This window comes from Chitinophaga cymbidii, assembly GCF_007992715.1.
GTDB classification, from domain to species: Bacteria; Bacteroidota; Bacteroidia; order Chitinophagales; family Chitinophagaceae; genus Chitinophaga; species Chitinophaga cymbidii.
The window spans coordinates 57672-115342 of sequence record NZ_BKAU01000007.1 but is presented as its reverse complement, the minus strand read 5'-3'; the positions used below and the strand labels follow the sequence as shown (position 1 = coordinate 115342).

Here is a 57671-nt window from a genome sequence, read left to right as displayed (position 1 = left end):
TCCACCGTGCGCCGCGCGGACCTGATACTGGTGCTGGACAAAGGTGTGATCGTGGAGGAAGGAACGCATGAAGAATTGATGTTGAAGGAGGAAGGATTGTACCGCGGGTTGAGCGAGTTGCAGTTTACGGCATAAAAAGAGGCTGCCTGTTGCGGCAGCCTCCAAAGGGTTGTGGGGTTAAAAACAATTCACCCTTCCTCATAATTTTTTACTCAGTGACAACGTTTATATAGACCGTTTTACCCTGGCAAAATCACAAAAACCTGATAACCAGCATCCATCGAAAAACCCGCTGCAAATCGCAGGAATTGGTAATTTTGAGCAGCTTGCCAGCCCATGCCAGCTATAACTGTTCAGTATAAACGAATACATTGAGGATAATAGACTTCCCGCAGTTCCTTCAGACTGCCTTTCAACACGGAGCATACACAACAGACGATGTCATTGCCGCAGTATTGCCGCTGTTCAAAACGGTGCAGGCCGTTCATGATGCCGGCCTCGTAGCTGCATTTGACCAGGAAGATATTTTGCAGGTGCATGACCGCACCGTTACCATCGATCCGGCGCTGGCGCACCCGCCGCTGGATGCGCTGGATAAAGTGGACGCCCTCACCGCCGGCCAGAACCCGCATTTCCGGGTAGTGGATAAAATAAAAGTATCGGCGGACAACAACGAAGCCGTGAGCCTGCTGGTGCATAAGGATCTGCAAAAAACCTTACAGCACGCCGCCTATATTCCCGGTTACCGGAGCTATGAAATGCTGCTCGGTCACCATGACGAACAGACCGATATTTTCTGTCTCGGCCTCGTGCTGGCCAGCGTTGCGCTGGGCATCGACCTGCATGATCCGCAGGGGCTGGACGCCTTTGTGGAGCAGCGTTTACATCCCCTGCGCTTCGCCCGCATCCATCCCGCCGTAGGTACCCTCATCACCGAAATGACCATGCTGCACCGCGCACAGCGCACGCAGGATTTGCAGGAAGCCATTCACCGGCTGGAACATTACCGCGACTTCGATCCCGAAAAGCAGCTGGACCTGGGACAGGTAGCGGGATGGGTATACCAGGAACGCAAAGAACGGCAGGCGTTCATCCTCAACAAACTCCGCAACCGCCTCTTTGATGTAAGCAGACGGAACCGCCTGCTGTATTATAAACCCAACGCGCGCTTCGCCAACCTTACGCTTGGCAGCGTGCCCATGGTGCTGCATCACCAGAGCATCCGCCCTGAGTTGCTGTTCACCTGGAACGACGAGATCGCGCAGAAGGTGATCGGCATGAAAGATCTCGCGCTGAACAAATACCTCCGCTTCGAAGATCACATCTACCTACCGGCGGTACTGAACAAAGTAAGGCTGGAAGCGCAGCGCGACGTGCAGGAATACGGCTTCAGCCAGTTAAAGCTCGTCATCGCCTTTCTGAAATGGCATAACCTCCGCGATCCCGAAGAAGCGGAAGAAAGCATCTTCAGTCCCCTCCTGCTAATTCCGGCGGAACTGAAAAAGAAAAAACAGGCCGGCGGCGATCAGTATGTGCTCAGCATAACAGACAACAACGCGGAAGTGAACCCCGTGCTGGCGAACCAGTTGCGGGAGCTGTACGGCATTGAGCTGCCGGATATGGTGGACCTCGAAGAAATGAGCCTGGAACAGTTCTATCAATTGCTGCAGGTGCAGATCGAAGGCGCCAACCGCGGCATTGTGCTGCAATACATGAACAAGCCGGGCATCCGGCTGATCTACAAGGAAGCGCGCGAAACGGTGAACCAGTACCACCAGAAACTGCAGAAGGCGCCGATCCCCGCGCCGGCGGAGGACCACGAGCTGTTTCAGCTGGCAGCGGAAGCAGATAATCCTTACCGTTGGGATTTCGATATCTGTCATGTTGTGCTCGGCAATTTCAATTATAAAAAGATGAGCCTGGTAAGGGATTACAATGCCGTGATCGACCAGCCGCAGCAGCATGCCGTGTTTGAGCAGCTTTTCAGCGCACAGCCCAAGCCGGTGGAAGAAGCAACGCCCGCTCCCGCCCTGCCGGAAGAATGGTATCATGTGATACAAGCCGATCCCACGCAGGCAAAAGCCATCCTGCAGGCCAGGAAAGGCGAAAGCTATATCATCCAGGGCCCGCCGGGCACCGGCAAAAGCCAGACCATCACCAACCTGATCGCGGACTTTGTGGCGAGAGGCAAACAGGTGCTGTTCGTCTGCGAAAAAAGAGCGGCGCTGGACGTGGTTTTTCATCGCCTGCGGCAACAGGGGCTGGATGAATTATGTTGTTATATTCACGACAGCCAGGCGGATAAACGCGCTTTCATCAAAGACCTGAAACTCACCTACGAGTCTTTCCTCCGGCAGGGACCTGACCTGCACAGCACTACCCTCAAACGCAACGCCCTCCTGCATACGCTGCAGCAACAGCTGCAATTGCTGCAGGAGTTTCATGATACGCATGCCCATGAACAGGAACATGCCGGTGTTGCCGTACGCACGCTGATAGAGCGCCTCCTCGCGCTCAGACCGCTGCTTCGCCCGCTGGACCCCGTGCAGGAAGAAACTGTGCCGCATTACAAACAATGGATCGCTTACGGCAACATGGTGGAGCTGCTGGGCGAAGCGCTGGAAGAAAGCGGCGCGGAACCGGTATTCGCCGCACATCCGCTCAGCAAAGTGCATGAGCAGGTATTTACGGCGGAGCATCCGCAAACCATGCTCAACAAGCTGGTAACCGACAGCAAGGCCCTGCTCGATACCGTGGAAGAGGTGATCAGAAAGCATGTGCCGGAAGTGCAGACGCTGGACGTGCTGAAGCAGCTGGTAACGCAGGCCACCTTGTTATTGCCGCTGGCGGAAAATGACAACCTGCAGCTGGTAGACCCGCAGCAGCCTGCCGCCAGGGCTTTTGAACTGGAAGTAAAGCAACACCGGATGCTGCAAAAAGCATTCGATGACGCTGCAAAAGAGAACATCCACTGGAAACATAAATTTTCGGAACAGGACACGCTGCAGGCGATCGATGTAGCGCTGAAACAGGAGAACAGCTTCTGGCGTTTTCTGTCCGGCAGCTGGCGGAGATTGAAAAAGCAGATGTCCGGCCGCTACGATCTTGCCCAACACGCTGTAACGCCATCCTACAGCAGCATCCTCGGCCTGCTCAAAGCGGAGTATGATGCGGCGCGCCTGCTGGCGGAGAAACGCCAGTCCATCATGCGGGAATACGGAACCGACAACATCGATCTCACCTGGCTTTCCATTGAAAGACTGCGTACCCGTCTTACCGATCCCTCCCTGCAATACCTGTTGCAGCACCCGGATGCCCGGCAGACGGTCATACAGCTGGCGCCGTTGCAGGATACGCTGTACCGCGTTGACCAGCAATTGCAGCAAACGCTGCAGGACCCTCCCACCCAGCACATCCTCACCTTGCAGGACGAGCTGGAAAGCATCCGCCTGAACGCCCCCGCGCTGGAAGAACTGCTGCCCGCGCTGGGTAATTACGTCGGCATGCCTGACGCGCTCCGCCTGGCCCTCCGCAGCCTCCCCTGGACGCCCGGAGAACTGGAAGCCGGCATGGCCCACCACACACTGAAGCACATCTACCAGTTCAATAAACCCTTCGCCGGCATCAACAGCCAGGTGATAGAACAGGCGGTGGAGAAAATAAGACATTGCTATAACGAACTGCTCGGCCTGAATGCCGCGCTCATCCGCGCGGACATCCGCCAGCGCTTCATGCAGCACGTGCAGCTGAGTAACAGGGCCGCTTCGCAGGTAAGCGAGGAAGAACAGGAACTGGCGCGGTCTTATGCCGATGGACGGAAGATACTGGAAAATGAATTTGCCAAAAGCATGCGCTACAAAAGCATCCGGGAACTCACCTCCCGCAGCAGCGGCCTGGTGCTGAAAGACCTGAAGCCCGTTTGGCTGATGAGCCCGCTCAGTGTGAGCGACAGCCTGCCGCTGGACCAGCCTTTCTTTGATGCCGTTATTTTTGACGAAGCCAGCCAGATCACGCTGGAAGAAGGCGTGCCCGCGCTTTACCGCGCGCCGCAGACCATCATCGTGGGCGATGACCGGCAGATGCCGCCCACTGATTTCTTCAGCGCCAAGGCCGGTGATCCGGACGACCTGGAAAGGGATGAAGAGGATGATGAACTGCTTAGCGCGGATGCGGACAGCCTGCTCACACAGGGCGCCAGAAAAATGAACAGCGTGATGCTCGGATGGCACTACCGCAGCCATTCCGAAACGCTCATCAGCTACAGCAACCACGCATTTTACGGCGCGGGCCTGCTGACGATACCGGACAGAAGCATCCACAGCAGCGAAAAGCCGCCCATCAGCATCACCGCTCCTTCCGACGCCATGTTCACCTGCAATGCGCTGTTCGACCGCAGCATCAGTTTTCATCATCTTCCCGAAGGCACTTATGCGAAGCGAGGCAACATCGCGGAAGCCACCTATATCGCGCACCTCGTGCGGGAGTTGTTATTGAAGAAAACGCCCGAAAGCATTGGCATTGTGGCTTTCAGCCAGGAACAGCAAAACGCCATCGAAGCGGCGCTGGAAGCGCTGGCGGCTAATGATAAAAAATTCGAAGCGCTGCTGGACGATGCCGCGGAACGCACGGACGAAGGACAATTCACGGGACTGTTCGTCAAGAACCTGGAAAATGTGCAGGGCGATGAGCGGGACATCATCATCATGAGCGTTTGTTACGCTCCTGATCCACGCGGCAAAATGTCCATGCACTTCGGCCCGATCAACAAAAAAGGCGGAGAGAAACGGTTGAACGTGATCTTCAGCCGCGCGAAGAAACATATGGCGGTGGTGAGCAGCATCCGGCATCACCAGATCACGAACGTTTATAATGCCGGCGCCGGCTACCTGCGGCGCTTCCTCCATTACGCGGAAACCGTCAGCACCGGCCATATGGAACAGGCGCGCAGCATCCTGGAAGGGTTGGCGTCCGACAAACGGTCGGTTTACCATCGTACAACCGATACCGTTATATTGCAGGATATCCGCGCGCAGCTGGAACAGCAGGGCTTCACTGTATCTGAACACGTCGGCCAGTCCGGTTTCCGCTGCTCACTCGCCGTAAAAGCCGCGCCGGACGACAAGTTCTACGCCCTGAGCATATTGGTGGACGATGATGATTATTACCGCCATGAAAATGTGCTGGAACAATATTATCAGCGCCCGGCCATCCTCGAAAGCTTTGGCTGGAAAACGATGACCGTGTATGCGAAGGACTGGCTGCATCAGCCGCAGCGCGTGATGGAAGATATCCTGCGGCGGCTGGGCCGCGCACCCGGGGCTGCGCCGCTGGCCTCCATGATCGCCACGCCGGCGGGCACAACACGTTTGACAATGGGCGATAAGTTCTGGGAAGTGGCGATCAGCGGCGCGAAGCTGTTCATCCGCCAGGGGAAGAGCGGCACCAAAGGCGCTATACAGGTGAAGAGTTGCGTAGATGAAGCCGATGCGGAGAAGGAAAGAGAGCGGCTGGTACAAGAGAAAAAAGCTGGTGGATGGAAGGGCATGGAGAATGAAGAAGATGAAGGACAGCTGGAATTGCCATTGTAAATGGCATAATTGCAGGCAGCACAAAGAACGGCGTCAGGAGCGTATCATAAATGGCTATTGCCGCGGTTCCGGGGCAACGTCCACAGTCACCAGACTGATCAACTTTGCAAATCGCCAATGGCAATTGTAAAGAGGAAAATGTTACAAACTGATCAACCTTGCTGCATTACTGCCGGCGTATTGCCGCAGCAGGTTGAGAATGAACTCGTTCTCCGGGTACTGCGTCAGCCAGTCCTTCAGCGCCTCCGTTTCGGAAACCGGCACATCCCGCGGCACATATCCCATGCCGTAGAACTTTCCTTTTTCCATCAGGATGCAGCTTTGCTCCGTAGCTTCCCTCCCGGCATCCACGATCATGAAAGATGGCTGTTCAGCTAACAGGTGCGCCACTGCGGCCTGTACGCGGAGGTTATATTTCGCCGGTTTTTCCTTTTTCTCGCAGGCGCCTTTGCAGGTCTTTTCCGTAACGCCGGTACAGGTATCCTGGCTGGTTTGCAGAAAGCAGAGCTTCGGGCACAATTTAAATTCCCGCACCAGTTCCCGCAGGCGCTGATGCCCTTCCGTAAGCATATTGAACGAAAATACCGGCGTGGTATACTTTCTGCGCTTCTCGATCGCGAGGCGCAGGTATCCCTGCTGGTCTTCAAACATATAAAACCCGTATTTCGATTCAATACGTTTCTGCGCGTTGTTATAGATCGGCCATAACCGCCGTATCTCGATGGATTCAAGGATGAACGCCATCAGTTCCGTGCCGGTCTTTTCAAAGGAAATGCTGTGGATGTTGCGGACGAACTCCTGCCGCTGGCGGCTGGCGTTGTTGCCGGTAAAATGGCTGGTCACGCGCTTCCGGATGTTTTTCGCCTTGCCTACGTACACCACCTTCCCTTTTTCATTATGAAAATAGTAGACGCCGGGGCAGGATGGCAGATCGGCCACCTGTTCCTGCGGCAGATGCAGCGGCAGCCATTTTTCTTTTGAACGGGCATTGAGCGCGGTAGCAATGGCGCCGTTGGCGTCGGCGGAGAGCAGTCTTTCAAACAGCTGTACGGTTGCCAGGGCATCGCCGGTGGCGCGGTGGCGGTTCACCAGGTTGATGCGGAGGGAACGGCAGAGATTGCCGAGGCTGTAAGACGGGAAACCGGGGAAGATCTTGCGGCTGAGGCGGACGGTGCAAAGTTTTTTATTCTGCAGCTTGTAGCCGCAGGCATCCAGCTGATGGCGGAGAAAGGAATAATCGAAATTGACGTTATGGGCGATGAAGATATTGTTTTGCAGCAGGTTGTACACTTCTTCCGCCACATCTTCGAAGGCCGGTGCATTCTCCACCATTTCATCCGTGATGCCGGTCAGCGCCTGGATGTAGCGGGGAATCGGGCGGTGCGGATTCACCAGCGTTTCAAACTGCTGTACGATCTGGTGGCCGTCATGGATGAAAATGGCAATTTCCGTGATGCTGCCGGCGCTGGCATATCCTCCTGTTGTTTCAATATCAACGATCGCGTACATGCCGCAAATATACTGCTTAGTACGCAAGGTACGTGCGCAGCGCCGGATGCATTCGCCCGGGAACAACAGTTTCCAGCTGCAGGGCATCGCCGCAACTTTCGCAGCGTGCTGTCCGGCATAGCAGCATGCAGCCGCAGGCATTGCCGGCACGGCGCCTCCGGATCGTGTTTCCCCGGAGGCGCTGTCAATTATCTAAAATTTAGCCACCAGATCCCGCCACGCCTGTAATTCCGGGCTGCCGGGCTTGCGTTTGCCAAAAAACTGCACGATCATTTCCTCCTGCGCATCAAACACTTCAATGGAAGTAACCGTTCCGTCAACAGAAGGCTTTTCCACCACCCAGCACCGGGCCACATCGTCCAGGCGGAGGTGCAGGTTAAAATCCGGGTCCATCACATTGATCCATCCCGGAATTTCAACGATCTTTTTAACCGGACCGGTATGTATTTCTATGTTGCCGCGGTTGCCCACGAACACCATGATCTCCAGGCCGGTAGCGGCCGCTTCTTCCAGCATTGTTTTGATCACGCTGTCAGCTGTTTTGCGGGTGAATTTTCCGGCGGCGATCTCCAGCGCCTGCTGGCGGCCGGCTCTGTACCGGGCGAGCATCGGGAAGAAATCATGCGTATCCTGCAGCGCTGCCCAGTCGTTCAGGAACGCGGTTTTGTCGATATCAGCGGCATTCGGCCGGGGCGCCGGCGCGGGTGAAACGCTGATCTCTGTAGATTGTTCCGGTGCGGAAAAATCCGCTACCAGTTGGTCCCACGCGGCAATATCGGTTTCAGGTTGCGCGAATATCTTGATAACGGCTTCTCCCTGGGCGTCAAACACCTGTATGGAGCGTTTGAAACCGTTGCTTTCATCGTCCGTCAAGGCAAAGCCGTACACCCAGTGGTTGAGGAACATACGCAGGTCGATGTCTTTACCCAGCACGAGGCCCACGTGTTTGTTCTCCACGTTCACTTCTTCAAAAGCGCCTTTCCGCTCTATGACGCAGCTCTCGTTGCGCGTGAGCACCATTACGCGGCCCAGCGCGGGGATGCGCGGCAGTATATTCCGGAAATCACTTTGCAGGGCGGTAACGCCTTTGCCTGTGAAAGCGGCTACCAGCTGCCCTTCAGTGGCATTCAACCGGCGTGCGGCGTCGCGGATACGGGTCCTGGGATTGGCTTCCCTGAACTGTATCCATTGTTCCGCCAGGGAATTGTTGGTCGTTGTTTCCATTGTATGATTATTATGTGAGTGGATGTTTTTTTCCGGTAAACCGGCTACTATTAAAGGATAAGGATAGTCGGCGTGCGCCAGCACCTGCACGGATACCTGGAAGCAATGGCGTATAACCGGCTCCGTTAGCACCTCCGTTGATTTGCCCTGTTTGTACACCGTTCCCCTGTGCAGCAGCACCACCTTTTCCGCATAAGCCGCCGCCAGCTGGAAATCGTGCAGTACGGCTATTACGAGCACGCCCTGCCGGGCAAGCCTGGCGGCCAGCTGCAGCGACAATTGCTGGTGACGTATATCCATCCCCGTAACCGGCTCGTCCAGCAGCAGCATTTTCTTTCCTTTGTAATGCATGCCTTCGAGGTCCGGCGTTTCCAGTATCTGCGCCAGCACCCGCGCCATTTGTACGCGCTGCTTTTGTCCGCCGGACAGCGTCAGGTAGCTGCGGTCCTGCAGGTCCGGTATCTGCAGCAGTTCCATGGCGTAGGTTACAATAGATTGATCCAGCGCCGTCGCTTCGCGGCCGTAGACGAACCGTCCCATCATCACCACCTGCGCCACGGTAAAGGGCAGTTGCAGCTGTATCTGCTGGCTGAGAACGGCCCTGCTCCTCGCCTGCTCGCGGATGGACAGCTGGCGGAGATTTTTCCCGTGCAGGCGCACATCTCCTTCATAATGCGCATATTCACCCGCGATGGCTTTCAGCAGGGTGCTTTTACCCGCGCCGTTCGCGCCCATCAGCACGCACAGCTCTCCGTCTTTCGCCCGCATCGAAACCTTGTCCAGGATCGGCCGGCCACCCAAACGCAGCGATATTTGATCGATCTCCAGCATTATGCGATGGTTAATTTCTTTTGTTTAATGATCAGCCAGATGAATACCGGCGTTCCCACCAGCGCGGTCACGATGCCTACGGGTACTTCCGCCGGCGCGGCCACCGTGCGGCTGATAAGGTCCGCCAGCGTGAGCAGGATGGCGCCAGTGATGGCGGAACACGGAATAAGTATGCGGTGGTCCGGCCCGGCGATCTGCCGGATGATATGCGGCACCACCAGCCCCACGAACCCGATGATCCCTGCAACGGCCACGCCCGCCGCTACCGCCATGGTAGCGCAGATGATCAGCTGCGTTTTCAGCGCCGCGGTTTTTACGCCGCTGTGCATCGCCTCGCGCTCTCCCAGCGCGAATACGTTCAGCGCCTGCGCGGTGCGCGGCAGCAGTATCACGGGCAGCAGGATGAAAGGCAGCACGCCGGAAACGGTTTGCCAGCTGGCGCCGCCAAGACTGCCGAGCGTCCAGAAAGTAATGCTGCGCAGCTGTTCTTCATTGGCGTTGTAAGTGAGAAAACCCGTCATGGCGTTGCAAAGCGCGTTGATCGCCACACCGGCCAGCAGCATGGTGGTCATCATCGCCTGCCCGCCTGTGCGGGATATCCTGAACACGATCAGCGCGGTAACGAAAGCCCCGCCGAACGTAGCGATGTTCATAATGTACATGTTCCGCAACACCGGCACCGAAGCCTGCAGCAGGATCATCAGCACCGCGGTGAAAGAAGCCCCCGCGCTTACGCCTATCAGCGTAGGGTCTGCCAGCGGGTTGCGGAACAATCCCTGCAATGCGGCGCCCGCCACGGCCAGGCCAGAGCCGATGAGCACCGCGAGGATCACACGCGGCAGGCGGATGAACCAGAGAATGGCCGGCATGGTTTCATCGTACGCTACCGGCAAATGCATGCCGATCTTGCCCAGCAGGATGGCAACCACCTGCAGGGGGTGGATGGCCAATGCGCCGGTGCCCGTAGCGACGATGATGATCAGTATTAATAATACACTTAACAGAATGATCAGTCCAGTTCGTTTTTCCATCAACCGTTGATCTTTACCGCCAGTTCTTTCACGGCATTAATAACACGCGGCCCGAACCCGGTAAGGTACTGGCCGTCCATCACGATCACCTTCCGGTTTTTTCCGGCGTTGGTCTGCGCCACGCCCTGCACTTTCAGCAGCCCGTCCACGCCGCCCATGCTTTCCAGGCCCGTGTCGAACATCAGTATCACATCGGGGTTGGCGGCGATCAGCGATTCCGCGTTCAGCGGTTTATATTCCCGGAAACCGGTGATAGCGTTCTGCGCGCCGGCCAGCTGGATCATTTTTGTGACGGAGGTGCCGTCGCCGGCCACCATCATATTCCCCGCGCCGCGGGCATAAATGAACAGCACTTTCTTTTTGCCGGCATTGATGCGCAGCGCCTGTTGTTCCTGTTCCAGCTTTTTAACAAGCGCAGCGCCTTTATCGGGCGCGTTCAGCGCGGCCGCCACTTCCGTGATCAGCTGCCGGGTGCCGTCCAGGGAATAATCCTGTTTCAGCTGCACCGTCTTCACCCCCACCGCTTTGATCTGTTCCAATACCGCGGGAGAAATATAGTTGGAGGTGGTGATCACGATCTCCGGTTTCAGCGCCAGCACAGGCTCTGCGGATATATTGCGGTTGTGGCCTACTTTGGGCAAAGCTTTCACCGAAGCGGGATAAGTGCTGGTAACGTCCACGCCCGCCAGCGACTTTTCAAAGCCGAGCGCGCAGATGATCTCCGTAACCGTACCGTTTAAAGACACGATCCGCTGATAAGGCGCCTGGGCAACGCTTTGCAAAGCGGGCAGCAAAAAGGCCAGCAGCAGGAAATGCCTGAGTTTGTTGAGCATAGTAGTTTGTTTAAGACATGAGGATGCCGTTAACGCTGTAAGCATTACCAGTAGCGGGTTCCGGCAAGTCAATATGGTAAAATCCGATAGGGCAAAACTAAGTCACAGAAATGTAAAAGATGTTGCCTGGACGGAATTTCTTGTTACCATTTACGCAAATAATATGTTGCGCGGGACGGAACAGTATTTGTTTTGGAAACGGCATGGCTGATTATACGGAATGGACGAACCTTATCTGGACGAAACTGGACCGCTGGCTGCAGGCGGCGATTAAAATGCTGCCCAACCTGGCGGTGGCGGTCATTGTATTTATACTGTTCTTCCTGCTGGCGAAGCTCGTCCGGCGGTTCGTATACAAATTATCCTGCCGGCTGTCCCACAAGGCGGCCATCAGCAACCTGCTCTCGTCGGTCGTTTACTTCATTATATTTATGATCGGGCTGTTCACTGCGCTGGAAGTGCTGAAGCTGGATAAAGCGGTGTCTTCCCTGCTGGCCGGCGCGGGCATCATTGGTTTGGCGCTCGGTTTTGCTTTCCAGGACCTGACGGCCAATTTCATTTCCGGCATCTACATCACTTTCCGCAAACCCTTCGATGTGGGCGATATCATCGAAACGAACGGCTTTACGGGCAATGTGGAGAAAATACAGTTCCGGTCTACCATCATGCGTACGCAGGACGGCCTGCATATCATCGTTCCGAATAAAGATATCTTCCAGAAACCCATCATCAACCATTCCCTGTCTACCGAAAGAAAGATCCAGCTGACACTGCTGATCCCCTACGCCAAGGAGCCCGCGCTGGTGCTCAACGACCTTACCCGAACGCTGACGGACAGCGTGGCGGACCTCAGCCAGGAACCGGACATCTTCTTTGAGAACATCGAAGGCGCGAACCTGAAAGTGACCATCACCCTCTGGATCAGCAATAACAACCTGGACGCCTATAACAAAGCCCGCCACGAAATGATCCGCAAAGTGCTGGATACGCTGCGGGAACAAAAGATACTGCCGTAACTTTCAATGAGTAGTTAATTACACAATCTGGCGCTGTTACTGTTCATAATTTTCCCCTTCAGCAGGAGGAACAACAATGGTTTTCCGGTGGTGCAGTATTTGTCCCAATGATAGGAAAAACGTATAACCACATTGTATCACAATAAAATAACCGTTCATTATGAAAAAGCCTATCACACCCATTGCAATCATTGCAGCATTTGTTGTTTTTATCCTGGCGCAGAGCAGCGTCAGCTATTCAAGTATGCCGGCTGTCACCAATAACGAAACATCCTTTAGTGTAAGGGATACGGTGCCTGAACAGGATACGATGCCTGATAAAAAGAAGAAAAAGGACAAAAAGAAAAAGGAACGTAAGGAAAGGGATACATCTAACTGGCCGCAACAGGAACCGGTTCCTAACCCGGTACCGGATACTTTTCCGTCAGCATACAGACCATAATGAGAATGGGTCTAATGAAAGAGAAGGCTTCTTCGTTCGAAGGAGCCTTCTTTTTTTCTCAGGGTTTCCCGTCAGATCTGGTTCGGACTTTTTTCAACGTATTGTTTGAAGTTACGTACGTCGTTGCGCACCAGCCTTTCGAACGCGGGGTTCAGCAGCCGTGCGATGCCCGCGCCGGCAAATCCCGCGGGCGGGCGGTAGGTGATCACCACGTGCAGTTCCGTTCCTCCGTCTTCCAGCTCCTTAAAAGATACCTTCCCGGCATTGGCTACCGCGCTGCCTTCCAGGGAACGCCAGCTAACGAATTCATTCTCGCGGTCTTCCACGATCTCGGCGTCCCATTCCAGCTTCATATCGCCGGCCAGCTTCACCGTCCAGTGAGAATATCTTTCGTCTTTCACTTCCACATGATGCAGGTGCGCCATAAACATCGGCAGGTTATCCAGCTTGCGCCAGCAGGCGTATACTTCATCCGGCGGGCGGTTTACGCGGAATGTGCTGCGGATGTTCACCGCGCGGGCGTGCCGGGGGCGGATGTTGTTCTCTATCACCGCGGTAAGCGGACAATTCCCCGAGAGCCCGCGGTACAAAAGGTAGCCGCCTACGAGCATCCGCCCGAGCGCCTTTACCGGCGACTTCGAGATACCGGCCAGGCCGATATACATCAGCGATGTGCCCGCCGCGGCGGATACGATCCTGCCTGTTTTGGAAACGTTGATCACCGTTGTGTTCTCATAGAGACTGCCTGCGCGCGGGCTGTCCTCATACGCATCATAATTTGCCATATCGTCTTTTTTTCATCAACACCGCAAAAACCTTGCTGAAGTATAAGCAAATGATTTTCAGAAAAAAAAAGCCATCTTATAGAGATAAGACAGCTTTTCCAAATTGATATTTATTTATTCAGCCTAATTGATTCACACCTGTTGCACGGCCGCGGTCTGCGTGCTGTCCTTCGGCGATCTCTTCAATCATTTTTTTGCAGAAAGCGGGCAGGTCGCCGGGGTTGCGGCTGGTCACCAGCCCGTTGTCCACATACACCTCTTCATCCACCCAGGTTGCGCCTGCGTTGATCAGGTCGGTTTTGAGCGAAGGATATGACGTAACGGTGCGCCCTTCGAGCGCGCCGGTTTCTATCAGTGTCCAGGGGCCATGGCAGATGGCGGCGATCGGCTTGTTCTTGTCCGTGAAGCCGGTCACGAAGCTGACGGCGGCGGGGCTGGCCCTTAGCTTGTCCGGGTTCATCACGCCGCCCGGCAATACCAGGGCATCGTAACTGTCAGCATTCACTTTGTCAACGGTGTTATCCACCCGGTATTCATCTCCCCAGTCTTTTTCCGCCCAGGCCTTTACCTTGCCGGGTTTCAGCGAGATCACTTCCACGGAGGCCCCGGCATTCTGCAGCGCGGCTACCGGCTCTGTGAATTCAGACTCTTCAAATCCGTCCGTCACCAGTACGGCTACCTTTTTGTTTTCCAAAGTTTGCTGTGCCATTGTTGATGTTATTTATTGGTGTAGAATGTGTTTGCTATCACACACACATCAAAAAGGGTTCCTGATCGCGGAAAGCGGCGTGGGCGGGCAAACAGCTATATTGCATGGGGATTTCCTTACTCATTCCGGGGTTAATCATCATCTTTCCCTTTCCCTAATTTCAGCTTCACTTTGCCGTCTTCCCCGTCTACCGCATGCAGGTTCACCACAATGCCGCGTTTCCGCCTTTTCTGCAATTCGGTAATATCGGTGATCAGGTCATCGCCTTTCGGGTTGCGGAGCGGTATTTTCATTTTGATGTCCGTGCCCTTGGGCAACCCGTACACGCCTTCGAGCTCGATGTTCACTACGCTGGACGAAATGACCATGGGATAGATCACCACTTTGTTGCCTTTAATATCGAGGGTGTTGCTGATATTTTCGAAGGTGATGTTAGACATGTCGCGCTTGCGGAAAACGAATTTGCCGATCCTTTCCAGCGGCTCGAAGTTCACCAATGCGCCTTTTTTAAGATCGAATTTGATGGTGCCGAACATGGAATGCGGGCGGATGGAGGCATCTTCTTTCATGCCGCCGCTCAGCCGGGCGGTGGCGGAAAAGATGCCTTTCAGGTTTTTGGCTTCCACCCCATCCTGTCCGAAATTCTCGAAGGCATGGAAAAGCTGGTCTACCTGCACCTGCTGAATGCGCGCGTCTACATTGAATTTGTCGTTGCCATTGCCGGTCTGCGTAACGGTGCCGTTCAGCTGCATGGAGCCGCCCGCGGCCTGCAGCGCCACTTTGTTCAGCCGGATGCTTTCTTTCGTCAGCTGAACATTCGCCTTTACGTTCTGCGCGGTGAATTTCCGGTATTGCACTTTGTTGAGGTTGACATCCATATTCACGCTGCAGGCTTCCAGCACTACGTCCAGCTGCCTCAGCAGCTTTGCGCGGTGATGCCTGGATGCTTTTTGCGGCTGGCGCTGATGCTTTTGCCGTTTTGAAAAGAAGCTGTGAAATTCATTCAGGTTGATCAGCGGGCTGTTCACGGACCAGTCCAGCGTGATCTTCTCCGGGGCGTTAAAATAAAAGTTGAGGATGTTGCGGATGCTGCCTTCCATGAGCAGTGCGCTTTTGCCGCTTTGTACCTTTACGTTGCGGATGAACAGGTCGGCCCCCGTGAAATCCAGCGTGGCATTACATTGCTGGAATGCCTGGTTGCGGGGAACGTAAGTAAATGCGCCGTCCGATATCTGCACAATGCCTTTCAGGTAGCCGGGAATGGTGTCTTTCGCATCCCAGCTGCCGGCGTATTCCAGGTCTACGCTTGCATTGCCTTTGGTGAACTGGAAAAGGTGCGCGCCCATGGGACGGGTGAGGCTGGCAAGCGGGAAGTTCGATTTAAAACGGCCGGTGAGCACGGGGTGTTTGAGGTTCACCACGCGGATGGTATCCGCGGTGATGGGGATGCTGTCGAACTGCCCTTTGAAATCGTACAGGCTTATCCGTGAGTTGTTGTCCCCATGCCCCATGCCGGGCTGCACTTCATTCAGATAACCGCCGGAGAAGCTGCACTGGCCCAGCTCGATGCCTTTGGCCGTGAGCGTATTATTTTGCGTGTTCCAGCTGACGTTTACATGCGGCGTATCCCGGAACTGCATGCGGCCTTTGATATCCGCGAGCACATTGAGCGGTTGTGAAAAGCTGATGCTGTCCAGCTTCTGCGAAGCGGATTTGGGCAACATGGAAGCTGCCGTACGAAAGCCGATGGCGTCCGCCCTGATCTTCAGGTTGAACAAAGCCGGCTTTTGCGAAAAGCTGAAAAGCCCGTCCACCACCACCGGCTGCTCATCGAAGCGCAGCGTCTGTGAAGGGATACGCAGTATTTTGGCGCTTCTGTCGTATTCAATATGAAGATTGCTTTTTAACACTTTCTGCTGGGCATAGCTTCCCTTGGCGGTGTTGAAGGCCATGTCCCTGATCAGCACATCGGTTTGCAGGTCGCATTGCCAGCCGGTTGTATCCCTGTTGATCATTTGCCCGCGGACGGAGCGGATGTCGAAACGGAAGAGCTTGGATTTCACCTGGTCTTCTATTTCGAGCAACACATTTTCCAGCCGGAAGCTGCCGATAACGGGCTGCCTGGACTTTGGTCTGGCGGATGGTTTGGACTGAAAGAGATATTTATTGGAATAGCCGGTGCTGTCCGTAAAAAGGCGGATGCTGCCGTTTTTCAGGAATACCTGGCGGATGTCTACTTTTTTCCGGATGATGGCGAAGGTGTTCACTTTTACGTAGACCTCCTCTACTTTGAGCAAAGGGCGCTGGTGGCTGGTAAAAAGGCTGTCTTTCAGGGAAACGTCGATGAGCGTGACGGACACATTCGGGAAGCTGCGCACGAGCGAAGGTTCCATATCTTTGATCTCGAGGGTGCCGTTGATGCGGCCGCCAAGCTGTTCGGTTATCTGGTGGAGGATCGCCTGTTTGTTGCTGCGGATGATAAGCGCGAGCACCAGCCAGAGAATGATGACCAGTGTGATCAGGCTAACCAGCGATATGAGGGAAAGACGTAACCAGCGAGGCATAAGTTGATGGTGATGTTCTGGTAATTTAAACAATAATTCCCGAAAAAGGTTGACATTTGGCGCATGGAATTTGCAATACCCGTGATCGTTGTGGCGCTTCTTTTCTGGTGGTTCACCCGCAAGCCGAAGCGCAAAGGCCCGTCCCCCATCCCCGCCGGGCTGAACCAGCTGCTGGCGACGCATGTACGTTATTACCGCCAGCTGGAAAAGAAGGAACAGGCGAGGTTTTCTGCCGAAGTGAGCAGCTTCCTGGAGCAGGTGACCATTGAAGGTGTAGGCGTTGCCGTGGAGGATGTTGATAAAGTGTTAATCGCATCCAGCGCCGTCATCCCCATCTTTTATTTCCCCGGATGGCGCTACCGCAACCTGACCAATGTGATCCTCTACCCGGATACGTTTGATGAGCAATACCAGTACGAAGGCGACCGCCGGCATATTATGGGAATGGTGGGCAGCGGGGCGTTAAACGGACAAATGCTGCTCTCCCGGTCGGCGCTCCGGGCGGGCTTTTCCGATCATGCCGGTAAAAGCAATACCGCGATCCATGAGTTCGTGCATTTGGTGGACAAGTCGGACGGATCGGTGGACGGATTGCCGGAAAGCCTGCTGCGCAACAGTTACAGCCTGCCCTGGCTGCAGGTGATGCATGAAGAGATACGGCGGATAGAAGCCGGTCATTCTGATATCAATCCTTACGCCGCGATGAATGAAGCAGAATTTCTGGCCGTGGTATCGGAATATTTCTTTGAAAGGCCGGACATGATGCAGGAACATCATCCCGATTTATACCAGCTGCTCACGAAGATGTTCAACCAGGCGCCGGGCGCTCCTTCACAAAGCCTTTCGCATTAGCAGGTCGCGGTCACGCTGACTGCCCACGAAGAAAGAATGCTCCCCGAAAACGGTATACCCTTCCTTTTCATAAAATTTGCGGGCGGACAAATTATGCTCCCACACGCCTAACCATACCGTACATACGAAATTCTCCCGCGCGATGTCATAAGCATATTCCATCAGGGCTTTTCCCAGCTTTTTTCCCTGGAAGGCTTTTTGTACGTAGATCTTTTCCACTTCCATGACCGGCTCCGGCAGTAGCGTGCCGTTATCCGGCTGGCGGAACAGGTTTATTTTGAGGAATCCGGCGGCGGTACCAGCTACAGCGATGATGTAATAGGCAGCATCCGCCCGGCTCCACTCCTGCCGGATGGCGGCATCGCTTTTCCGCTCTTCGAGGAAAGCCTGCAGATCGTCCGCCCCATAAACGGATTGAAAGGTTTCCGTAAAAGTAGAACGTTCCAACTGCCCAAGTAACGGCAGATCGACTTCCGTGACCTGCCTGATATCATACGCTTTCATAATCGGGTTTACAACTATCTGCAATTTATAGTATTTTTGCATCTCCATCCAGCTAATTAATTATGTGGAAAACCTCGTTACTCCTTTCATTGCTGCTTAGTACCGAAGTCATGGCGCAGAAGATCACGCGCGAAGATTTTATGATCAGCAGTGACCCGGGCGTAAGGATCTTCATCAGGGAAGTTTCCGGCCGCAAGCGCAGCAAGATGCCTCCTATCCTGCTGATACACGGTGGCGGCGCCGGAGGACTGGCGCTATACGACCTCCCGGTGGCGGGCGGCTCGCTCGCCGGAGATCTTGCTTCACATGGCCTGAAAGTCTATATTATGGACGTACGCGGCTGGGAAAAATCCACCCGCCCGGACTATGATACCAACAGGCGCTGGGTGATCGCCGGCTCTTCCGCGGAAGCTTCGCGCGACATTGACGCGGCGGTGAATTTTATCATCGAACGCACCGGCCAGCGCCAGGTTACCCTCTTTGGATGCGCTACCGGCGGCCATTGGGCAGGATATTATTCCTGTATTTATTCCTACAAGGTCAATGCGCTCATCATGCTGAACAGCCTCTATAACGTAAATGCGCCCTGGACCTTTACCGAACGTTACCGCAACCCGCTGGACACCACACAGTTCTACTACGCCGCCACGCCCGTTCTCCGCCGCTCCACCGCCGCCACGCTGCTGCAGATATGGAATAACAGCATTCCGGCGCAGGACAAAACGGAATGGTACGATCCCGCCGTGGTGCAGGCTTATGCGAAAACCGCCGTGAGCTTTAATGAGGATTCCGTGCTGGAAGTGCCGGGCGGATACCGCGCCGAGAGCTTCTATACCGCCCAGGGAAAAGGCATGTGGCATGCAAAGGATATTACCGTGCCGATCCTGGTGATCCGCGGCGCGCTGGACAACTGGAGCCGCCCGGAGGATATGAAGGCGCTGGAAGAAAAGCTGGTGAACGCGCCGAAGAAGCAATTCCTGACGCTGCCCGAGGGCACGCACATCGTGTTCCTGGACAGGCCGGAAAAAGGCCGCGCGCAGTTGCTTCAGGCGATGCTGGATTTCAATGAGAAGCGCCCCCGCAAGCGGCGTTGATCATAACGGTGATGCGCATACGTAATGTATTGCGTGAAAATTATTTTTGAAAAATTTGGAAGGAATAAAAATATTCCTATTTTTGCACCCGCTTTAATGGTGAAAATGATCCTGTAGCTCAGTTGGTAGAGCAATACACTTTTAATGTATGGGTCCTGGGTTCGAGTCCCAGCGGGATCACAGAAGGCGCTAGAAATAGCGCCTTTTTCGTTTAAACCCTTCGACGCTCCTGGGTTTTACGGAATAATTCGCACAAGAAAGCACAAAGTCTATCAGATCATTCGGGGACCTATTCGGAGACCTATTCGGGGATCGTAAATTAGGTCCCCTACCATTGATTGCGTAGCGGTTTTAGGCTTATTCAAAAACCTAAAAACTTGTGCGAAATGAAAGTTAACGAACATCTTTCCATCTTATTCTTCCTCTCGAAGAAGAAAGCAAGTAAGGACGGCAAAGCGCCGATTTGGGCAAGAATTACGGTTGACGGCGAACGGGCTGAATTTTCCCTCGGGCGAAAAATTTTCCCCGATTTTTGGGATCAGGAGCGCGAGAATGTGAATGTCTCCGTACACCCTGAGAAAAAAGAGGCCATGCAACTGTCGAGTGAGATTTCCCAAATACTTACCGACCTCAACACCCATTATTTTTTTCTCTCCCAGCATTATGAACGGGTATCGGCCGATCTGTTGAAGCGGTCATACTCCGGTGAACTCGTAAAGGAACAATCAACTCCCCCGCCGCCGGAACGCACCCTGTTGCAGGCATTGAATTATAAGTATAGCAAACTGGCGCAGCTCGTCAAGGTGGACGAACGCTCCCCCAATACTTTGAAGCGGTGGAAGGTTACGAAAAACAAATTGCGAGCATTCCTCCACTTTACGTTCCACAAATGGGATATTTCTCTTTCGCAGGTTCGCAGTTCCCTTTGCGACGATTTCCTTCAGTTTTTATTAGTGCAGCATGGTATAAAGAAGAATACGGCGATGAAATACCTGAAAAACACCAAGGAATTGCTCACGATTGCGGACAGAAAGGAATGGTTGAATAAGAACCCTTGGGCAGGCTTTAAAACTACCTACAAGCAACCTCCCAGGCTATGCCTGACGATGCCGGAGATCATCCGGTTGAGCCGAAAGTCCTTTATACCCAGGCTCGACCATGTTCGCAATGTGTTCCTTTTTGCCTGCTTCACGGGCTATGCTTTTCAGGAGGTGCAGGATTTGAGGCGTGATATGATTTTCATAGGAAATGACGGGAAACGGTGGATCAAGATCGACCGGCTAAAAACCGGGAACCCTGAGTGCCTCCCCCTGCTGCCGATACCCGCCGCGATCGTGGACATGTATGTAGACGATCCGTATTGCATCGCCAATAATTGTCTACTCCCTGTAAGATCCTACCAGCATTACAATGGTTATCTGAAGGAAGTCGGGGACATTTGTGAAATTGGCGTGACGTTGTCTACCCACGTAGCACGACACACCTTCGCAACAACGGTTTGCCTTGACAATGGCATCCCCCTGGAAACAGTGAGTAGGATGCTGGGGCATACAAATATCCGCACTACGCAAATTTATGCCCGTGTGTCAAATAGAAACATAAGTGTTAATATGAGCGATTTGGAGAAGAAGTTGTTTACCGTGAAGGGGGAATTGAAGGTAGTGGAAATGCAGCACCTGCTCTCACAATGGGAAGATCCAGCAATTGCAGTTTGAGTAACAAAAAAGGGAGCTGCAAGCTCCCTTTTTCTATTGTATGAAGTTCGATTAGTGCTTTTTCTTTAATGCTTCCAACTCCGCTTTCAGCTTATCTATTTGCGTATCCTTTTCTTTAATGGTTCTTTCCAGATACTCAACAAGTTTGTCAGCATAGTTGAAGGACGGCTGATATTGGTATTGCGCCTGGTTAGAATTGTCGTGCGTATTGATGTGATAAGTGTTCCCGATAAACTGCACAAACGCTTCGCTTGAATAGTTTTCAATAGCTTCCACGGGAATATTCATCACATCTGCAATCTGCTGGAGCAGTGCTTTGTCGATTTCTTCCTTTTGCAGAATTTTCGATACCTGCTGCTGGCTCACGTCCAGCTCAGACGCAAGCGTTTCCTGTTTAATGTTCAGTAGGGCAAGTAAAGCCTTTACATTTTGTCCGATATGCGGTGAATTCGTAGTGCGCATGGATAAAGGTATTTCGATGCCCAAATATAACGAAAATGCTAATACTTGAAATCCCGGTTGTAAAATACAAGGGAATCGTGGTAAAGTACAACCTTCAGTGGTAGGTTACAACGGGCTCTGTGCGGAACTTTGAATCATAGCGAGAAATTCGAAATCAAATAAATTTTTCGATATGGAATATGAAGTTCTTCGGGGCACGATACAGAACCTTCACTACTTCCAGCTTTTCAAGGCGGGTAATGAAATGGGGCTTAACTTTTTTTATAAGCACCTCCACGGCCCCGTGTATTTTCACGGTATGCAGATTGTAAACGACGATTTCCTTGTTAGCACATTTCTGCAGGAAGCCTTTCTGAAAGCGTGGTATCTCCGGGAGCGGATCACCAGTGCCCTCCACCTTTTGCGATTCTTGCGCCTTTGTGTTCGGTGGGAATGCAGCGCCTATTTCGCGTCAGCCGTTGGGAAATTCAGCCGTAGGGTAAGTTATATCGACTATGCCGAGAATACCTTCCACGCGAGTGTCAGCTGGGAGGAAGACGCACTAAATTTTGAAGAAATCGATGTGAAGGATGCCCTGCTTGATGCTATTCTGAAAGCCATCCGATACTTACCGGCTACAAAGCAAAATGTAATGCGCCTCTATGCGCACTATGGCCTTTCCGAGAAGGAAATAGCCCAAAAGTTTAAAGTGCCCTATCAAACCATCGCCCGAATGATCCGTAAAAGCACGAACACATTAAAGGAATACTTAATAAAGACGCAGATGACGATCAGGACGCCGCTTGAACAGTATATCGAAGAGCGTTACAGGCTGAGCTTGACACCGGAACAGGCGGAAGTTTATAGGCTACGCGCATATAGCCGCCTGAGCTTTGACCAAATTTCCATTAAACTCGGTAAGACGCCGGAAAGAATATTAAATCTATACTTCGACGCAGTCGAAATCCTTAAAACGACGAATCCAAATGCCGCAAAAAGAAGTAATAGTAACAAGAAAAATTCAATTGTTGATTGGAAGCGATGATCCGGTTGTACGGGCGGACACATGGGCAACATTGCGTATGTGGCGTCATATCTGCTTCCGGGCAGCCAATTACATTTTTACCCACCACTTCCTCCAGGAGCAAGTGAAGGAGATTATGTATATACATGATGATATGAAAATCAAACTAACTGACATGCGGAAAGATGCCGACGGTATTTTGACTACTAGCAAAATGAATTCGACATATCAGGTATTAAGCAGCAAGTTTAAAGGCGAATTGCCAATGACGATTTTAGGAACATTGAACAATTTACTCGTAACTAAATATAACTCCGAACGTACTGCATATCAAAAGGGGGAACGATCTCTGAGAAACTATAAGAGAACCATTCCGATTCCATTGCCTCCTTCAGCTTTTCGGAAAATGACTCTGGTAGAGAAGGGAAATTATTACACATTCTCGGTTTACGGGTTGCATTTTCAAACATACTTCGGAAGCGATTACACCGATAAGCGTGTTATGTGGGAAAGATATCTGAATGGTGAATACAAACTTGGAATTAGTTCGATAAAGATTGAAAAAAACAAAATTTATTTGTTGGCTGTATTCAAATTTCCAAAGGAAAACCGCGAGCTGAATCCTGAACTGATAGCCGAAGCATCGTTGAGTCTGGAAGTGCCGATTGTTCTGCGATTTCAGAGTAAACGATACGAGATTGGGACAAAGGAAGACTTCCTTTACCGGCGCGTGGCAATCCAACATGCCAGATCACGCATTCAGCGTTCTCTGAAATATTGTCGGGCAAAAAATGGTATGAAACGACAGAAGCAACGTCTACATGCTTTTGCAGAAAAGGAACAGAATTACGTTAACAATAAGTTGCATTTATACAGCAAAATGCTGGTGGATATGTGTGTCAAGCTGAATGCTGGTACGCTTGTTCTGGAGCAGCAAGAGGAGAAAGAGGAATATGCAAAGGTAGATCAGTTTTTATTGCGGAACTGGAGTTATCATGGGCTGAAAGAGAAAATACGGTATAAGGCTGAACAGGCAGGTATTAAGGTTATTTCAGAATGAAAAGTTCTTTGATATTATTTGAGGGTGCTTGTTCACCCGCAGAGTGAGGCAAGAAGCACTCACTAAACCTGAATCTAAACAACCATATCATCTACGGTTTGAAAGGAAAACGGGAAGCAATGTGGGCGATCTGGTTTACAGGCTGGACAATATGGGCGATCTGGTTATATGGGTTTAGCTAAACAACTGTTCTTCCTGGTGCTTGTAAGATCGGGGATACAACAGGATTATTTTGGTTCCGAGATTTAGTTTCGTTTGCCAATATATCAAAAGCTGCTGAATTGGATGGTGTTTCTACACCGTCCCTTCACTTTATTGAACGCAACTTTGTGGAGTCATATCTTCGATTTATAGCATGAACGCAAGGGACAGTGTTTCTACATTGTCCCGTTTAACTAAAGCTAACTTATTCTTCATACATGGGTTAAGGGACGAATGCAACATGGGATAAGCGGGACGATGTTTCTACATCGTCCATTCTAAAAAAATTGCCAACAGTTGAAAAATCTCATAAGCAACGGGGAGCTTTTTTCAATTCTCCCCTTCTGTATAGTTTCATAAATGCCTGATTTTTTGGAGTGAAAACGATCCATTTATTTCAAGCCTTCGGCCGGCTCGCCCGGTCGAAGTTTTTTTTCCAAACTAGGAAAGTGACTATGAAAGCCCGCTTCCCCACGGCAATACTTTTGGGAAAACGCTGTGAAAATGGACAGAACGCAGAAAGAGCCAGCGAGCAGCCGAAGGGCGATATACAGAGATCAATTGGTAACGCTAGGAGATCTCCAGCAGTTCCAGGAGGAATTGCTGCAGGCGATGCGCCGAATGCTTACTGAAAAGAGCGGGGCTCCACCAGCCGGAAGAAGCTGGGTAAAGACCCAACAGGTATGCAGACTGTTGGATTGTTCTCCCGGTACTTTGCTCAACCTTCGGGCAAACGGTACCCTTCCATTCACGAAAATCGGTGGAACCATTTTCTACAATGCGGATGAAATCAACAAGGTATTGCAGGACCGGCGCCAGCATTTTCATCGGAATTCAGTTCCGCTAAAGGGTGCCAAAAAGGCATAAGTATGAGTAAGAGAAACCTTTGCGGCGTTCCGCCGCGCTTCGAGCATGTGCTGATTTACTTTCAGCAAAAGGGATTACCCAACAAGGAAGCCCGTGACTTTTTCCTCTACTATGAGGCTAGGAACTGGTGTAATACCCGTGGTGCAACTTACCTCCGATGGAAAGGGATCGCCCACAAGTGGATCGTCGGCGTGTTCGTGATGCAGCCTTCGCTGTATAACCGGCGTCTCAACTGATTCGCTTTTATATATAAAAACAGATGCTTATGTGGGTAGTACGGAAATTTCCGGAGGCTTGGGGCATCTACGATGAAGACACCGGGTTCGCTCGCATTCTCGACGAAGCTGAGATCGAATTGATCGCCGGTGAATTTCCCCAATTGAAAGATGATATGGTCAAGATGATCCTGGTGGTGGAAATCACCTCCATTGTCACCGGGCTGAGGCAACAGGAGCCGCCTTTTGAAGATTCCTAGCATCCCCGCGGAGCACATCTTCCGCCGTCTTTCACTCAATTACATGAGCCGCCTTCCACAGAAAGGGGTGAATGTATCTCCCTGCCTTCGCGGCAGGGAGCAAGATGTATTGTTGTAGACAACAATGGCTTTGCCTGTGCGGCAAAGCTGTGCTGTCGCTAAATATTTTACCGTGGCAAGAAAGAAAACTCCAGAAGAAATTGCACTCGTTCACCGTGTTGAAACGCGGGTTACTTCCGCGAAGTTCGAGGAACTCGAGTTGCTACTTTGCCGTTCCGAGCATAACGAAATGGCCGGGCTGATCCGCGACATTCTTAACAACCGCGTAATCAGGACAATCACTTATGATCGGAGCCTCGATACCGTGATGGAGGAGCTTGCGGCCCTTCGCGGAGAAATCCGTGCCATCGGCGTGAATATAAATCAGATAACAAAACATTTCAATACATACCCTGAACCACAGCGGAAGGCTTTTTACGCCAGAACGGCCTTTGACCAGTACAAGAAAATCGAACCCAAGATCGACAGGCTTCTGGAACTCGTCACGCATATCGCTAAAGTATGGTTGCCAAAATATCCTGCGGCAGGTCGATAAAGTCCGCTTTGCATTACAACGAATCGAAGCTGGCCGAGGGAAAGGCGACGTTGATCCTTTCTTCCCGCTTCGGATGCGATGCAGACGATTTGACAGTCCGGCAGAAACTCGCCCGGTTCGATTCACTTATCAAAAGAAATAAAAAGGTGAAAACAAACACCGTTCATATCTCACTCAACTTTGCTCCTGGCGAACAACTGGCGCTTGGTACGCTCCAGTATCTCGCCGCCGATTACATGCAGCGGATCGGTTTCGCGGACCAGCCATTTCTGGTTTATCAGCATCACGATGCGGGGCATCCGCATATCCATATCGTTACAACGAATATCCGAACAGATGGTAAAGCAATCAGCCTTCATAACATCGGACGGGAGAAATCGGAGCCCGCCAGGAAGGCACTGGAGCAAATCTATGGCCTGGTTGTGGCCGAAGGTCGCTGCCAACGGGTCGATCTCCCTGCGGTCATAAAGCCGGTAATATACGGCAAAGCCGAGACTAAAGCAGCTATTTCCAATATCGTCCGGGAAATAACCTCCACTTTCCGGTACACCTCGCTGGAGGAACTGAATGCCGTTTTGAGGTGCTACAATGTAGTTGCAGATCCTGGATTACCTGGAAGCCGATGCTGGAGCCATCGGGGGCTGACCTATTCGATTGTGGACAGTGAGGGCGGTAAGGTTGGTATTCCTATCGCGGCGAGTAGTATTTACGGCCGGCCAGTGCTTGCCGCTCTCGAAAAGAAGATGGACGCAAATCGTGTCTTGGGAATACAGAAGCGGCGCCGGTTACGTCAGGTGGTTGAGAAGGTTTTGGCGTCGAGATCACCCGGAGCTGCCCGTAGATTCCTGGAGCGCGCTAGCATAACTTGCCACCAGGCCAAGAGTGGTGGCAGCCCCGATCTATTCCTGATCGACCACCTTAACCGTACCGTGATCTCAGTTCGTGGAGAGGGTTTTCGGGCTCCGGATGTCATCCATAGCCTACGTCTGGATGCCGCTGGGTCGAAATCCATCACACTGCTGGCCCAAACCCCAGCGGTGGCAGACTTTCTCTTTATCGACTCCGCGAAGCTCCTCCACGAGCTGACTACAGACACGCATCCACAAGGAGAATACCTACCGTCGGAACTGCTGAAGAGGAAAAAGAGGCGGCGGAAGCCATGATACATATTAAATATGGAGTAACATGCAAAACGGAGAAAATATACAAGCACTTCGATCAATTCTCGACTTCCTACGCCTTGGAGCGGTCGTAGTGATGCTTATCCATTTTTACGCATCCTGCTTCCCGCTCTTTGCCGGGAATGGCCTTTCTGCGGATATTGTCGACAGGTTTGTATATGACCTATGCCACCGCTTGCCGTTCCTGAGCACGCCAACGGCTGCAAAGTCATCGGCGCTCCTGCTATTAGCCGTCAGCATGTTAGGGTCAAAAGGACGTAAAGACGAGAAAATGAGAATCCTACCAGTAGCCGTAGCTTTATCGGTAGGTCTGCTGCTTTTGTATTCTTCCACGGCGATGCTCCACCTGCAGAACAGCCGCAACTGGGTATTACAGGCATACATATTTTCCTCTTCCGCTGCCTTCCTGACTGTGTTGTATTCCGGTTCCAGGTTGAGCAGATTTCTCCGTCTACGTTTCCAGGACGACATTTTTAACGAGAAAAGTGAATCGTTCCCCCAATGTGAAGAACTTCACGAAAACGAATTTTCGGTGAACCTGCCGGCCCGTTATCAGTTTCGCGGGAAAATGCGTTCCAGCTTCATAAACTTGCTTTGCGTTTTCCGGGGTACGTTGATCCTGGGCTCACCCGGTAGTGGGAAAACCTATTACTTCTTTTCCGAAATCATCCGGCAACATTTGATGAAGGGCTTTTGCATGTTTGTCTTCGATTTCAAGTTCCCCATACTCAGCCAGATGGCGTACAATTATCTTCGGGAGTATGCTGGGAATTTCTCCGTAAATCCGCAATTCGTTGCTATCAATTTCGACGACCTCAACCGAACGCATCGGGTCAATGCCCTACCGCCGGACCTTATGCCGGATATTACAGATGCCACCGAAAGTAGCCGCACATTCATGCTAGCACTGAATAAGGAATGGGCAAAAAAAAGCGATTTTTTCGTCGAATCGGCCATTACATTTTGCACAGCCCTGTTTTGGTTTCTGAAAAAATACGAAGGTGGACGCTACTGCACGCTTCCTCACGCCATTGAGCTTTCGCAGATCGAGTATACCAAGCTATTCCCGGTTCTGGCTACCGAGCCGGAAATATCCGTGTTAATCAATCCATTTATCAGCGCACTGAAGCGCGGAGCAAATGAGCAATTGGAAGGTCAGATCGCCTCCGCGAAAATCGCAATCGCGCGTCTGGCATCGCCATCGTTATATTATGTTCTCAGCGGGAACGATTTTGATCTTGATTTGAATAACCCGAAAGCGCCGAAAGTAATTTGCGCGGGAAGCAATCCCGCGAAGAGGCAAATATACGGCGCGGTGCTTTCCCTTTATGTAGAAAGGATGCTGAAACTGGTGAACCAGGAAGGAAAAGCCAAGTCCTCCCTCATTTTCGATGAATTTCCGACAATTTATGTTCCGAATATAGACGCATTGATCGCCACGGCCCGCAGCAACAAAGTGGCGACCACGCTGGGCGTACAGGATATGTCGCAGCTCGTTCAGAACTATGGAAAGGAGAATGCCGACGTCATCATGAACATCGCGGGGAACATCGTCAGCGGCCAGGTCATGGGCGACAGCGCCCGCCAATTGTCTGATCGTATTGGGAAAATCATGCAGGAACGGGAGTCTATTTCGATCAACTCGTCGGAAACTTCCCTGAGCCGGAGCGCGCAGTTGGAAACTGCCGTCCCCCCTTCAAAAATCGCAATGCTAAGCAGCGGCCAGTTTGTCGGCCTCATTGCCGATGAGCCCAGCCATCCAATTAAGTTGAAGGCTTTTCATGCCGAAGTGGCGAAGGACCATAACGCCGCCCGCGCGCGGGAAAAGGCCCAGGTACCGATTCCGGCTATTCGAGACGTGTCAAAGGCCGATGTTGATGCCAATTTTCGGCGAATAAAGCAGGATGTACACAACTTGATCGAACGGGAAATGGAAAAGATCAAAAGCAGCCCTGAGTATCAAGCAATGCAGGCCGCGGTGGCGGATTCCGGAAAGAAATCGTCGGTTAGTATGTAATTATTTCATAACATAAAACTTGCATCATGGTAGAAAAGAATTATTCTTATCTGGTGGATGAAATCCTGCCAAAGCTAGGATTTAACGAGATCTTCAATGATAAGCTGCGAGCTGCTATGAAAGTGGGTATTGAGCCCATCGAATTGAAAGCGGCCGAAACGCGGAAAGTGGGAGAATTTACCTACAATATCGTTTTGGAAAAGAACCGCGGTGAGAACCTGGCACCCGATCAGGAGCCGTTTTATTTTGCCAATCGAATTGAGGTTTCTTTCAAAAAGAATGGAGAGGAAAATATCCGTGAACACACATTTGGCCTTTATAAGCAGAGAGGCCATTCCCGCGAACAGATACGCAATTTGATGAATGGTAATTATGTGCATAATACCTATCGTAAGGGCGACGAGATCGTGGGTCGTTGGCAGGGAATTAATTTCAATAAGCCGAAGGAAGACGGGACGTTTGAACTGCGATCCATTTATGACCGTACTATTCAGTGGAATGTTACAAAGGAGCTTTCTAACCTCCCGCACATCAACTCTCTCACCCAGGAAATGAAGGAGGATATGCTACGTTCGCTTTACAACGGTGATAATGTTGCGGTAAGTTTAAAGATCAATGGAAATCGGGAACAGCTCTATATTCGCGCGAATCCCCGCACAACTTCACTGGATATCTTCAACGCGGACGGGCAGAAGATCACTTTGCCTTCCAAAAACTCACTCCAGCTTGTGTCCGATGACGCTTCCGAAAAGAAGGACCTGAGCGAAGCAGTGAGCATTGCTATGGATGCCGGTGCGGCGATAGATCTCGGCCAAGGGCAAAAGAAGAAACGCTGATTAATTTTATTTTTTGGGTTGCCGGCCGTTTAAATCATGGCCGGCATTTTTATGTTGAATTATAACAAGTTACCCTTGGAATAATTGAAAAAAGTGAATATATTCACTATGTAATCGGGAATCAGATATTAAATATTTAGATAATCCAATAGCATTTAAGACAAATACGCTTCAGGAAACCATTATTCACCCATTAATTCTTTATTGATGAACCCTTGGCGTTACTTAGCAGCAAAGGGGGACGTCGAAGAAATCCCGTTTGAGATCGTGGGACCGATGTTCTCCGAAATGTTCCAACTTTTCAAGGCGCTGCATCCCCAAATTTCAGAATCCCTTATGCAGGAAATCCATGACAGGTGCCGCCCCGTCCGATTTAAGAAAAAGTCGTTGATCCTCGATTACGGCGAAACCTGCGGTCATGTATTTTTCGCCGCGCGTGGACTTGTCCGTGCCATCTTCCAGCGTGAAGGAATGGAGCAAACGTGCTGGTTCATGGGCGAAGGCGATATCGTCATCGCTGTCGAGAGTTTCTATTCTCAACAACCAAGTCTGGAAAGACTGGTAGCGATGGAGGACACCGACTGCATTGCCCTGTCCTGGGACGACTTGCAGGTGATTTATGAAAAGCATGTGGATTTCAACATCATCGGAAGAAAGCTCACTGAGCTGTATTACCGACAGGCTATTGAAAGGACGAAATGGGTCTGCCTGTCAGCGAAGGAGCGTTATGATGCATTGTTCAAAGACTATCCGAAATTCCTGAATCGCGTGCCGGACGTGGCTCTTGCATCATATTTAGGTATAGGTAAGTCTTATTTGAGTAAAATCCGGACTGATGTTCACTTTCAAAAATGATGCAAAATGACAACAAAATAATCATTTCGCGTCCATAGCTTTGTTTGTATAAACCAAAATTGCTATGAAACCATATCACACCTACCCCGTGCGGCAAGTGATTTTTGCCGTAGCAGCTATTCTTTTCCTTATCGGTTGCTCAAAAACCGATTCCACAGTAGAAAAGCAGAAACCCAGTCATCTTTTTACGAACCTACCGGCCACGGCTGACGAGCGGCTGGTTCCATTTACAGATTCACTTTTGGCATCGGAAGCTGCCCGGCCCTGGATGGACGGCGTTATCGCTGCCATTGGATCTCCTGCCTGGGAGCACGCAGCCTTCGGGGTTCAGTCTGGTGCCCCTTCCGTTATGTTACCTCTTATCAATTCCAACGAAAAGCGGGTGAGCGGCTTGCTGGTAATGGTAAAGGGTGACCGCTTCCGCTTTCGGATTATTGATTCCCGAAGGCCGGAACGATACGGATATAATAATGGAAGGAACACCGCGAACGCCCGTACAATATTCATTGCTGCCGATTTATTCAACCAGCGCGCATTTCCGGATGCCGAGCCCGCAGCCATCGGTGAATGCATGATGACCCGCACCGAGCGCCAGCACTTTGAAAGCGCACGTAAGTCCGGTGGCTCCTTTACGCCGATGGTAAAGGCCGCTGGATATGCCATGTCGATCACCTGCTACACAACAATGGCCTGTACTGGCGACGGGCGCGGCAATTGTATCGGTAACATCGTCTACAGCACAGACTGCTTTTACAACTATATATGGGTAGATGATTCTGGCTGGGGAACCAGCGGCCCAGGTGGTGAAGGCGGCTACGGCGGCGGCGGAATTGGTGGTGGCGGAGGTGGATCAGCGGGCCCGGGGAACGGATCAACGAACTCCTGTGGTGGGAGCTCGACTCCTCCGGCCCAAAACAGCGGGCCGCTCGCTGTGCTTCCTCCTACAAAGCCAATCGTAGACGTAAAGAAATATGTTCGCTGTTTTGATCGTACAGGAGCGGCTAAGCTCACACTATACGCCGACCAGCCTCAGGCGGGCAGCGATGAGCCATTTACCGTGAAGGGAAAAGTAGGCCATTCATATATCACCATTGAACAAAATTTCGGTGGGCAGATCGTACGCCGTACCCTTGGTTTCCATCCTTTTGAAGCCGTGTCGCCGTTTTTCGCGAAAGAGGGCCAAAGCCAGCTAGGCGATGACTCCGACGCCAGTTACGACGTGAGGCTGGATGTAAATATCTCCGGCGAGGCGTTAGCAAAAGTGCTTTCCATAATTGAGAGTTTTAATCCTCAATACCATCTGGAAAATTATAATTGTACTAATTTTGTCCTGGATGTGTCCGATGCCTGCGGTTTGAAAATTCCACGAACAAAGGCATGGTGGCTCGTGGGGTCAGGATTGAATCCCGGTAGTTTTGGCGAGGATTTAAAGAAGGTGCCCGGAGCCGTTTCTGGAAAGGGCCGCTCGGACGATAACACAGGAGAATGTAACTAAAACCATGTTTTTATGAAAACCGTGAAGTTTCTTATCATTTTAAGTTTGATTTCCTTCCACACATTTGCCGTTACCCAGCCTTCGCGTGACCAGGCGATCATTAAGAGGTTCCTTACTTACATCGCAGGCCCGAGGTGGCATATCGATACCGTAGTGTCAAAGTATGTGGTTTTTTATGAGGAAGAATCAAAAGTCGCTTCCAGAGCGACCAGGAAGATGTACCTCAGCATGGCGGTGGCCGATTTGGTGGAACAGGTCAAAAGGGTCAAAATCGATGAACTGAAGATAATACCATATAACGATGTTGATGAAAAACTACAAATAATGACCCTCGGTCCCGATTATCGCCAAAGGTCGTATGTTGTGACTGATCCATCAGGTAAGTTTGTACGGTACTTTTTGCTGAAAGACGACCAAATCGAATCATTTGTATTGTTTCAGGGAAAAGCCTATCTGCTATTGAACTGATATCATAACTACCATACCTTACGCTGCTTTAATAACAGCTATGAGGGGGAAGTATCACCCCATCCTGGGCAATGATGCTTCCCCCTTTTCGTGCCCCTATGTTTCATTTTAAAATGATGCAAAATGCTGACCGCTTCTGCCGAACTGCTGCGCGAATTACAGGCCAAGATCAATATTTTATCTCGTGACCCTTCGGTATCGTTGGCCCGCACTGAAAAAATCCTGGTTTATATTAACCAAGCTCTCATTTCCCTCAAAGAAATGGTAAGATCACACACGTTCACCAGCACCGACGAGGAAATCCAGTTTTTTAAGGACATTAATCCGGAATTTTATGCGCTGTGGATTTATTACAGTACGGTTTATTCGATTCAAAGCCACACTTTCCCCGGTTCATCGAAGAGCCGGGTGAAATACCTGGAGCATGAAATAAAGAAGATCGATGATTTTTTCTTTCACCACCTTGATTTTTATAAGTATTTCAGGAGTGGAAAGACACATCGCGATCAGGAGTTCTTTCTGCGTAGCCCGAAAATGGAGGAGCTTTATACCGATACTTATGCTGCAGTGATAGACAGGCAGCAATGTACACCTCATTCTCTTGAAATAGCAATTGTTCTGGCGAATGAACGGCTAAAGGCTTATGTAAATACCGCTATTGAAGAGGAAGTTTCCGGCAGTTCTCAACAGGTGAAGTCAGATGGCGTTGCTCCGCTTCAATGGACAGAATCGAAAACTAGCTTGATCGAGATCATTTATGCGTTCTATGCGGCGAAGGTTTTCAATAACGGGGATGCAACGGTCGAAGCGATTACACGGTATTGCGAAAAGGTGTTTTATATTGAATTGAAAGCCCATACAATTACGTTTCAGGAAATCCTTCGCAGAAAGAAGGGACTTGCCTCAGCTTTGGAATGGATTAAAAGTAAGTATTTGCTATATATTGATGCAGTAGAGGAAAGAAACAGAATACGGAGAAATAAAAGGTAACATTACTTCATCAAAAAATCTCTTTTTAGTTTCGCCAAGAAAACACTCCTGTTGTGCACATTTTGATTATGCTTTAATTGTTGTCTCCTTTGAGATCTGTTTAGATCAGGAAATGCTTTTTTTGTCCGCGAAAAAAGCCGTCTAAAAGTTTCCACGCTTTTTTCCTTTGGCCTTCTATCAATTTCTTCAACTACCAAATCGAAAATCATCTCAGCAGTAAGAAATGCATAAATATAGGTTTCGTTGTTGATATTAAGTGCGTCGAGGGCCTTTCCAAGATCATGTGTTTCTAACAAAAGGTCGTAAAAACCACTGAAGTCTCGCGTGAAGTTTTCGTTTCTAATAATATCCTTTGGGCCTATGAATCCCCAATATGGTGCAGTCTGCTGAATGTCAGTTAGCTTGTACATGTATGCCCCCTGGCAAGTCGCCAAAGAAATGATTAACCCATTCTTCAATGCCCGGTTCATTTCCCTGAAGATTCCCGCCAGCTCTTCCCATAAAACCACTTCTCCATTTCCTAATTCTAAACCTTTTCGGCCTCCATGTATCTCCATGTGCAAAATGGGAGATACAGTTCCGGCTAATACTTGCGCTTTTATGGCATATAGTTCTTGAAAGAATTCATTTTTGGTCTGGATGGATATGTAATGTGCCCTCGTACCGTTGCGTTCACAACGTCTTCTAATAATGTCATTGAAAAGCACTTTTCCGGTTTCTGGTTCATTTGGAAGAAGCGACTGAATTACTATTACGGAATCATACTTAAAGTTGTACCGTACGGTTATGTCGTCCATCGGATTTTTGGTTTTTGTAGTTAACTATTCCAAAGATGGTGAAAAATTCAAAATAAAATTACCCAACTAGGATTTAGACTATGAAAAATGGGCGTTAGTGGATCGCACATTTGCCTTACAATTTATTTCATAATCAAAATACAATTGTATGGCATCTATCAATTTTTCACCGGTACTGCTCGCCCTGTTTCTATCGGGCATTACATATGTCCTGGTTTATCTTTTCTTCATCAGGGCAAAAGTGTTCAGTAAGAAAGAAATTCCCATGCCAATCGTTCAGACGGCTGGCTTCAGGGAGCCCCTGTCACCTTCATTTAGCAATCGCTTGCCAACCTCCAGCTACGACCCTCAAGAACCTGAAATCGATTTTACGGAGGAAGATGACTCCGGCGAATTGGAACTGGTCGAGGACGATTCAAGTATTCTTCTGAAGGAAGCTGAAGCAGTAATCGATCATATCGCCGCCGTAATCGGCAACATCGCCAGCCATCCCGCCAATCCTGCTGAAGTGTTCACGAAGATACGGGCTATCGTAAGCCAATACGGTATTTTCCAGAATACCGAGTTCTATGATGCCATTAACCGATATGTGGCTGTATCTGTAGAGCGCGACCTAGCATTACGTTTTACGGAAGCGGAACTGGCGGAACTGTGGTCGTAGGCCACATGGTCAAATCAACTTTCCCATCATAGCCCTGCCTGCCGATCAACGGTTCTCCGCCGGCGACGGGCCCCCACAGGCAGGGCATCCTCACCTCCCAAATTTTTGATTCATGAAATTACTCAATTCCTATGGGCAGAAGGCCCGTTGGCAGGCTATTGCCATCATTCTCTTATCTGCGAGCATTTCCGCTAATGCCCAAGATGGTGTTGCCGGTATCGAACAAGCAAATGACATGGTCCGTGAATACTTCGATACTGGAATAACCCTGCTTTATGCCATCGGCGCCGTACTTGGGCTAGTAGGCGCCGTAAAGGTCTATACCCGATGGAGCCAGGGCGATACGGAAACGACGAAGCTGGCCGCGAGTTGGTTCGGTGCCTGCATTTTCCTGGTCGTTGTGGCTACGGTATTGAAGAGCTTTTTCGGCGTGTAAATCTTTACCGATGGCAACAGTATATCAAGTAAACAAAGGCGTCAACCGCAGCATCGAGTTTCGGGGGATAAAGGCGCAGTATCTGCTCTTCCTCGCCGTGGGCATGGTTCTCCTGCTGCTGCTATGTGCAATTGCCTTCATCGCAGGAATACCGGCGATACCGGTTGTCGTAGCCGTGGTGGTTGCAGGATATGGGCTGTTGGTTGCGGTTCAGCGATATAGCAAGCGGTACGGCGAGCATGGCCTGGCAAAGAAGCTGGCCCAATCCCGATTGTCGCAGCATATCACGACGTCCTCGCGTAGTGTCTTCACCTCCTTCAATTCAGGCAAGTATGAGAAAGAATAAAACGCTGGAGAGTGTGTTCCCCATTCATAAAATCGAAAAGGATTTTCTCATTGCTAAATCCGGGAGCGTTTCCATAGCATTTTCCGTCGTACTGCCGGAGATATTCACGATGTCTTCTGCTGACTATGAGGCGCTCCATGCCGCATTTGTGAAGGCGATACGTGTTCTGCCGGAACATACCATCGTTCATAAGCAAGATTGGTACGTAGAAGACGCTTTCAGGCCGTCAGCATCGGCTGACTCTTTCCTGATGGACGCCAGCGACCGGCATTTTTCTGAAAGACCCTTTCTGCGCCACGAATGTTACATTTTTCTCAGCACGGTGCCGCCGGCCTTATTGAACCCGGCACCGACAGCAGGCGTTCTGTTTCGCACGTCTCCTGTTGCCCGGGAGCTGCTGGACGACCGGCGCTTCGAGGTGTTTGCCGAAAAGGCGAGCCAGTTCGCCGCCGTTCTGCAAGACAGCGGTTTCCTGGAGCTGCGAAGGTTGGACGGTGATGACCTGGCCAGTTCTCCTAATCGTGCAGGCCTGCTCGAAAGATATTGCTATCAATTGGCTGAAGACCAAATACCGGTATTGGCCGATTTCAAAACTGGCGGGGAATTGAGCGTAGCGGGACACTCCCTGCACATTTTTTCCCTTGCAGATCCTGATGACCTGCCTTCCCTGTGCGGCCCCCGCCTGAATTACGAAAAATACAGCACCGAGCGCACCCCGTTCTCCATCGGTTTCGGCGCCCCGTTAGGGCTGTTGTTGCATTGCAATCATATCGTCAATCAGTACATCATTGTAGGCGATGGTGCGGGCACCCTCCGCCAACTGGAAACAAAACGGAAGCGGCTGCAATCACTTTCGGCATATTCACGTGAAAACGCCATCAGCCGTGACGCGACGAGCGCATTTCTCAATGAAGCCATCGGTCAGGGCCGATTGCCAGTGAAAGCCCACTTGAATGTGATTGCCTGGCACGACGACCCGGCGAAAAGCAGGGAACTCCGAAATATGGTTTCCTCAGCGATGGCAGCGCTGGACGGCAAGGCAAAGCTGGAGACTGCGGCGGCGGCATGCCTTTTTTGGGCCGGCATCCCGGGAAACGGGGCGGAACTACCGTCCACGTCAAGATTTGACACGTTTGCCGAGCAGGCCGTGTGTTTTTTCAACGTCGAAACGAATTACCGGACGTCTCTCGCCGCGCAGGGCATCCGGTTCGGCGACCGTTTGACAGGGCGGCCCCTTCAGGTCGATTTATTCTATGAACCGTTCGACCGGGGGCTTATTCAGAACCGGAATATCTTCCTTTGCGGGCCTTCCGGCTCCGGAAAGTCGTTTGCCACCAACCACATCCTTCGTAGCTGTAACGAATGCGGTGACCACATCCTCGTCGTGGACGTAGGGCACTCGTATAAGGGGCTTTGCGATCTCCTAGGTGGGTATTACTTCACCTTCAGCGAAAAGAATCCGATATCCTTCAACCCGTTTTTCGTTCCGGATAACCAACTGGACACGGAGAAACGTGAGGCGATAAAGTCGTTGCTGCTGGCTTTGTGGAAGAAGGACGACGAGGCATATTCCAGGAGTGAATACATTTCCCTGTCCAACGCGCTGCAGAGCTACTTCGACAAGTTGAAAGCCGATCCCGGCGTCCTCCCGTGTTTTAATACGTTTTACGACTACCTCCGCGATGTTTTTGTTCCAGAACTGCGCCAGCAGGGCGTGAAAGACAAGCATTTCGACATTGACAATTTCCTATACGTGCTCCGGCCATACTATACTGGCGGAGAATATGATTACCTGTTAAATGCGACGGAGAACCTGGACCTGCTCCATACCAATTTCATCGTGTACGAGCTGGACGCGATCCGGGACCATCCCATCCTGCTGCCAGCCGTAACCTTGACGCTCGCCGAGAATTTTCTCAACAAGATGCGGCGCTTGAAGGGTGTGCGCAAGATCATCCTGATCGAAGAGGCATGGAAAGCAATTGCCCGTGCCGGAATGGCGGAATATATCCGCTACCTGTTCAAAACCGTCCGGAAATTCTATGGCACGGCGGCCGTTGTCACCCAAGAGATCGACGATATCATTTCCAGCCCGATAATCAAGGACACCATTATCGCTAACAGCGACATCAAGATCCTGCTCGACCAAAGCAAATACGCGAACAAGTTCCAGGCAGTTCAGGATGCCCTGGGCCTGACAGACCGGGACCGGAGCCTGATCCTGTCTATGAACAAGGCAAACGATCCGCACCTGAAGTACAAAGAAATCTTCATCAGCCTGGGCGCTTACAGCAAGGTGTACCGCACGGAAGTCTCCCTCGAAGAATACCTGTGCTACACCACCGAGGAGCGGGAAAAGCTGCTGGTGCAGCAATATGCGGCGCGGTATGGCTCCATCAGGCGCGGCATTTCCCGGCTTGCCGCCGACATACGTTCAAAAAAGATATGATATGAAACGGAAGATTTTTATCACACTCGTCCTCCTGGTCGTGTTGACAGGAGTACCCGTCAGCCGTACGTATGCGATTTGGCCCGTGGTTACCGCCGTGGTAAAGAAGGTGATCCGTGCGATGGATTTGCAAATCCAGCGGCTCCAGAACCGGACGATCACCCTTCAAAATGCCCAAAAGGCGCTGGAGAACATCATGGCGAAGCTGCGGCTGGAGGAGATCGGCCAGTGGACGGAACGGCAACGGGTATTGTATCAGGACTACTTCGCCGAGCTGTGGAAGGTAAAATCCGTCATTGCCTACTACCGGCGCGTGGCTGAGATCGTCCAGCGGCAACGCGCGCTGGTTGAAGAATACCGCCGGGCATTTGCCGTCATCCGGGAGGACCGGCATTTCAATGCGGCTGAGGTTGACCAGCTTCACGCGCTGTATTCCGGCATCCTTGCTGAAAGCCTAAATAACGTGGAAGACGTGCTGAACGTGGTCAATGCCTTCACCGTGCAGATGAGTGATGCTGACCGGCTGAAGATCATAAGTGAAGTTGCGGACCGAATGGAAGGGCATGTCGTCGCGCTGCGCCGGGTAACGCATCGAGCCGCCGGCCTCAGCCTCCAGCGCGCTCGGAGCGCAAAAGAGGCAAACAGGATAAAGGGCTTATACGGAATAAAATGACGCTCATGTACCGGAAAACTATTCTCATCCTCCTTTTGATGGTTCTCGCCGGGAGTGTGCGGGCTCAACTGGCCGCTGAATGGCTTCGCCAAAACCAGACACAGCGGAGGTATCTGGCGATTCAGATCGCCGCGCTTCAGCAATACCTGTCCTTGGCCCGCCAAGGGTATCAGGCTGTCAGTGGCGGGCTTCAGGTTGTCGGCCAGATCAAGCGCGGCGAATTCGATATCCATTCCGCATTCTTTTCATCGTTGCAATACGTCAGCCCCTTCATTCGGAGGCATCAGAAAGTGCTGAACCTTGCGGGCAGCTATGCATCTCTGATCGAACATTTCCGGCGTATGCGTGCCCGATGGGAAACTATTGAAGGCTTTCCCTCCTGGAAACGCAGCATCCTGGTGGACGCATATCTCCAGTTCTCCGACGATCTCGCCCGCGACCTGCTTTTTTTAACTGATCTCCTGACGGACCGCCGCTTTGAATTGAACGATGCGGAACGGCTGGAGCAGGTCGGGCACCTGGCCGCCCGGCAGGAATTGCGGCGGGCACGCATTCGGCAGCTTTCCGATGATTTCGAGCGTTCAGCGGCGGCCGCGGTCAGGAACAGCCGTGAACACCTTCACTTCAAAACCTTGTTGCCATGAAAAGCGCCGCTATTCTTTTGCTCCTCGTGCTGATGGGGTTTCACCCAGCGGGCGCCCAATCCCATGATGTAATTCAACTGGGGCTCAACATCGAGAAGTTAAATCAGTTCCGCCAGATATTGGCCGACATGCGCCGCGCCTACACAGTGCTCAGCCGCGGTTACAATGCTGTCCGCGACCTGTCCCAGGGGAATTTTAAGCTACATGAACTGTTTTTGGATGGCCTGATGGCGGTCAGCCCCGGCGTTGCCCGATATCGGCGCATTCCGGAAATTATCGCGATGCAGCGGATCATCGTCGCGGAATACCGCACCGCCCTTTCCCGGTTCCGACGAAAAGGGATGTTTACTCCCGACGAGCTTTCGGCCATTCAGCGCGTGTACGCCGGCCTCTTTGACAAATCTGTACGGAACCTCGAAGAGCTGATATTGATCATGACCGGAGGCAAGTTGCGGATGACCGATGCCGAGCGTATGGCGGCAATTGACCGCGTTTTTGCATCGGTGCAAGGCGATTTGTCCTCTTTGCGGCAATTCAATCTCAACACCGGCTCCGTGGCTCGCATGCGGGGCGGCAGGTTCCAGGAAATAGAACAGCTAATCGGCCGCCAGGCCAGTAAATAGGAAATCCATGAAAAAGTCCTTCCTGTTGGTGCTGCTGATAGCGGCATTGCCCGCCGTTTGTCTTGCCCAGTCGGGCGGAAACGCGGATATCCAGAAACTCCATGATATTCTTGACCGCATTTACGACGATATGATCCCGCTTTGCGGGCGCTTGACGACGGTGGCGCGGGGCATAGCCGGCTTCGGAGCCATCTTCTACATCGCAGCCCGCGCTGGCCGGAGTCTGGCGGCGGCGGAACCTATCGATTTTTTCCCGTTGCTGCGCCCTTTCGTGCTCGCTGTGCTGATCGGTATCTATCCGCTGGTGTTGGGCGTTATCAACGGTATTCTTCAGCCAACGGTTGACGCAACGAACGAGCTTGTCACCCAAAGCGACAACGCTGTAAAGGAACTGATGCGTGTGGAATATGAGTTACTCGCGAAAGGAAAGGCGGAATTGCCCCCCGGCAGCCCGGGGACCAACGATCAGGAAATGCAGGAATACTACAAGTACCTCAACGCTCAAACGGCGGGTGAAGAGGATTCCCGTGGATTCTGGAGCCTGATGTGGGGAAAGGTCGAAGGAACGATCCTTTACTACGTCCAACTTATCGTGTCGAAGATACTCCAGATCCTTTTCTACGCCGCTGCGCTTTGTATCGACGCCATGCGGACATTTCACCTGGTCATCCTCGCCATCGTGGGGCCGTTTGTCTTCGCCCTGAGCGTTTACGACGGTTTCCAGCATACGTTGTCCGTATGGCTTGCCCGGTATATAAACGTATACATGTGGCTTCCCGTTGCCAATCTCTTCGGTGCCATGATCTCCCGTATTCAAGAAAATCTTATCAAGAATGACATTGAAGCCGTGCTCGCTGGCGGAAATAATGCGACGTATAGCTTGACCAGCGTGGCTTACATCGTGTTCCTCGTAGTCGGCATCGTCGGGTATTTCACCGTGCCGTCGATCGCCAACTACATCGTGCACGCCAGTGGCGGCAATGCCCTGTTATCGAAGTTTCAATTTGCGGCGCGCACCGCTGTGGTTGCGGGTACAGGAGGCGCCGGAGCCGCGGCGGGCCCCTCTTCAGCAGCCGGGGCGTCGGCGGCTGGAAGTGCGGCAGCCGACACCGGCGCGTCCGACAAATTGCGTTACCCGATGGCGGATGCCGCAAACTCGGAAGGCTATAACAAGGACGCCGGGCATCAATTCAATCAAATCTCAGGTAAGTAAACTCCCAGGCTATGTTCCAACATTTCAAAAATGTAGATGCCGCTTTCCGGCACATCAGACTGTTTTCTTACCTATTCCTTGCCGTTAACGGTATTGGTTCCGCGCTGGCCCAATACTGGGCCGTGCGCGTTATCCGAGAAGAAAGGTCAAAGGTGTATGTACTCGCCAACGGCAAATTGTTGGAGGCAACAGGCACGGATAAGAGGCGCGTATTGGAAATAAGGGTGAAAGACCATGTGCGTGATTTCCATCATTTTTTCTTTACCGCTTCTCCCGATGAAGAAGCTATCCGCCGAGGCGTCACGCGGGCGCTGTATTTGGCCGACGCGACTGCAAAAAAGGAATATGACAACCTCCAGGAGTCAGGCTACTACACTGGGATCGTTTCCGGAAACATTAACCAGTTTGTTGAAGCCGACAGCGTTGCCGTTGATGTGAATGAAAATCCCGTCCGTTTTGCTTTTTATGGAAAGCTGAAGATCGTTCGCGCCACCTCCACCATCGTCCGCTCGCTCATCACCACGGGCACCATAACAGAAACCGCCGCAATCAGCGAAAATAACCCGCAGGGTATGCTGATTGGCGCATGGCGGATCATTTCAAACCAAGACATGCACCGATGAAAATTCTCCGAAACATCATCCGCGGGCACGATGAAGTTCCTCTTGCGCCGGAACGCCAGAACGGTCGGCGTTGGCTCAAGACGCTGGCGAGCTACCTCCGGCGCAGTGAGCAACTTTTTACTGTTAGGCAAAAACAAACGATGCTACTGTGCTTCACGCTGGTAGCCGGAACCTGTTTCATTCACTTGGCAATTACCGGGGTGATTTCGCCGAGAAACAGCCATCGCCCGCCGATCCGGCAGGAAAGGATCCAGCCCTTGCAGGCGCCGCTGCCACAGGCACTTTCGCTCGATTCGATTCAGAACAAAAACCATTTACCATGACTTCCATACCTCTCACAAAACTCGACATCCGTAAACTACTGAAGTTATTGCCAGTAGCGGCGTTCGTGCTGACGCTGGGGTTCTATTACCTTTTTACCTTTTTGCGGGAATCTGGCACTCCTGCGGAAAAAACCGGGAAAAGTGCCTTCAATACAGACCTGCCCGGCCCTAAGCTGGACGATCGGTATAAGAACAAACTGGATCTATATATGGAAGCACGCCAGGACAGCCTCCGCAAACTGAAGGAAGCTCGCAGAGACTCCCTTCTGTTCCCGGTCGAGGGCGTTGCACCTGAAATCGTGAACGTCCCTTCGCAACTACCGCAGGAAACTCGCCGTGCGACGTCAAGCACCGACCCCAACGAACGGAAGGTCGAGAAAGTGCTGGAGCGGCTACAGATGACCCTGGCCCAACAGGAAGCAGAGCCTCACATGCCCAACGCCGGTCTGCCGATTGCTGTTCCGTCCGACAATCAGGCTTCCGCCGACCTGGGGCAATTGGAAAAGCTCATGGGTGATGTGGCAACCCCACCTGAAGACGCTGAGATAAAGCGTTTGGACGGGATGCTGGACAAAATTTTGGAAATCCAGCAACCGGGGCGCAATCCCGGGCTTGCAAAGCCTGTTCCAGACGATACGCTGGAATCCTTCATCGCCACCGTTGCTGGCCCCAAGCCCAGCGAGCCTTCCGACAACGGTTTTTATGGGCTTTCCGAAGATCCTACACCTCAGAGCATAGAACAACCGCCCGGAAACGGGACGATTGCGGCCACGGTACATGCCGACCAGCGTGTACGTACTGGCTCCATCGTCCGGTTACGACTGCTGCAGGATATATATGTCAACAACGCCAAAATTCCGGCAAACAGTTTTGTCTTCGGAAGGGCCACTGTCGCCAAGGAAAGGGTTGAGCTCGATATTCGCCACGCTTTTTACGCCAATACGGTGCTACCGGTGAAACTGATCGTCTTCGATATCGACGGGATCGCGGGCATATCTGCGCCGGGCGCAGATGCCCGCGACGCGGGCCGTGAGGGGCTAAACCAGGCGGTGCAAAACCTGGAGCTGTACAACATGGACCCCAGCCTGGGGGCACAGGCAGCAGCATCCGGTATTCAGGCCGCCAAAAGCCTGTTATCGAAAAAGACGAAAACGCCATATGCCACGCTCAAAGCCAATCACAAAGTCATGTTGGTAAACACTCGTTTCTAACCATTCAATCATCTTATATGAAACAATGCATCATTTTACCGTTATTATTCCTGTTGACCCTCGGAAATGTGTCAGCCCAAATGTTGGAACTTCCTTCCAGCACGGCGCTCACCCCGTATTCGCTTTCCGTGGGCTACAACAAAACGACCGTGCTGATTTTTCCCGCGCCCATCAAGGATGCTGACAGAGGAAGGCAGGACATAATTGTAAGCCGGCAGGCAGGCGTCGGCAATGTGTTGAAGGTGAAAGCCGCCCGCAAAGATTTCGAGCCGTCCAGTCTCCATGTCTTTACTGCGGACGGGAAGGTATATTCCTTTGAAATCACCTTTGGGGCCGGTAGCGGCGGCACTTTCGATTTGTCACGCCTGGCGGCTTCGACAGGCCGGGCGGCGCAGCATATGCCACTGATCTTCCCCGAAATGGAGGATGGCATGCCCGATACCCAGCTACGGTTGTGTAAAGTTGAAGCTGGACAGCCCTTTTTCAGAAAAACGGCAAGAAATCACCAGCTTCGCCTGCGGTTGCTATCGATCCACTTCGACCAGGACAGGCTTTATTTCCGGTATCGCATATGGAACAAATCTTCTCTTCCATACTTTATCGATTTCACCCGCATGTATATTTCTGACGGTCGCCAGGTAAAACGGGCAACCGCTCAGCAGCAGGAGCTTGTACCGGATATTACAGCCGGGAGTAAGATGGTGCCTGGCCATTCATCTGCTGAGCTCGTTTTTGTAGTGAAGCGGTTTACTATACCCAAAGGGAAGAAGTTCCAGCTCGAAATCTACGAAAAGGACGGCGGACGGAATATTCAGATGGAAGTACGGAACCGGCATCTGTACAAGGCCAGACCATTATTCTAAAATCAGGTACATGAATTTTGCGCAAACCGGCCCGGTGAACCGTGTCGCCGAGGCTCTTTCCCTCTACGCGATTCAGGAGGCCCAATCTATCGCAGCCAACCCGGCAGGCTGGAAACAGGATGCTTCGGGACTTGATTTGAAAATTCGGTTCTACGAGGGTATCGCGGCGGCGGCTTACCCGCACCCCTCGAAGGCCGAGCGCAGCACCCTTCGGTTTGTACGTCATCAGATAAGGCGGATGAGCGCGATGAAATACCCGACGCCGTTTCGTCGGCTAATTTATCATCCCGTTTCCATTTTTCTGCGGGACATCATGCTGCAGCGACGCCAGGGCTTTCGGCAAACGGAAACACAGATTCGGCACACGATGCGCAACGAATTGCGGACGCTGAACCACCATGCCGTACAGCAGTCGTTGAATGACCATGGATTTCGACTTCCGGTAGAGACGATCCTGAGAAAGATGATGGCTCAGGAGATGCCGCAGTTTCATTTCAGGTATGCAGACCCGGCAAGATGTAAGAATACTGAGTTCGTCCTGCATTTTGCGAAGGTGCCGGGAAGTGATTTTTACTACTTCCACTCCTTCGATGCCGCTGCCCGGCCTGACCTCCAGTCTATGCTGAACCGCCCTGCCGGAGCGGTGCAGCAATCTTTTGACTTGTATGCGGGAAAGTCGTTTTCAGCAACGGATGCGGCTGCTTTGGTAAACGGCGGCTTTGTCGCCCATATCGAAGATGGGTACGAGAAATGGTATTCCCTGGACACTGCCGGGCAGCATCTACCCGGACAGGTTCCTTTAATCATTCACTCCTTCGATTTGGAGGCGGAGTTGAAAAAACTGCCTATGAAACCCTTATCTGCAACCCAGTCCACGAATTTGATTCGGGCATTACGGGAAGGTCAGGCGCGATCCGTTGAACTTCAGATAGATGGACGCGGAGTTCGTTGTAAAATACAAGCGGCGCCACAGAGCCGGGCATTGGCAATATATGACGAACGTGGACGCCGCATTACCATCGCGAGCACTACAAAGAAGAATACGGACGCGAAAGCCAGCCTGGAAAACGGATTGCGAGTATTGAGTGATATAGAAAATACGCTTACGGTCGATAAAAAGAAAAGGAAAATTGGCAAATAGGCTTCCCGGTGTGGTCTTTTTTTTAGGTGCCGGCAGTTAATATCTATTGTGCGTTCGTTGCGACGCTCCGTTCATCGGCATTATTCCTATTTAACTTACCATTCGTTTTTTATACAAACTGTCGGAACCGCTAGTAGAAAGTGTTTTAGCCTGAAACAGTATAAAAATAAAGCATCCAAGAAGGGGAAAGAATAAAAAAGAGCGGCTAAGATAGTCGCGGGGTTTGGAATTGACAAATCGCGGAGTGCCATAAACACGGGGCTCGGCTTTGGGGCATAAAAAAGGCCATGCAGTAAAACGACTGCATGGCCTTTTTTATGCCCCGCTCTCTTTTATAGCTCCGCGATTTGTCAATGTCCAACTCCCGCGACTCGTAAATGCCTTTCTTTTTTACTCTTTCCCCTTTCCAGAATGTTTTACCGCGGCTGACGCCGCAAAAAAATAAAGAATATGAAAGATTTCACACTTCAAACTTACAATCCTTCGGCCGCCCAGCCCGGTAGCCTCTATCTGCTTTCACGTGGAAAGAACTCCGGTAAACCTGGATTTGAGCCCTGGCGGAATAGCTACGTGTTGTTCTGCGATCCAGATGATCTCTACAAATATTACTGGTGCATCTACGGAATGTGGCAGGCGAAGGCGTTTCGTCAATATCTCCGCGGCACCTGTGTGCAATACATTTCAATTGGGGTTATGAAAACCGCTATCGTTTCTACGATGGTGGCTTTTTCCAACATCAACCGCTATATGGATCGACTACAGGCCATTGCGGCCCTCGAGCTGAATCTGCTCCAAAAGATCAAACTGATAGAGGCATTGAAGCAAAGCCTACTCCACTCAGCATGAACATTCACCAAATAAACGGGAGTGCCGCCGGTTAAGTGGTACATCTGAGATTATGAAACACGATTATCAAGAACGCAAGCAAAACCGCATCACGCGTGCCCTGGAGTTAGCCAGGAAAAAGGAACAGGAAAGCGATCAGCTTTACGATCATGCAAACAAAATGGCTTCGGTAATCCCGATGGGCCAGCCGATTCTCGTAGGTCATCATTCCGAAAAAAGAGATCGCCGGTATCGCAGCCGAATCCACAACACTTTCGGTAAAGCCTTCAAATCCGCTGAACAGGCGGAATACTACCGGGAAAAGGCGCAGATCATAGAGAGTAATGATGCCATTTCTTCCGATGATCCGGAGGCGATTTCCAAATTGGAGGATAAACTGGCGCACCTAAGTGCGCACCATGCTTTCATGAAAGCGGCGAATAAGTGCGTAAGAAAGCATGATATGGCCGCTTTCCTCCAGCTTGACGGGGCTTCAGAGGAGCTGTGGAAGGAATTGCACGACGAGAATGGTAATCCTGTCGGTTTCCCGCACTATCGGCTGCCTTATGCTAAAGCGGAAATGAAACGTATCGAAACCAGGATCGCGTTGCTGAAAAGATACGACGGCCAGGAGAACGAGGAAACCGAGAAAGGTGGCGTCCGCATCCTCCGGAATGTTGTAGCTAATAGGGTTCAGATATTTTTTCCGTCGAAGCCCGACGAAGAAACACGTACTCGCCTGAAAAAAGCCGGTTTCCGTTGGTGCCGCAGGGAATCCGCATGGCAAAGGCAGTTGTCCAGTTGGGCAGAGTGGCAAGCTAAGGATTTCCTCCCGGCAGGATGAGTTGAACAGCCCCGGCGCCAGGCGCCGGGGAAATTACAGTTGTTAATCAAAAAAATATAATATGAAAAATACTAAAGGAACGATAAGGAAAACATCTGCGGAAGCATCCGCCCCAAAAAACACCAAAGTGAGCAAAGCCGCAGCACCCGTATCGGAAATTACAGTCATTCAGGTGCAAGCCCGTGATATATCCTTCAATCCGAAGAATCACCGGCAGCTTTATTCCGAAAGTGCTTTACAGGATTTTGCGCATGAGCTGGCGCTTCACGGCATTATTTCACCGATTACGATCCGAACAGTAAAGGGGAAATATGAACTCGTTGTCGGTGAACGCCGTCTGCGTGCGGCGTTGTTGGCCGGTATCAAGAAGGTGCCCGCTATTGTGAGGGAATATAATGATGCTGAGGTTAATGAAATACAACTGGCGGAGAACCTTCAGCGGGAAGATCCACATCCGCTGCATATCGCGCATGCAATAAAGATCATGAGAGATGCGGGACTGTCGATTGACGAGATTTCTTCCCGGTTGGGCAAATCTGCCACTTTTGTGTATGCACGCTTAAAGTTGCTCACCTTGATTAAGGATTTTCAGGAAGTGTTCCTCAGCGGAAAGATTTCGACAAATGACGCCTTCCAAATAGCCAGTTTGTCGCAAGAGGCCCAGGAGGATTTCTTTTCCGAGTATTTCTCAAACTGGCAATCAAATTCGTATCTGCCGGCAAAGAACCTGGAATCAGAATTGAAGAAATACCGCTGTAATCTGAATAATGCAACTTTTGATACGGAAGACAGTGAATTATTACCCGATGCTGGTGCCTGCGGGAACTGTCCTTTCAATAGCGCCTACCTTCAGACTCTCTTTCCCGACTTATCAAAGGAACGTCAGTGTATGAACAGCAGTTGTTTTATCCGGAAATCCGACGAAGGTTTCCGCCGGAAAGTCGGGAAATCCGTCGAGGAATTTCAGCCAGCGTTTTTCATCATCCGGCCTTATACGTCAGATCGCATAATGTCTATGCTCGCCGGATTCGAGAGCATTATGATAATTAAATCCGATGAAATTACATGCCTTGAAGAACCGGAATTGCCCAATCGCGATGACTACACTAACGAGAATGAAGAAGAGTACGATGATGAAGACGATGTTTTTGAAAATGGCGATAAACAGTATGAAGGCGCGATGGAGGAATATCAGCAAGCTCACGCTGAATTCCTGGCTGAAATTGAGAGTGGAGGCTATCAGAAAGGGCTGGAAGTGAGAGAAAATGCTATTGAAAGACAATACTTCATCGTTGGAAAAAGAACAACGCCCGTGAAGCAAACTGCCAAAGCTGTACAGGAAGCCATCAAAAACAAGACGGTCACGCCGGAAATGCTGGAAAGTGAAATCGAAAGGATCGACGATCGTGAAATTCGGGCAAAGGAACTGGATATCAGGAAGATACGGACTGATATTTACGATAAGTACGGGCAACACGTGGCCGAACAGGGTGCAAACCTGCCGGTGACTGCGGAAGATTCCCTTTCAGTCAGGTTACTGGTTTATGAACGTCTGGATTTCCATCGGCGTCTTGTAATTGATGAACTGCTGGAGACAAAGATGGGCGATACCGATATAGCTCCCGAGGCTTATCTACATATGGCGCTGGGTATGATAACGGATGCTGAGTTTTGCTTTATGGTGCGACTGGCATTGACCTGTACCATGAGCAGCCAATATCTCCAGAACGGTCCGGCGTATTTCCTCCGGAGCGCCGCCATTGCCAGTGGCGTTGATGTGGCACATATTGAGCGGTCCCAGCAGGAAGTTGCGGAGGCGCGGGTAGACAGGGTCGCAACGCGCACGCATGAGCTTGACCGTTTATCAGAACGGTTAAAAAGGAAACGCAATGCTCAATAATCTATAAGCACAGCCGGGCGAATTTGCCCGGCTGTTTAAATTTTGTACTATGGTAGTAAATACCCGAAGGAGCTTCCAGGTTCCTGAAATTATCCTGAAATACTTACCCAAGGTGGCGCCTGGCCAAAGGGAAACATGTAATTCAATAGATTATGCGTTCGGTTGCTTCATCCGTTCATGGAATACGGCAGAAATATTCCTGTTGGAGGAGTTTAAGGTATTACTTCTCGACCATTCTGCCGGTATTATTGGCCTATCTTCCATCGGGAAAGGTGGCCGGACGAGCGTTGTTGTTGACATTCGGATGATACTACTTCTGGCGATAAAAGCGATGGCAACAAAAATCATCGTCGCACATAATCATCCATCGGGTAATATCCGCCCTTCCCGTGCGGATATCCGATTGACGGATCAGTTAAACAAAGCGTGTAAAATAGTGGAGATCGAGCTTGTAGATCACTTAATTATCGCGCCTGATAAATTCTTTTCCTTCCGCGAAGACGGAAGTCTATCAATAACGTAGAATTAGAAAGAGTTGCGGACAACCAGTTGGCGTACCGAGGTGGTGCTGGGGGGAATTTATGCCCCTGTGTTTGCTGTTTGGCCTTTGATCGGGGATTGGCATGTTTTGTTTTCTTATTTGCCCCACTAAAAATACGTCGAGAACCCGAACTGGAAGCCCGCCAGGCGCGAAGGCGGATTGCCCAGTAGGTCTTTCTGCCAGTTGTAGCGGTAGTTCAGCCGGATGACGGTTTGCGCAACCGGCCGCCAGCTTACCGCCGGAACAAGGGAAAACACCTCGTCCGCGATGCGCCCGCCCGTCGATTTGAAATGATCCCGGTTCCAGTCTACATACTCGCCGCGCAAGGCAACATTCAGTACCGCTTTCTCAAACCCAAACATCGGTTTCTTCAAAACGGGCTGGACGATATCCACGAACCCTCCCTGCTGGCGGCTCCCGTATTGCTCGGTGTAAGTATCGGGCACATCGACCTTCACCCAGGCCCATTCTCCGGTAATCTGCGTGCCAACCCGCGGCAGGATCGTGTTGAAATCCACCGCGCAGGCGGTTACCCGCCGTTTTTTGTCCAAAGTAAGGCCGTCGTCCTCGAACTTGTTGTAGACGCCGCCCATGTACGACAGTCCAAGTTCCCCGATCTGTTTGTTTTTCACGGCCACTTTGCCGGTAACCAACGGAATGCCGTTGAAGCTTTCCTCGAACCGGTCCCGGTTTTCTTTGCTGGCCGGCAGGAACGTTTTGTTTTCGGAATTGTCGATGATCTTATCGTCGAAGCCGTTGGTGAGATAGGCTTCGTAAGCATACACCCAGTTATCCGTATATTTTTTGCCGAATACGCCGAAACCTACGTTGCTCCAGGTGGCGGGGAGCATTTGCGTGGCGGAGACCGGGCGGTCGATGAACTCCCATTTCGGGCCGTCGTGGTTTTGATTGAATGCGCCAATCGGGTTCATGACCACGCCACCGCGCAGGTTCAGCAGGGGCGCGATTTCGATGTCGACGGAAGCAAACTCGATATTGATTTCCTTCGTCCCGTCTTCAAATTCGATTTCGGACAGGAATTTTATCCGCTTGTAAATGGTAGAGGCAACAAACAGCGTGAGGCGCCGCATCTGGAACTGATGCCCTTCGCTGACGCCGTTTTCCTGCAGGTACTGGTAGTTGGCTTCCACATAACCGCCGAGCGACACCGGCAGTTTGCCCAACTGCAGGAAAGGCCGGTTATACACCGCGTCCATGTTCAGCTGCGTCCGGGTCGAATCTTTTGACACCCTGCGGAGTAAAACGGGATCGATTTGCGCAAGGGCATCCAGCGATGCAGCGGTTGATAACAATATGAGGAGTAGTGTTTTTTTCATATGGCTCTGAGATCAATGAATAGCTGGTTGTTGTTGATGGAAACGGGAAAAGTGCGCAAGTCGTTATCGGCCGGCCCGCTGGTCACTTTGCCGGTATTGCTGAATTCGCTGCCGTGCGCCGGGCACTGCAACGAAGCGCCGGAAGCCTGCAGCTCCGCGCCCTGGTGGGTGCAGCGCATCCAGAGGGCGGAAAACCGGTCGTCGCTAAAGCGGTATACGCAAATGGGATATTGCAACGCCTCATTCCGGACAATGACGAACGACCGGTAAGCCGGGCTGCCGCTTTTCCCGGTCAGGAAGGCGGATTTGTCGATGGTAATCCCGTCTTTCCCCAGCATGCCGTTGATGTAGTGGGTAGCGCTGCAGCTGGAAAGAAGCGCCGGAATGCCCGTTATCGCCAGGCAGGCCGTACAGGAGTTGGTGATAAAGTCTCTTCGGTTCATGAAAATCAGGAGTGAAAGTTTACAGTGATTCCAGGAATTTGATCAGGGCTTCCTTTTCGCCCGCCGGGAGCAGTTTGTACTTGTTCCGGCTGATTTGCGCTTCGCCGCCATGCAGCAGGATCGCGGCTTCGATGGAGTGTGCCCGTCCGTCGTGCAATAGGAAATACTGCCCGCCCTGCGATTTTTTGGACAAGCCGAGTCCCCAAAGCGCAGGGGTACGCCATTCCGCGGTGGTGGCGGTTCCTTCGGTGTACCCATCGTTGAGTTCCGGCCCCATGTCGTGCAGCAGCAGGTCGGTATAGGGAGAAAAGGTAATGTTGGCCAGGGAGGTAATGTCTGATGCGCCGGTCGAAAGCGTTGGCGTGTGGCATCTGGCGCAATCTATTGCTGTAAATACCTGCTTTCCTTTCTGCACAATGGCATCCTGTTGGTTCCGCTGGACCGGCGCCTTGAGCGTTTTCAGGTAAAACACGACATCCAGCACCGTCTGGTTGGACACTTCCGGGTCGATCTCCTGCCCGGTATAGGTATCATAATGCTCGTAGGTGGAACTGATGCCCATATCCTGGTTATAGGCGTTGGCTGTTTGCTGCATGAGGTCATATACTGCGGCTTTTTTGCCAAACCGCCCGATGTATTTGTTGTTCCTTTCGGCATATCCTGGCCGCAAGGCGGTATAGTCCGGGATATGTATCCAGTTGGGCCGACCGGAAATACCATCGCCGTCGGCGTCTTTTTCGTCGCTAAGGGAAAGCAGCACCGCGTCCGGAACGGCATCCAGCAGCCCCAGGCCCGTGTTGGCCGGCGGCGTGAATTTCGAGAACGTGGCTCCGGCGGGGATTTGCTCAGGCTGAAATCCGGGGATGGCCCTGTTTTGCAGCTGCGGGCCACCGAGTTTCAGGAAAAGGTTGCCCGCTATCGTATCGGATTGGCCAAAACGGGTCAACGTGGTGAAAGGATGCCCTTTTCCGTCGCCCGCATGGCAGCTGCCGCAGGAATTGGCCACAAATAAGGGGCCCAGGCCGGTGGAGGCGGTGAAGATTTCGTCGTTGAAGGCTACATCGCCACGCAAAAAGATCTTGTTTTGTTCGTGGGTGAGCCCCTCGATGGGGCCGTCCAGCACGTCGTCGTCGGCCGGCGGGCGGGGCAGCGCTTTTTCACAGGCAGTTCCCCATCCTATAAAAGCGAGGATTACCGCGTAAACTTTGATTTTGGTTTGCATAAATATATTAATAGACGTACAAAATTATTAATTTAGACAAACCGATTCATTATATTTAGACAAGTCTAAATAATATATTTAGTACGCCTTTCATTAAATTGCAGCCATAATCTGGGAACCGTGCATTCAATAACTGAAGAAAACTATCTGAAAGCGATTTATACGCTGCAGGGAAACGGCGATGGCCTTGTGAGCACGTCCGACCTGGCGAAGGCGCTGGGTGTGCAGCCCGCTTCCGTTACGGATATGGTGAAGAAAATCGTAAAAAAGAAGCTGATTACCTACTTGAAGATGAAAGGCGTCAGGCTCACCGAAAAAGGAAAGCTCGCGGCCATCGCCATCATCCGGAAACACCGGCTTTGGGAGTGTTTCCTGGTAAACAAGCTGGGTTTTAAGTGGGATGAAGTGCATGAGGTGGCTGAACAGCTGGAACATGTGCAAAGCGAGCAATTGATAGCGCGGCTGGATGAATTCCTGGGTTTTCCCGTTGCAGATCCGCACGGAGATCCGATTCCGGACGCGAACGGTGTATTTTCGGAACCGCCATCTTTTCCGCTGGCCACCTTATCCGCCGGGGGGAAAGGCAAATTCGTTGGCGTCATCGACCATAGCCCGGCTTTCTTGACTTACCTCGATAAAATCGGGCTTGCGCTGGGCGATCTGATCAAAGTGAAAATGGTGGAAGAATTCGATAAAAGCCTCACCATATTGCTGAAGAACGAAAAATCGATCATGGTGAGTTTTAAAGTGGCGAATAACCTGCTTGTGAGTTAAAAGATTGGCCGGATTCGTCCCAAAACGATACCCGGCCAAAGTACGTTAAAATTTCATCCGTTGAATCCGGACGGCATTCAGAATCGCCAGCAGCGCCACGCCTACATCCGCAAAAACCGCCTCCCACATGGTAGCCAATCCCCCGGCTCCGAGAATCAACACGATGGCCTTAACCCCAAACGCCAGGGCGATGTTTTGCCAAACCACCCGGTTCGTCGCGCGGCCGATCTTCATGGCAACAGGAATGCGGGATGGTTGATCGGTCTGGATCACTACGTCTGCCGTTTCGATCGCGGCGTCGCTACCCAGCCCACCCATGGCGATGCCCACATCGCTGAGCGCGAGCACCGGGGCGTCGTTGATACCATCGCCGACGAAAGCAACAACGGCACCGGGTTCTTTCTTGATCTGCTCAACTTTTTCCACCTTATTTTCCGGCAACAGATCGCCGAAAGCGCGGTCGATTTTCAGCACCGAGGCTACTTTGTCAACGACGGCCTGTTTGTCACCGCTGAGCATCGTAGTCTGCACGTTCATGGCATGCAGGGCGCGGACAGCCTCCTGGGCGTCTTCCTTCAGCTCGTCGGCGATCGTAAGGTAGCCGGCAAATTTGCCGTCCACGCCCACGAGTACCACCGTATCGGAAATGGCCGTAGCTTCCTGCGGAACGGGAATACCGAGTTTCTGCATCAGTTTGCCATTGCCGGCGGCAACTACCTTCCCTCCAATCGTACCCTTCAGGCCGTGCCCGCTGATTTCCTCCAGCGTATTTACAGCCAGGCCGTCGGCAGATTTCCCAACGTGCTCCACGACTGCGGCAGCAATGGGATGGGTTGATTTGCTTTCCAGCGCGGCGGCCAGCGGTAACCAGGTTTCCTCCGTAATGTCGAAGCTGCGGACCTCCTGCACCTTAAAAACGCCTTTGGTCAGCGTACCGGTCTTATCCATCACCACGCGGTTCACTTTGGTAATCAGATCGAGGTAGTTGGAGCCTTTGAACAAAATCCCCTTGCGGGATGCGGCGCCGATTCCGCCGAAGTAACCGAGCGGTATGGAGATCACCAGCGCACAGGGGCATGAAATCACCAGGAAGATGAGCGCCCGGTACAGCCAGTCGTTAAACACATAGTTATCGACGAATAAATAAGGCAACAGCGTAATACCGATGGCGAGGAATACGACGATAGGCGTGTAAACCCGCGCGAATTTGCGGATGAACTGCTCCGTTTTCGCTTTCCGAGTGGTCGCTTCCTGTACCATTGTCAGAATGCGCGCAAGGGAACTATCATTGAACAGTTTCGTCACCTGCAACTCTACAACTTTTTCCTGGTTGATCATACCGGCCAGTACGGTTTCACCTTTACGGAAGGTCGAAGGTTTGCTTTCGCCCGTCAACGCCGCAGTATTGAAACTGCTGCCATCGTTGAGGATGACGCCGTCCAGCGGCACTTTTTCGCCAACTTTAACCTGGATGGTTTCGCCGACTTTAACCGCCGTGGGGCGCACCACCTTTGACTTTCCGTTGATGAGCACCGTGGCGGTATCAGGCCGGATATCCAGAAGCGCCTTGATGCTGCGCTTCGCCCGGCTGACGGCCGCGCTCTGGAAGAGTTCGCCGACGGTATAAAAAAGCATAACGGCTACGCCTTCCGGGTATTCCCCGATGTAGAAGGCCCCCAGCGTGGCGATCGTCATCAAAACGAATTCGGTGAACACATCGCCCTTGAACAGCAGCCGGATGCCATGCATGGCCACTGGCCAGCCGACCGGAAGATAAGCGATACCATACCAGGCCAACCTTACCCAGCCGGTGAAAAAGGACGGCTGGATGAAGTTGTCTGCCGCCAGGCCAACCATGAGCATCACGAAGCTAATGATGGCGGGCAGGTATTCCCGCCATGGAGATGATCCCGGCTGTGCATGGGAGTGATCGTGCTCTTCTCCATCCTCATCGTCCTCGGTAATTGCACCCGTTTCATGGTCGTCTGCGGTGGTAGTGGTAGCTTTTATTTTCACCCCTTGCCGTTCGATTTCCTTCAAAATGGTAGCCTTGTCCGTCGCTGTTTGGTCAAATTCGATGCGGATGTTGCCGGTGGCGGAGACGGAAGCATCCACGATGCCGTTCACATTCTTCAGTTGACTTTCCACCGCGGAACCTTCGATCATTTCCCGGATTGCCTCGACTTCGATCACCAGATGACCGTATTTTCGGGAAATGGATGCGCCGGCCTCCTGGGCAAAATGTTGGATCTGCTCCAGCGAAATTTCATCCGGATCGAAATGGAAACAAAGCCTGGCGCTGTTCTGCTCATCCGCCGGAACGACGTGCGCCTTTTCAATACCCTTATGTTGCTGCATGGCCGCGATGACGCGCTGTACGCAGGCATCCCTTTCATCCGGTACTTCCGGCAAAACCAAATCCAGGTCGATCTTGATTTTTTCCATATGAGGGCTTTGTATAGGCGGCGCCCGTTGATTTACGAACGCCGCCAGCGTTAAATCATCAAAGTTTATAAGCGCAGTTTCAGGCCGCCGTTTACGACGAAGCCATCCAGCGGTGCGTAGATATCGCGGAATACGGGATTCGTAACGGTTCCTTTGTAAATCGTATCAAAACGGGTCTGCCGGGTATCAAGGAAGTTCTCGAAGTTTACGAACAGGGAGAATTTTTCCCAGATCTTCTCCGCCATGAATCCGCAAATCCAATACGGTTTACCGGTGCTGCCATCGCTGAGCTGCTGTTTGCTGTAGTAGTAGCCTTCCAGCCCGAATTTCCATTTTTCTTCGATCTCATACATCAGCACGTTGTTGAGCCGGTGGCGGGAAGTCAGGTAGTTTTCCCGTTTGATGCCATTTTCATTGATCTGCGCATCGGTAAAAGTGTAACCGATGAACAGTTTGAGATCGCCATAGCTCACCTTTACATTTGTTTCCCATCCCTTTGTATCGATATGGCCTTCCGCATTGACCAGCCGGTAAAGATTGCCGGGGGCATTGGTCAGCAACAGCGGGTCGTTGATACGGGTGTAAAAGAACAGTTGGTTCACGCTGAGGCTTACTTTGCCGTCTGCGAAGTCGGTGCGGTAATTCAGGTCGAAATTGGCACCGTAGGACCGTTCCAGTTTGTTATCGTCCGCGTTGATGGGCAAAACGGAATGATACTGGAGCCGCTCCGTTTCTTCGGTAAAAATGGTGGGCGTTTTGTAGCCCAGCCCGCCGCCGATCCGGGACGAGAATTTCGGCGAAAATTTGAACAGCACGGACGCGCGGGGCAGCAGCACGAAGCCATAATCGATCACGTAATCGCCGCGGAGCCCGGTTTCGACGTGGACGGCCTCGCTGGCCTTCCAGGTGTTTTGCACGAAGGCGCCGATGGTGTTCTGGTCGTAATTCCGCAGCGGGATGGTGTCGGTCTTCGCTTCCTTGAAATTATCGGTGTACAAGTTTACGCCTCCGACCCATTCTGACCGTTCTCTACGCAAACTGTAGGCGGCTTCCGTGTAGGAAGACCACTGCGTACCGTCGAATACATAACCCGGAATGCTGAGCTTTCGTTTAAAGTTGTTGACAGAATTTTTCACCGTCAGGCTGCTGTTTTCGCTGAAATCGTGGTCAAAAGCCAGTTGGGTGCTGTACCGCTGGGTTTTGTTCTTCTCAAAATAGGAGTGTGTAGCGTCGCCCCGGCCCTTGATATACTGGATATCCCCGCCGGTACGATCTTCCAGCGTGGCGTTCACCCCAAAGTTCAGGCGCGTGCGCGGGTTGAAGTACAGGAACAGTTTCGGGTTGATGTTATACCGTTCAAACTTGGGGATCGCGGTGAAACCCGTGTTGGACGGATCATACGGCCGGTTACTGTTGCGGGAGGCAAACACGGTAAGGCCGACTTTCTCAAACTTCTGGCCGTAGAAACCGCTTACGTCAAGCCCACCGGCGGAGGTGCCGTTCACCAGGAACCGGAGATCCCTTTCTTCCGTGGGCGTCCGCGAGATTAGGTTGACCAGGCCGGCGATGGCGCCACCGCCGTAGAGCGTGGAGGCCGAGCCCTTGATGACCTCTACCTGTTTGAGGTCGAGCGGCGGCGTCTGCAAGAGGCCCAGCCCGCCGGAGAAACCGGCATACAGGGGGAAACCGTCTTTGAGGATTTGGGTATATCGACCGTCCAACCCCTGAATGCGGATGCTGGAATTGGCGGACGTGGCGGAAACCTGCTGCGTCTGGATACCGGTGCTTTCGTTGAGCATCATGCGGATATCGCCGGGCTTCATATTGCCCTTTTCCTCCAGCTCCTCGCCCGCGATGAACTCCACGCGGGTCGGGATGTTCTGGATGGTGCGGGTGCTGCGGGTGGAGGTAATCACCACTTCCTCGATTTCTTCGGATTCTTCCTCCAGCAGAATTGTCAGGGTGTCAGTACCGCGCGGGAATACCAGCGTGTCGATAATCGTTTCAAAACCCACAAAGCTGAAGGCGACTGCCTGCCGACCGTCAGGGATGTTCCGGAGGATGGCGATGCCATCTTCCCCGGTTTTCGCGCCGAGCGACGTTCCGGGCAGGGCAACTGTTGCTCCGCTCAGCGG

The 57671-nt window shown here is 51.8% G+C and carries 53 protein-coding genes and 1 tRNA gene (2 of these 54 cut by a window edge); 39 read left to right on the top strand and 15 right to left on the bottom strand.

Translation table 11 applies throughout. The features are described 5' to 3' along the window. Both CCY01nite_RS24605 and CCY01nite_RS24600 read left to right on the top strand, forming a co-directional pair. A protein-coding gene (locus CCY01nite_RS24605; protein ID WP_146867220.1) for an ABC transporter ATP-binding protein crosses the window boundary here: on the top strand, window positions 1–135 show its end. 1641 nt of this gene lie to the left of the window's left edge; only the last 135 of its 1776 coding nucleotides appear in the window; its start codon lies beyond the left edge, outside the window; its stop codon occupies window positions 133–135. A gap of 236 nt (window positions 136–371) precedes the next feature. Further along, window positions 372–5588 carry an AAA domain-containing protein gene (locus tag CCY01nite_RS24600; protein WP_146867219.1) on the top strand — a complete coding sequence of 1739 codons (5217 nt, stop codon included), beginning with the start codon at window positions 372–374 and terminating at the stop codon, window positions 5586–5588. 141 nt (window positions 5589–5729) lie between these two features. Here the strand turns inward: CCY01nite_RS24600 and CCY01nite_RS24595 are convergent, their stop codons facing one another. From CCY01nite_RS24595 to CCY01nite_RS24580, 4 genes are all read right to left on the bottom strand, one after another. Further along, entirely contained in the window at window positions 5730–7097 is a 1368-nt protein-coding gene (locus tag CCY01nite_RS24595) for an exonuclease domain-containing protein (protein ID WP_146867218.1), read from the bottom strand. Window positions 7098–7289: 192 nt separating this feature from the next. Continuing rightward, window positions 7290–9152 (bottom strand): heme ABC transporter ATP-binding protein, encoded by a 1863-nt coding sequence (locus CCY01nite_RS24590; protein WP_146867217.1) that lies wholly within the window; start codon window positions 9150–9152, stop codon window positions 7290–7292. Beyond that, the gene (locus tag CCY01nite_RS24585) at window positions 9152–10183 is read right to left on the bottom strand and encodes a FecCD family ABC transporter permease (RefSeq protein ID WP_146867216.1); all 1032 of its coding nucleotides are present in this window, start codon (window positions 10181–10183) and stop codon (window positions 9152–9154) included. Before CCY01nite_RS24585 ends, CCY01nite_RS24590 begins: the two co-directional genes overlap by 1 nt. Next, window positions 10183–11016, bottom strand: a complete 834-nt coding sequence (locus CCY01nite_RS24580) for a heme/hemin ABC transporter substrate-binding protein (protein ID WP_146867215.1) — start codon at window positions 11014–11016, stop codon at window positions 10183–10185. Before CCY01nite_RS24580 ends, CCY01nite_RS24585 begins: the two co-directional genes overlap by 1 nt. A gap of 203 nt (window positions 11017–11219) precedes the next feature. On the opposite strand from CCY01nite_RS24580, the gene CCY01nite_RS24575 reads away from it, so the two are divergent. Both CCY01nite_RS24575 and CCY01nite_RS24570 read left to right on the top strand, forming a co-directional pair. Continuing rightward, entirely contained in the window at window positions 11220–12032 is an 813-nt protein-coding gene (locus tag CCY01nite_RS24575) for a mechanosensitive ion channel family protein (RefSeq protein ID WP_146867214.1), read from the top strand. Window positions 12033–12192: 160 nt separating this feature from the next. Continuing rightward, complete coding sequence (locus CCY01nite_RS24570; protein ID WP_146867213.1) at window positions 12193–12474, top strand: hypothetical protein; 282 nt, start codon at window positions 12193–12195, stop codon at window positions 12472–12474. Window positions 12475–12545: 71 nt separating this feature from the next. Here the strand turns inward: CCY01nite_RS24570 and CCY01nite_RS24565 are convergent, their stop codons facing one another. From CCY01nite_RS24565 to CCY01nite_RS24555, 3 genes are all read right to left on the bottom strand, one after another. Then, window positions 12546–13259: an SRPBCC family protein gene (locus CCY01nite_RS24565; protein ID WP_146867212.1), complete on the bottom strand. Its 714-nt coding sequence runs from the start codon at window positions 13257–13259 to the stop codon at window positions 12546–12548. Window positions 13260–13377: 118 nt separating this feature from the next. Continuing rightward, window positions 13378–13968 carry a type 1 glutamine amidotransferase domain-containing protein gene (locus tag CCY01nite_RS24560; RefSeq protein WP_146867211.1) on the bottom strand — a complete coding sequence of 197 codons (591 nt, stop codon included), beginning with the start codon at window positions 13966–13968 and terminating at the stop codon, window positions 13378–13380. A gap of 131 nt (window positions 13969–14099) precedes the next feature. Continuing rightward, on the bottom strand, window positions 14100–16532 hold the full coding sequence (locus CCY01nite_RS24555; protein ID WP_186831247.1) for an AsmA family protein: 2433 nt from the start codon (window positions 16530–16532) through the stop codon (window positions 14100–14102). Window positions 16533–16595: 63 nt separating this feature from the next. Between CCY01nite_RS24555 and CCY01nite_RS24550 the strand changes: the two genes are divergently transcribed. Further along, window positions 16596–17384, top strand: coding sequence for a M90 family metallopeptidase (locus CCY01nite_RS24550; RefSeq protein ID WP_146867209.1), 789 nt, complete (start codon window positions 16596–16598; stop codon window positions 17382–17384). Here the strand turns inward: CCY01nite_RS24550 and CCY01nite_RS24545 are convergent. Beyond that, window positions 17364–17888 carry a GNAT family N-acetyltransferase gene (locus CCY01nite_RS24545; RefSeq protein ID WP_186831246.1) on the bottom strand — a complete coding sequence of 175 codons (525 nt, stop codon included), beginning with the start codon at window positions 17886–17888 and terminating at the stop codon, window positions 17364–17366. The two genes, CCY01nite_RS24550 and CCY01nite_RS24545, sit on opposite strands and share 21 nt — an antisense overlap. Before the next feature lie 62 nt (window positions 17889–17950). Between CCY01nite_RS24545 and CCY01nite_RS24540 the strand changes: the two genes are divergently transcribed. From CCY01nite_RS24540 to CCY01nite_RS24530, 3 genes are all read left to right on the top strand, one after another. Further along, window positions 17951–18982: an alpha/beta fold hydrolase gene (locus CCY01nite_RS24540; RefSeq protein ID WP_146867207.1), complete on the top strand. Its 1032-nt coding sequence runs from the start codon at window positions 17951–17953 to the stop codon at window positions 18980–18982. A gap of 107 nt (window positions 18983–19089) precedes the next feature. Further along, a tRNA-Lys gene (locus CCY01nite_RS24535) sits at window positions 19090–19162 on the top strand. Between the two features lie 206 nt (window positions 19163–19368). Further along, window positions 19369–20697 (top strand): site-specific integrase, encoded by a 1329-nt coding sequence (locus tag CCY01nite_RS24530; protein WP_146867206.1) that lies wholly within the window; start codon window positions 19369–19371, stop codon window positions 20695–20697. A gap of 51 nt (window positions 20698–20748) precedes the next feature. Here the strand turns inward: CCY01nite_RS24530 and CCY01nite_RS24525 are convergent, their stop codons facing one another. Then, the gene (locus CCY01nite_RS24525) at window positions 20749–21159 is read right to left on the bottom strand and encodes a helix-turn-helix domain-containing protein (protein ID WP_126247855.1); all 411 of its coding nucleotides are present in this window, start codon (window positions 21157–21159) and stop codon (window positions 20749–20751) included. A gap of 172 nt (window positions 21160–21331) precedes the next feature. Between CCY01nite_RS24525 and CCY01nite_RS24520 the strand changes: the two genes are divergently transcribed. The 13 genes from CCY01nite_RS24520 to CCY01nite_RS24460 all read left to right on the top strand — a co-directional run bounded on the left by CCY01nite_RS24520 (window position 21332) and on the right by CCY01nite_RS24460 (window position 33202). Then, a complete protein-coding gene (locus tag CCY01nite_RS24520; protein ID WP_146867205.1) occupies window positions 21332–22183 on the top strand; it encodes an RNA polymerase sigma factor in 852 nt (283 codons plus the stop codon). Continuing rightward, on the top strand, window positions 22125–23222 hold the full coding sequence (locus CCY01nite_RS24515) for an IS200/IS605 family element transposase accessory protein TnpB (protein ID WP_146867204.1): 1098 nt from the start codon (window positions 22125–22127) through the stop codon (window positions 23220–23222). Before CCY01nite_RS24520 ends, CCY01nite_RS24515 begins: the two co-directional genes overlap by 59 nt. A gap of 705 nt (window positions 23223–23927) precedes the next feature. Next, window positions 23928–24290, top strand: coding sequence for a helix-turn-helix domain-containing protein (locus CCY01nite_RS24510; protein ID WP_146867203.1), 363 nt, complete (start codon window positions 23928–23930; stop codon window positions 24288–24290). Window positions 24291–24292: 2 nt separating this feature from the next. Then, window positions 24293–24526 (top strand): hypothetical protein, encoded by a 234-nt coding sequence (locus CCY01nite_RS24505; RefSeq protein ID WP_146867202.1) that lies wholly within the window; start codon window positions 24293–24295, stop codon window positions 24524–24526. A 29-nt stretch (window positions 24527–24555) separates the two neighbouring features. Further along, entirely contained in the window at window positions 24556–24765 is a 210-nt protein-coding gene (locus CCY01nite_RS24500) for a hypothetical protein (RefSeq protein ID WP_126247865.1), read from the top strand. A gap of 172 nt (window positions 24766–24937) precedes the next feature. Beyond that, entirely contained in the window at window positions 24938–25360 is a 423-nt protein-coding gene (locus CCY01nite_RS24495; RefSeq protein WP_186831245.1) for a plasmid mobilization protein, read from the top strand. Then, window positions 25327–26523, top strand: coding sequence for a relaxase/mobilization nuclease domain-containing protein (locus CCY01nite_RS24490; protein WP_146867200.1), 1197 nt, complete (start codon window positions 25327–25329; stop codon window positions 26521–26523). The genes CCY01nite_RS24495 and CCY01nite_RS24490 overlap by 34 nt, the downstream gene beginning before the upstream one ends. A gap of 22 nt (window positions 26524–26545) precedes the next feature. Further along, on the top strand, window positions 26546–28558 hold the full coding sequence (gene mobC, locus CCY01nite_RS24485; protein WP_146867199.1) for a conjugal transfer protein MobC: 2013 nt from the start codon (window positions 26546–26548) through the stop codon (window positions 28556–28558). A gap of 26 nt (window positions 28559–28584) precedes the next feature. Then, complete coding sequence (locus tag CCY01nite_RS24480) at window positions 28585–29394, top strand: hypothetical protein (RefSeq protein ID WP_146867198.1); 810 nt, start codon at window positions 28585–28587, stop codon at window positions 29392–29394. A 207-nt stretch (window positions 29395–29601) separates the two neighbouring features. Then, window positions 29602–30249, top strand: a complete 648-nt coding sequence (locus CCY01nite_RS24475; RefSeq protein ID WP_146867197.1) for a Crp/Fnr family transcriptional regulator — start codon at window positions 29602–29604, stop codon at window positions 30247–30249. 64 nt (window positions 30250–30313) lie between these two features. Continuing rightward, a complete protein-coding gene (locus tag CCY01nite_RS24470) occupies window positions 30314–31744 on the top strand; it encodes a hypothetical protein (RefSeq protein WP_146867196.1) in 1431 nt (476 codons plus the stop codon). A 12-nt stretch (window positions 31745–31756) separates the two neighbouring features. Continuing rightward, window positions 31757–32212, top strand: a complete 456-nt coding sequence (locus tag CCY01nite_RS24465) for a hypothetical protein (protein ID WP_146867195.1) — start codon at window positions 31757–31759, stop codon at window positions 32210–32212. Between the two features lie 123 nt (window positions 32213–32335). Next, on the top strand, window positions 32336–33202 hold the full coding sequence (locus tag CCY01nite_RS24460; RefSeq protein WP_146867194.1) for an RteC domain-containing protein: 867 nt from the start codon (window positions 32336–32338) through the stop codon (window positions 33200–33202). A gap of 2 nt (window positions 33203–33204) precedes the next feature. On the opposite strand, the gene CCY01nite_RS24455 is transcribed toward CCY01nite_RS24460, so the two are convergent. Then, a complete protein-coding gene (locus CCY01nite_RS24455; protein ID WP_146867193.1) occupies window positions 33205–33999 on the bottom strand; it encodes a hypothetical protein in 795 nt (264 codons plus the stop codon). A gap of 148 nt (window positions 34000–34147) precedes the next feature. On the opposite strand from CCY01nite_RS24455, the gene CCY01nite_RS24450 reads away from it, so the two are divergent. The 17 genes from CCY01nite_RS24450 (at window position 34148) to CCY01nite_RS24370 (ending at window position 49297) form a co-directional block, all read left to right on the top strand. Next, window positions 34148–34660 (top strand): hypothetical protein, encoded by a 513-nt coding sequence (locus tag CCY01nite_RS24450; protein ID WP_146867192.1) that lies wholly within the window; start codon window positions 34148–34150, stop codon window positions 34658–34660. A 112-nt stretch (window positions 34661–34772) separates the two neighbouring features. After that, entirely contained in the window at window positions 34773–35096 is a 324-nt protein-coding gene (locus CCY01nite_RS24445) for a DUF4134 domain-containing protein (RefSeq protein WP_146867191.1), read from the top strand. 10 nt (window positions 35097–35106) lie between these two features. Continuing rightward, the gene (locus tag CCY01nite_RS24440; protein ID WP_146867190.1) at window positions 35107–35442 is read left to right on the top strand and encodes a DUF4133 domain-containing protein; all 336 of its coding nucleotides are present in this window, start codon (window positions 35107–35109) and stop codon (window positions 35440–35442) included. Next, a complete protein-coding gene (locus CCY01nite_RS24435; RefSeq protein ID WP_146867189.1) occupies window positions 35429–37891 on the top strand; it encodes a TraG family conjugative transposon ATPase in 2463 nt (820 codons plus the stop codon). The genes CCY01nite_RS24440 and CCY01nite_RS24435 overlap by 14 nt, the downstream gene beginning before the upstream one ends. 1 nt (window position 37892) lies before the next feature. After that, on the top strand, window positions 37893–38564 hold the full coding sequence (locus CCY01nite_RS24430) for a conjugal transfer protein TraI (protein WP_146867188.1): 672 nt from the start codon (window positions 37893–37895) through the stop codon (window positions 38562–38564). 5 nt (window positions 38565–38569) lie between these two features. After that, entirely contained in the window at window positions 38570–39208 is a 639-nt protein-coding gene (locus CCY01nite_RS24425) for a hypothetical protein (RefSeq protein WP_146867187.1), read from the top strand. Continuing rightward, the gene (locus CCY01nite_RS24420) at window positions 39205–39831 is read left to right on the top strand and encodes a TerB family tellurite resistance protein (protein WP_146867186.1); all 627 of its coding nucleotides are present in this window, start codon (window positions 39205–39207) and stop codon (window positions 39829–39831) included. The genes CCY01nite_RS24425 and CCY01nite_RS24420 overlap by 4 nt, the downstream gene beginning before the upstream one ends. Window positions 39832–39838: 7 nt before the next feature. Beyond that, window positions 39839–41044, top strand: a complete 1206-nt coding sequence (gene traJ, locus CCY01nite_RS24415) for a conjugative transposon protein TraJ (protein ID WP_146867185.1) — start codon at window positions 39839–39841, stop codon at window positions 41042–41044. Between the two features lie 11 nt (window positions 41045–41055). Next, window positions 41056–41667, top strand: coding sequence for a conjugative transposon protein TraK (traK, locus tag CCY01nite_RS24410; RefSeq protein WP_146867184.1), 612 nt, complete (start codon window positions 41056–41058; stop codon window positions 41665–41667). Then, window positions 41664–41990, top strand: coding sequence for a hypothetical protein (locus CCY01nite_RS24405; protein WP_146867183.1), 327 nt, complete (start codon window positions 41664–41666; stop codon window positions 41988–41990). The genes traK and CCY01nite_RS24405 overlap by 4 nt, the downstream gene beginning before the upstream one ends. Continuing rightward, a complete protein-coding gene (traM, locus tag CCY01nite_RS24400; RefSeq protein WP_146867182.1) occupies window positions 41987–43201 on the top strand; it encodes a conjugative transposon protein TraM in 1215 nt (404 codons plus the stop codon). Before CCY01nite_RS24405 ends, traM begins: the two co-directional genes overlap by 4 nt. A 17-nt stretch (window positions 43202–43218) precedes the next feature. Beyond that, on the top strand, window positions 43219–44064 hold the full coding sequence (traN, locus tag CCY01nite_RS24395; RefSeq protein ID WP_146867181.1) for a conjugative transposon protein TraN: 846 nt from the start codon (window positions 43219–43221) through the stop codon (window positions 44062–44064). 10 nt (window positions 44065–44074) lie between these two features. Continuing rightward, on the top strand, window positions 44075–45205 hold the full coding sequence (locus CCY01nite_RS24390; RefSeq protein ID WP_146867180.1) for a hypothetical protein: 1131 nt from the start codon (window positions 44075–44077) through the stop codon (window positions 45203–45205). 450 nt (window positions 45206–45655) lie between these two features. Further along, window positions 45656–46051, top strand: coding sequence for a DUF6943 family protein (locus tag CCY01nite_RS24385; RefSeq protein ID WP_146867179.1), 396 nt, complete (start codon window positions 45656–45658; stop codon window positions 46049–46051). Window positions 46052–46103: 52 nt separating this feature from the next. Beyond that, window positions 46104–46874, top strand: a complete 771-nt coding sequence (locus CCY01nite_RS24380) for a DUF3560 domain-containing protein (protein WP_146867178.1) — start codon at window positions 46104–46106, stop codon at window positions 46872–46874. Window positions 46875–46935: 61 nt separating this feature from the next. Continuing rightward, a complete protein-coding gene (locus CCY01nite_RS24375; RefSeq protein WP_146867177.1) occupies window positions 46936–48774 on the top strand; it encodes a ParB/RepB/Spo0J family partition protein in 1839 nt (612 codons plus the stop codon). A gap of 49 nt (window positions 48775–48823) precedes the next feature. Then, window positions 48824–49297 carry a JAB domain-containing protein gene (locus CCY01nite_RS24370; RefSeq protein ID WP_146867176.1) on the top strand — a complete coding sequence of 158 codons (474 nt, stop codon included), beginning with the start codon at window positions 48824–48826 and terminating at the stop codon, window positions 49295–49297. Window positions 49298–49422: 125 nt separating this feature from the next. Here the strand turns inward: CCY01nite_RS24370 and CCY01nite_RS24365 are convergent, their stop codons facing one another. The 3 genes from CCY01nite_RS24365 to CCY01nite_RS24355 are packed head-to-tail and all read right to left on the bottom strand — an operon-like array spanning window position 49423 to window position 52317. Beyond that, window positions 49423–50652: a hypothetical protein gene (locus CCY01nite_RS24365; RefSeq protein WP_146867175.1), complete on the bottom strand. Its 1230-nt coding sequence runs from the start codon at window positions 50650–50652 to the stop codon at window positions 49423–49425. Further along, window positions 50649–51095, bottom strand: a complete 447-nt coding sequence (locus tag CCY01nite_RS24360) for a Rieske (2Fe-2S) protein (RefSeq protein ID WP_146867174.1) — start codon at window positions 51093–51095, stop codon at window positions 50649–50651. The genes CCY01nite_RS24365 and CCY01nite_RS24360 overlap by 4 nt, the downstream gene beginning before the upstream one ends. A 19-nt stretch (window positions 51096–51114) precedes the next feature. Continuing rightward, entirely contained in the window at window positions 51115–52317 is a 1203-nt protein-coding gene (locus tag CCY01nite_RS24355; RefSeq protein WP_146867173.1) for a di-heme oxidoredictase family protein, read from the bottom strand. A gap of 120 nt (window positions 52318–52437) precedes the next feature. On the opposite strand from CCY01nite_RS24355, the gene CCY01nite_RS24350 reads away from it, so the two are divergent. Then, window positions 52438–53091 carry a metal-dependent transcriptional regulator gene (locus CCY01nite_RS24350; RefSeq protein ID WP_146867172.1) on the top strand — a complete coding sequence of 218 codons (654 nt, stop codon included), beginning with the start codon at window positions 52438–52440 and terminating at the stop codon, window positions 53089–53091. Window positions 53092–53136: 45 nt separating this feature from the next. On the opposite strand, the gene CCY01nite_RS24345 is transcribed toward CCY01nite_RS24350, so the two are convergent. Together CCY01nite_RS24345 and CCY01nite_RS24340 are read right to left on the bottom strand one after the other, a co-directional pair. Next, window positions 53137–55536, bottom strand: coding sequence for a heavy metal translocating P-type ATPase (locus CCY01nite_RS24345; protein ID WP_246130037.1), 2400 nt, complete (start codon window positions 55534–55536; stop codon window positions 53137–53139). A 65-nt stretch (window positions 55537–55601) separates the two neighbouring features. Then, on the bottom strand, window positions 55602–57671 hold the 3' portion of the coding sequence (locus CCY01nite_RS24340; protein ID WP_146867171.1) for a TonB-dependent receptor. The gene runs 102 nt beyond the window's last position; only the last 2070 of its 2172 coding nucleotides appear in the window; its start codon lies beyond the right edge, outside the window; its stop codon occupies window positions 55602–55604.

Bases quoted from the DNA above. Each gene is read 5' to 3' on its own strand.
- CCY01nite_RS24450 (WP_146867192.1), top strand. From the start codon at position 34,148: ATGGCATCTATCAATTTTTCACCGGTACTGCTCGCCCTGTTTCTATCG.
- CCY01nite_RS24500 (WP_126247865.1), top strand. From the start codon at position 24,556: ATGTGGGTAGTACGGAAATTTCCGGAGGCTTGGGGCATCTACGATGAA.
- CCY01nite_RS24365 (WP_146867175.1), bottom strand. From the start codon at position 50,652: ATGAAAAAAACACTACTCCTCATATTGTTATCAACCGCTGCATCGCTG.
- traK (WP_146867184.1), top strand. From the start codon at position 41,056: ATGTTCCAACATTTCAAAAATGTAGATGCCGCTTTCCGGCACATCAGA.
- CCY01nite_RS24505 (WP_146867202.1), top strand. From the start codon at position 24,293: ATGAGTAAGAGAAACCTTTGCGGCGTTCCGCCGCGCTTCGAGCATGTG.
- CCY01nite_RS24515 (WP_146867204.1), top strand. From the start codon at position 22,125: ATGCCGCAAAAAGAAGTAATAGTAACAAGAAAAATTCAATTGTTGATT.
- CCY01nite_RS24585 (WP_146867216.1), bottom strand. From the start codon at position 10,183: ATGGAAAAACGAACTGGACTGATCATTCTGTTAAGTGTATTATTAATA.
- CCY01nite_RS24355 (WP_146867173.1), bottom strand. From the start codon at position 52,317: ATGCAAACCAAAATCAAAGTTTACGCGGTAATCCTCGCTTTTATAGGA.
- CCY01nite_RS24520 (WP_146867205.1), top strand. From the start codon at position 21,332: ATGGAATATGAAGTTCTTCGGGGCACGATACAGAACCTTCACTACTTC.
- CCY01nite_RS24375 (WP_146867177.1), top strand. From the start codon at position 46,936: ATGAAAAATACTAAAGGAACGATAAGGAAAACATCTGCGGAAGCATCC.
- CCY01nite_RS24405 (WP_146867183.1), top strand. From the start codon at position 41,664: ATGAAAATTCTCCGAAACATCATCCGCGGGCACGATGAAGTTCCTCTT.
- CCY01nite_RS24475 (WP_146867197.1), top strand. From the start codon at position 29,602: ATGAACCCTTGGCGTTACTTAGCAGCAAAGGGGGACGTCGAAGAAATC.
- CCY01nite_RS24465 (WP_146867195.1), top strand. From the start codon at position 31,757: ATGAAAACCGTGAAGTTTCTTATCATTTTAAGTTTGATTTCCTTCCAC.
- CCY01nite_RS24590 (WP_146867217.1), bottom strand. From the start codon at position 9,152: ATGCTGGAGATCGATCAAATATCGCTGCGTTTGGGTGGCCGGCCGATC.
- CCY01nite_RS24380 (WP_146867178.1), top strand. From the start codon at position 46,104: ATGAAACACGATTATCAAGAACGCAAGCAAAACCGCATCACGCGTGCC.
- CCY01nite_RS24525 (WP_126247855.1), bottom strand. From the start codon at position 21,159: ATGCGCACTACGAATTCACCGCATATCGGACAAAATGTAAAGGCTTTA.
- CCY01nite_RS24575 (WP_146867214.1), top strand. From the start codon at position 11,220: ATGGCTGATTATACGGAATGGACGAACCTTATCTGGACGAAACTGGAC.
- CCY01nite_RS24490 (WP_146867200.1), top strand. From the start codon at position 25,327: ATGGTTGCCAAAATATCCTGCGGCAGGTCGATAAAGTCCGCTTTGCAT.
- traM (WP_146867182.1), top strand. From the start codon at position 41,987: ATGACTTCCATACCTCTCACAAAACTCGACATCCGTAAACTACTGAAG.
- CCY01nite_RS24425 (WP_146867187.1), top strand. From the start codon at position 38,570: ATGTACCGGAAAACTATTCTCATCCTCCTTTTGATGGTTCTCGCCGGG.
- CCY01nite_RS24555 (WP_186831247.1), bottom strand. From the start codon at position 16,532: ATGCCTCGCTGGTTACGTCTTTCCCTCATATCGCTGGTTAGCCTGATC.
- CCY01nite_RS24390 (WP_146867180.1), top strand. From the start codon at position 44,075: ATGAATTTTGCGCAAACCGGCCCGGTGAACCGTGTCGCCGAGGCTCTT.
- CCY01nite_RS24435 (WP_146867189.1), top strand. From the start codon at position 35,429: ATGAGAAAGAATAAAACGCTGGAGAGTGTGTTCCCCATTCATAAAATC.
- mobC (WP_146867199.1), top strand. From the start codon at position 26,546: ATGCAAAACGGAGAAAATATACAAGCACTTCGATCAATTCTCGACTTC.
- CCY01nite_RS24550 (WP_146867209.1), top strand. From the start codon at position 16,596: ATGGAATTTGCAATACCCGTGATCGTTGTGGCGCTTCTTTTCTGGTGG.
- CCY01nite_RS24530 (WP_146867206.1), top strand. From the start codon at position 19,369: ATGAAAGTTAACGAACATCTTTCCATCTTATTCTTCCTCTCGAAGAAG.
- CCY01nite_RS24540 (WP_146867207.1), top strand. From the start codon at position 17,951: ATGTGGAAAACCTCGTTACTCCTTTCATTGCTGCTTAGTACCGAAGTC.
- CCY01nite_RS24595 (WP_146867218.1), bottom strand. From the start codon at position 7,097: ATGTACGCGATCGTTGATATTGAAACAACAGGAGGATATGCCAGCGCC.
- CCY01nite_RS24345 (WP_246130037.1), bottom strand. From the start codon at position 55,536: ATGGAAAAAATCAAGATCGACCTGGATTTGGTTTTGCCGGAAGTACCG.
- CCY01nite_RS24430 (WP_146867188.1), top strand. From the start codon at position 37,893: ATGAAACGGAAGATTTTTATCACACTCGTCCTCCTGGTCGTGTTGACA.
- CCY01nite_RS24560 (WP_146867211.1), bottom strand. From the start codon at position 13,968: ATGGCACAGCAAACTTTGGAAAACAAAAAGGTAGCCGTACTGGTGACG.
- CCY01nite_RS24565 (WP_146867212.1), bottom strand. From the start codon at position 13,259: ATGGCAAATTATGATGCGTATGAGGACAGCCCGCGCGCAGGCAGTCTC.
- CCY01nite_RS24420 (WP_146867186.1), top strand. From the start codon at position 39,205: ATGAAAAGCGCCGCTATTCTTTTGCTCCTCGTGCTGATGGGGTTTCAC.
- traJ (WP_146867185.1), top strand. From the start codon at position 39,839: ATGAAAAAGTCCTTCCTGTTGGTGCTGCTGATAGCGGCATTGCCCGCC.
- CCY01nite_RS24360 (WP_146867174.1), bottom strand. From the start codon at position 51,095: ATGAACCGAAGAGACTTTATCACCAACTCCTGTACGGCCTGCCTGGCG.
- CCY01nite_RS24460 (WP_146867194.1), top strand. From the start codon at position 32,336: ATGCTGACCGCTTCTGCCGAACTGCTGCGCGAATTACAGGCCAAGATC.
- traN (WP_146867181.1), top strand. From the start codon at position 43,219: ATGAAACAATGCATCATTTTACCGTTATTATTCCTGTTGACCCTCGGA.
- CCY01nite_RS24385 (WP_146867179.1), top strand. From the start codon at position 45,656: ATGAAAGATTTCACACTTCAAACTTACAATCCTTCGGCCGCCCAGCCC.
- CCY01nite_RS24445 (WP_146867191.1), top strand. From the start codon at position 34,773: ATGAAATTACTCAATTCCTATGGGCAGAAGGCCCGTTGGCAGGCTATT.
- CCY01nite_RS24370 (WP_146867176.1), top strand. From the start codon at position 48,824: ATGGTAGTAAATACCCGAAGGAGCTTCCAGGTTCCTGAAATTATCCTG.
- CCY01nite_RS24440 (WP_146867190.1), top strand. From the start codon at position 35,107: ATGGCAACAGTATATCAAGTAAACAAAGGCGTCAACCGCAGCATCGAG.
- CCY01nite_RS24455 (WP_146867193.1), bottom strand. From the start codon at position 33,999: ATGGACGACATAACCGTACGGTACAACTTTAAGTATGATTCCGTAATA.
- CCY01nite_RS24545 (WP_186831246.1), bottom strand. From the start codon at position 17,888: ATGAAAGCGTATGATATCAGGCAGGTCACGGAAGTCGATCTGCCGTTA.
- CCY01nite_RS24480 (WP_146867198.1), top strand. From the start codon at position 28,585: ATGGTAGAAAAGAATTATTCTTATCTGGTGGATGAAATCCTGCCAAAG.
- CCY01nite_RS24470 (WP_146867196.1), top strand. From the start codon at position 30,314: ATGAAACCATATCACACCTACCCCGTGCGGCAAGTGATTTTTGCCGTA.
- CCY01nite_RS24580 (WP_146867215.1), bottom strand. From the start codon at position 11,016: ATGCTCAACAAACTCAGGCATTTCCTGCTGCTGGCCTTTTTGCTGCCC.
- CCY01nite_RS24570 (WP_146867213.1), top strand. From the start codon at position 12,193: ATGAAAAAGCCTATCACACCCATTGCAATCATTGCAGCATTTGTTGTT.
- CCY01nite_RS24510 (WP_146867203.1), top strand. From the start codon at position 23,928: ATGGACAGAACGCAGAAAGAGCCAGCGAGCAGCCGAAGGGCGATATAC.